This window comes from Sphaerisporangium sp. NPDC005289 (genome assembly GCF_040607455.1).
GTDB lineage: Bacteria > Actinomycetota > Actinomycetes > Streptosporangiales > Streptosporangiaceae > Sphaerisporangium > Sphaerisporangium rhizosphaerae.
The window spans coordinates 677,388-735,058 of sequence record NZ_JBEXGS010000001.1; the positions used below are offsets into that span (position 1 = coordinate 677,388).

General features: G+C 72.8%; 45 protein-coding genes (2 of these 45 cut by a window edge). 21 read left to right on the top strand and 24 right to left on the bottom strand.

Annotated features, from left to right (window positions below):
- Positions 1–1,728, bottom strand: the 5' portion of a protein-coding gene (locus ABZT47_RS02650; RefSeq protein ID WP_354835453.1) for a phosphatidylglycerol lysyltransferase domain-containing protein. Its footprint begins 54 nt before the window's first position; only the first 1,728 of its 1,782 coding nucleotides appear in the window; it begins with the start codon at positions 1,726–1,728; its stop codon lies off the left edge, out of view.
- A gap of 176 nt (positions 1,729–1,904) precedes the next feature.
- On the opposite strand from ABZT47_RS02650, the gene ABZT47_RS02655 reads away from it, so the two are divergent.
- On the top strand, positions 1,905–3,083 hold the full coding sequence (locus ABZT47_RS02655) for an alpha/beta hydrolase-fold protein (RefSeq protein ID WP_354835339.1): 1,179 nt from the start codon (positions 1,905–1,907) through the stop codon (positions 3,081–3,083).
- 9 nt (positions 3,084–3,092) lie between these two features.
- Here the strand turns inward: ABZT47_RS02655 and ABZT47_RS02660 are convergent, their stop codons facing one another.
- On the bottom strand, positions 3,093–3,734 hold the full coding sequence (locus ABZT47_RS02660) for a PaaI family thioesterase (RefSeq protein WP_354835341.1): 642 nt from the start codon (positions 3,732–3,734) through the stop codon (positions 3,093–3,095).
- Between the two features lie 395 nt (positions 3,735–4,129).
- On the opposite strand from ABZT47_RS02660, the gene ABZT47_RS02665 reads away from it, so the two are divergent.
- Both ABZT47_RS02665 and ABZT47_RS02670 read left to right on the top strand, forming a co-directional pair.
- Positions 4,130–4,888: a CHAP domain-containing protein gene (locus ABZT47_RS02665; RefSeq protein WP_354835343.1), complete on the top strand. Its 759-nt coding sequence runs from the start codon at positions 4,130–4,132 to the stop codon at positions 4,886–4,888.
- 269 nt (positions 4,889–5,157) lie between these two features.
- Positions 5,158–5,877: a hypothetical protein gene (locus ABZT47_RS02670; protein ID WP_354835345.1), complete on the top strand. Its 720-nt coding sequence runs from the start codon at positions 5,158–5,160 to the stop codon at positions 5,875–5,877.
- Here the strand turns inward: ABZT47_RS02670 and ABZT47_RS02675 are convergent.
- The 4 genes from ABZT47_RS02675 to ABZT47_RS02690 all read right to left on the bottom strand — a co-directional run bounded on the left by ABZT47_RS02675 (position 5,840) and on the right by ABZT47_RS02690 (position 10,993).
- Positions 5,840–6,376, bottom strand: coding sequence for an NUDIX hydrolase family protein (locus tag ABZT47_RS02675; protein ID WP_354835347.1), 537 nt, complete (start codon positions 6,374–6,376; stop codon positions 5,840–5,842). The two genes, ABZT47_RS02670 and ABZT47_RS02675, sit on opposite strands and share 38 nt — an antisense overlap.
- Positions 6,377–6,479: 103 nt before the next feature.
- Entirely contained in the window at positions 6,480–7,349 is an 870-nt protein-coding gene (locus tag ABZT47_RS02680; protein WP_354835349.1) for an amidohydrolase family protein, read from the bottom strand.
- Between the two features lie 140 nt (positions 7,350–7,489).
- Positions 7,490–9,010, bottom strand: a complete 1,521-nt coding sequence (locus tag ABZT47_RS02685) for a long-chain fatty acid--CoA ligase (protein ID WP_354835351.1) — start codon at positions 9,008–9,010, stop codon at positions 7,490–7,492.
- Positions 9,011–9,247: 237 nt separating this feature from the next.
- Positions 9,248–10,993 (bottom strand): cellulose binding domain-containing protein, encoded by a 1,746-nt coding sequence (locus ABZT47_RS02690; protein WP_354835353.1) that lies wholly within the window; start codon positions 10,991–10,993, stop codon positions 9,248–9,250.
- A 1,051-nt stretch (positions 10,994–12,044) separates the two neighbouring features.
- On the opposite strand from ABZT47_RS02690, the gene ABZT47_RS02695 reads away from it, so the two are divergent.
- The 5 genes from ABZT47_RS02695 to ABZT47_RS02715 all read left to right on the top strand — a co-directional run bounded on the left by ABZT47_RS02695 (position 12,045) and on the right by ABZT47_RS02715 (position 16,761).
- Complete coding sequence (locus ABZT47_RS02695; protein WP_354835355.1) at positions 12,045–13,247, top strand: ABC transporter substrate-binding protein; 1,203 nt, start codon at positions 12,045–12,047, stop codon at positions 13,245–13,247.
- 16 nt (positions 13,248–13,263) lie between these two features.
- Entirely contained in the window at positions 13,264–14,019 is a 756-nt protein-coding gene (locus ABZT47_RS02700; RefSeq protein WP_354835357.1) for an ABC transporter ATP-binding protein, read from the top strand.
- Between the two features lie 139 nt (positions 14,020–14,158).
- The gene (locus ABZT47_RS02705; protein WP_354835359.1) at positions 14,159–14,830 is read left to right on the top strand and encodes an ABC transporter ATP-binding protein; all 672 of its coding nucleotides are present in this window, start codon (positions 14,159–14,161) and stop codon (positions 14,828–14,830) included.
- Positions 14,831–14,935: 105 nt separating this feature from the next.
- Entirely contained in the window at positions 14,936–15,796 is an 861-nt protein-coding gene (locus ABZT47_RS02710) for a branched-chain amino acid ABC transporter permease (RefSeq protein ID WP_354835361.1), read from the top strand.
- Positions 15,793–16,761, top strand: coding sequence for a branched-chain amino acid ABC transporter permease (locus tag ABZT47_RS02715; protein ID WP_354835363.1), 969 nt, complete (start codon positions 15,793–15,795; stop codon positions 16,759–16,761). Before ABZT47_RS02710 ends, ABZT47_RS02715 begins: the two co-directional genes overlap by 4 nt.
- Here ABZT47_RS02715 and ABZT47_RS02720 read toward each other — a convergent pair.
- Positions 16,718–18,964 (bottom strand): MMPL family transporter, encoded by a 2,247-nt coding sequence (locus ABZT47_RS02720; protein WP_354835365.1) that lies wholly within the window; start codon positions 18,962–18,964, stop codon positions 16,718–16,720. The genes ABZT47_RS02715 and ABZT47_RS02720 overlap by 44 nt on opposite strands.
- A 145-nt stretch (positions 18,965–19,109) precedes the next feature.
- Here ABZT47_RS02720 and ABZT47_RS02725 point away from each other — a divergent pair, with 145 nt between their 5' ends.
- The 4 genes from ABZT47_RS02725 to ABZT47_RS02740 all read left to right on the top strand — a co-directional run bounded on the left by ABZT47_RS02725 (position 19,110) and on the right by ABZT47_RS02740 (position 24,516).
- A complete protein-coding gene (locus ABZT47_RS02725; RefSeq protein ID WP_354835366.1) occupies positions 19,110–19,712 on the top strand; it encodes a TetR/AcrR family transcriptional regulator in 603 nt (200 codons plus the stop codon).
- Positions 19,709–22,411, top strand: a complete 2,703-nt coding sequence (locus ABZT47_RS02730) for a LuxR C-terminal-related transcriptional regulator (RefSeq protein ID WP_354835367.1) — start codon at positions 19,709–19,711, stop codon at positions 22,409–22,411. Before ABZT47_RS02725 ends, ABZT47_RS02730 begins: the two co-directional genes overlap by 4 nt.
- 239 nt (positions 22,412–22,650) lie before the next feature.
- Positions 22,651–23,463, top strand: coding sequence for a phytanoyl-CoA dioxygenase family protein (locus ABZT47_RS02735; protein WP_354835368.1), 813 nt, complete (start codon positions 22,651–22,653; stop codon positions 23,461–23,463).
- 186 nt (positions 23,464–23,649) lie between these two features.
- Positions 23,650–24,516 (top strand): AraC family transcriptional regulator, encoded by an 867-nt coding sequence (locus ABZT47_RS02740; protein WP_354835370.1) that lies wholly within the window; start codon positions 23,650–23,652, stop codon positions 24,514–24,516.
- A 74-nt stretch (positions 24,517–24,590) separates the two neighbouring features.
- On the opposite strand, the gene ABZT47_RS02745 is transcribed toward ABZT47_RS02740, so the two are convergent.
- Both ABZT47_RS02745 and ABZT47_RS02750 read right to left on the bottom strand, forming a co-directional pair.
- Positions 24,591–27,050, bottom strand: coding sequence for an ABC transporter permease (locus tag ABZT47_RS02745; RefSeq protein WP_354835372.1), 2,460 nt, complete (start codon positions 27,048–27,050; stop codon positions 24,591–24,593).
- A gap of 71 nt (positions 27,051–27,121) precedes the next feature.
- Entirely contained in the window at positions 27,122–27,880 is a 759-nt protein-coding gene (locus tag ABZT47_RS02750; RefSeq protein WP_354835374.1) for an ABC transporter ATP-binding protein, read from the bottom strand.
- 214 nt (positions 27,881–28,094) lie between these two features.
- On the opposite strand from ABZT47_RS02750, the gene ABZT47_RS02755 reads away from it, so the two are divergent.
- On the top strand, positions 28,095–29,300 hold the full coding sequence (locus ABZT47_RS02755) for a sensor domain-containing protein (RefSeq protein ID WP_354835376.1): 1,206 nt from the start codon (positions 28,095–28,097) through the stop codon (positions 29,298–29,300).
- Complete coding sequence (locus ABZT47_RS02760) at positions 29,282–29,932, top strand: response regulator transcription factor (RefSeq protein ID WP_354835378.1); 651 nt, start codon at positions 29,282–29,284, stop codon at positions 29,930–29,932. The genes ABZT47_RS02755 and ABZT47_RS02760 overlap by 19 nt, the downstream gene beginning before the upstream one ends.
- Positions 29,933–29,959: 27 nt before the next feature.
- Here the strand turns inward: ABZT47_RS02760 and ABZT47_RS02765 are convergent, their stop codons facing one another.
- Positions 29,960–31,018, bottom strand: coding sequence for a hypothetical protein (locus ABZT47_RS02765; RefSeq protein WP_354835380.1), 1,059 nt, complete (start codon positions 31,016–31,018; stop codon positions 29,960–29,962).
- A 230-nt stretch (positions 31,019–31,248) separates the two neighbouring features.
- Between ABZT47_RS02765 and ABZT47_RS02770 the strand changes: the two genes are divergently transcribed.
- Positions 31,249–32,616 carry an alkyl sulfatase dimerization domain-containing protein gene (locus tag ABZT47_RS02770; protein ID WP_354835382.1) on the top strand — a complete coding sequence of 456 codons (1,368 nt, stop codon included), beginning with the start codon at positions 31,249–31,251 and terminating at the stop codon, positions 32,614–32,616.
- A 98-nt stretch (positions 32,617–32,714) separates the two neighbouring features.
- On the opposite strand, the gene ABZT47_RS02775 is transcribed toward ABZT47_RS02770, so the two are convergent.
- From ABZT47_RS02775 to dxr, 7 genes are all read right to left on the bottom strand, one after another.
- Entirely contained in the window at positions 32,715–33,101 is a 387-nt protein-coding gene (locus tag ABZT47_RS02775; protein ID WP_354835455.1) for a DUF3037 domain-containing protein, read from the bottom strand.
- Between the two features lie 53 nt (positions 33,102–33,154).
- The gene (locus ABZT47_RS02780; RefSeq protein WP_354835384.1) at positions 33,155–33,907 is read right to left on the bottom strand and encodes a HipA family kinase; all 753 of its coding nucleotides are present in this window, start codon (positions 33,905–33,907) and stop codon (positions 33,155–33,157) included.
- Positions 33,908–33,967: 60 nt separating this feature from the next.
- Positions 33,968–34,810 carry a GNAT family N-acetyltransferase gene (locus ABZT47_RS02785; RefSeq protein WP_354835457.1) on the bottom strand — a complete coding sequence of 281 codons (843 nt, stop codon included), beginning with the start codon at positions 34,808–34,810 and terminating at the stop codon, positions 33,968–33,970.
- Between the two features lie 47 nt (positions 34,811–34,857).
- Positions 34,858–36,447 carry an alpha/beta hydrolase gene (locus tag ABZT47_RS02790; RefSeq protein WP_354835386.1) on the bottom strand — a complete coding sequence of 530 codons (1,590 nt, stop codon included), beginning with the start codon at positions 36,445–36,447 and terminating at the stop codon, positions 34,858–34,860.
- A gap of 193 nt (positions 36,448–36,640) precedes the next feature.
- On the bottom strand, positions 36,641–37,750 hold the full coding sequence (locus tag ABZT47_RS02795; protein WP_354835388.1) for a PP2C family protein-serine/threonine phosphatase: 1,110 nt from the start codon (positions 37,748–37,750) through the stop codon (positions 36,641–36,643).
- 145 nt (positions 37,751–37,895) lie between these two features.
- Positions 37,896–39,068: a flavodoxin-dependent (E)-4-hydroxy-3-methylbut-2-enyl-diphosphate synthase gene (gene ispG, locus ABZT47_RS02800; protein WP_354835390.1), complete on the bottom strand. Its 1,173-nt coding sequence runs from the start codon at positions 39,066–39,068 to the stop codon at positions 37,896–37,898.
- A 144-nt stretch (positions 39,069–39,212) separates the two neighbouring features.
- Positions 39,213–40,460 (bottom strand): 1-deoxy-D-xylulose-5-phosphate reductoisomerase, encoded by a 1,248-nt coding sequence (dxr, locus tag ABZT47_RS02805; RefSeq protein ID WP_354835392.1) that lies wholly within the window; start codon positions 40,458–40,460, stop codon positions 39,213–39,215.
- A 308-nt stretch (positions 40,461–40,768) separates the two neighbouring features.
- On the opposite strand from dxr, the gene ABZT47_RS02810 reads away from it, so the two are divergent.
- On the top strand, positions 40,769–41,905 hold the full coding sequence (locus tag ABZT47_RS02810; RefSeq protein WP_354835394.1) for a peptidase: 1,137 nt from the start codon (positions 40,769–40,771) through the stop codon (positions 41,903–41,905).
- 51 nt (positions 41,906–41,956) lie between these two features.
- The gene (locus ABZT47_RS02815; RefSeq protein WP_354835396.1) at positions 41,957–43,162 is read left to right on the top strand and encodes a hypothetical protein; all 1,206 of its coding nucleotides are present in this window, start codon (positions 41,957–41,959) and stop codon (positions 43,160–43,162) included.
- A 40-nt stretch (positions 43,163–43,202) separates the two neighbouring features.
- On the opposite strand, the gene ABZT47_RS02820 is transcribed toward ABZT47_RS02815, so the two are convergent.
- Positions 43,203–44,630, bottom strand: coding sequence for an aldehyde dehydrogenase family protein (locus tag ABZT47_RS02820; protein WP_354835398.1), 1,428 nt, complete (start codon positions 44,628–44,630; stop codon positions 43,203–43,205).
- A gap of 269 nt (positions 44,631–44,899) precedes the next feature.
- Here ABZT47_RS02820 and ABZT47_RS02825 point away from each other — a divergent pair, with 269 nt between their 5' ends.
- Complete coding sequence (locus tag ABZT47_RS02825; protein ID WP_354835400.1) at positions 44,900–45,502, top strand: TetR/AcrR family transcriptional regulator; 603 nt, start codon at positions 44,900–44,902, stop codon at positions 45,500–45,502.
- A gap of 30 nt (positions 45,503–45,532) precedes the next feature.
- Here the strand turns inward: ABZT47_RS02825 and ABZT47_RS02830 are convergent, their stop codons facing one another.
- Positions 45,533–47,017 (bottom strand): PucR family transcriptional regulator, encoded by a 1,485-nt coding sequence (locus tag ABZT47_RS02830; RefSeq protein WP_354835402.1) that lies wholly within the window; start codon positions 47,015–47,017, stop codon positions 45,533–45,535.
- A 178-nt stretch (positions 47,018–47,195) separates the two neighbouring features.
- Here ABZT47_RS02830 and gabT point away from each other — a divergent pair, with 178 nt between their 5' ends.
- Both gabT and ABZT47_RS02840 read left to right on the top strand, forming a co-directional pair.
- Positions 47,196–48,593, top strand: a complete 1,398-nt coding sequence (gene gabT, locus ABZT47_RS02835; protein WP_354835404.1) for a 4-aminobutyrate--2-oxoglutarate transaminase — start codon at positions 47,196–47,198, stop codon at positions 48,591–48,593.
- Between the two features lie 169 nt (positions 48,594–48,762).
- Entirely contained in the window at positions 48,763–49,011 is a 249-nt protein-coding gene (locus ABZT47_RS02840) for a hypothetical protein (protein ID WP_354835406.1), read from the top strand.
- Here ABZT47_RS02840 and ABZT47_RS02845 read toward each other — a convergent pair.
- From ABZT47_RS02845 to ABZT47_RS02865, 5 genes are all read right to left on the bottom strand, one after another.
- On the bottom strand, positions 49,008–50,330 hold the full coding sequence (locus ABZT47_RS02845) for a saccharopine dehydrogenase C-terminal domain-containing protein (protein WP_354835408.1): 1,323 nt from the start codon (positions 50,328–50,330) through the stop codon (positions 49,008–49,010). The genes ABZT47_RS02840 and ABZT47_RS02845 overlap by 4 nt on opposite strands.
- Before the next feature lie 164 nt (positions 50,331–50,494).
- Positions 50,495–51,826 carry an extracellular solute-binding protein gene (locus ABZT47_RS02850; protein WP_354835410.1) on the bottom strand — a complete coding sequence of 444 codons (1,332 nt, stop codon included), beginning with the start codon at positions 51,824–51,826 and terminating at the stop codon, positions 50,495–50,497.
- Positions 51,827–52,176: 350 nt separating this feature from the next.
- On the bottom strand, positions 52,177–53,685 hold the full coding sequence (locus tag ABZT47_RS02855) for a CoA-acylating methylmalonate-semialdehyde dehydrogenase (protein ID WP_354835459.1): 1,509 nt from the start codon (positions 53,683–53,685) through the stop codon (positions 52,177–52,179).
- Positions 53,686–53,741: 56 nt separating this feature from the next.
- Positions 53,742–55,040: an aspartate aminotransferase family protein gene (locus ABZT47_RS02860; protein WP_354835412.1), complete on the bottom strand. Its 1,299-nt coding sequence runs from the start codon at positions 55,038–55,040 to the stop codon at positions 53,742–53,744.
- A 300-nt stretch (positions 55,041–55,340) separates the two neighbouring features.
- Entirely contained in the window at positions 55,341–56,864 is a 1,524-nt protein-coding gene (locus ABZT47_RS02865) for an MFS transporter (protein WP_354835414.1), read from the bottom strand.
- A 73-nt stretch (positions 56,865–56,937) separates the two neighbouring features.
- On the opposite strand from ABZT47_RS02865, the gene ABZT47_RS02870 reads away from it, so the two are divergent.
- On the top strand, positions 56,938–57,671 hold the 5' portion of the coding sequence (locus ABZT47_RS02870) for a TetR family transcriptional regulator (protein WP_354835416.1). Its footprint extends 1 nt past the window's final position; the window shows 734 of its 735 coding nt (coding positions 1–734); it begins with the start codon at positions 56,938–56,940; only part of the stop codon is in view: it crosses the right edge, with 2 bases visible at positions 57,670–57,671.

Sequence of the window (57,671 nt, forward strand, 5' to 3'; positions counted from 1 at the left end):
GCCGGGGCCCGGGCGGCGACGGCCGCGGAAGGGGAGGGACAGGCGGCCCACGGTCAGGAACGCCTCGGCCTGCAGCGCGGACAGGCCGATGCGGGGCAGGTCGCGCGCCGTCGCGTACACCAGGAACCGCGGCTCCCAGAAGGGCCGGAACTTGGCGTTGAACCTGTACAGCGACTCGATCTGGAACCAGCGCGACAGGAAGACCAGGACTCCGCGCCAGGCCCGCATCACCGGCCCCGCGCCGAGCCGCTCGCCCCTGGCCAGCGCCGAGCGGAACATGGCGAAGTTGAGTGAGACCCGGGTCACGCCGAGGGACGGCGCGGCCTGCAGGGTCTTGACGATCAGCAGCTCGTTGAGGCCGGGATCGGCGTCGCGGTCGCGTCGCATCAGGTCCAGGGAGATGCCGGCCCGGCCCCAGGGGACGAAGTGCAGCACGGCGCGGATGTCGCCGCCGGGCGAGACCCTGCCGTCCTCGCCGGGCTTGTGCGCGGTGACCACGACGCACGCGTCGTCGGCCGGGTCGCCGAACCGGCCGAGGGCCATGGAGAACCCGCGCTCGCTCTCGGTGCCCCGCCAGGACCCGGCCGCGGCGCGGATCTGCTCCCGTTCCTGCTCGCTGAGGTCGCCCACCCGCCTGACCATGCAGGTGTACCCGGCCCGCTCGGTGCGGTTGACCATCTGGCGGACGTTGCGCATCGCGCGCCCTTCCAGGCTGAACCCGGCCACGTCCACGATCGCCTCGTCACCGATCTCCAGGGCGCACAGCCCGGCCTCCCTGGTCCAGATCTCGCCGCCCGTCTCGCTGCACCCGATGACGGCGGGGACCCAGGCGTGCCGCCGGACCTCCTCCATGAACCGCCGGATCGCCCCGGGCCACGCCTCAGGGTCGCCGATGGGGTCGCCGCTGGCCAGCATGACCCCGGAGACCACGCGGTAGGCGATCACCGCCTTGCCGGACGGCGAGAACACCACGCTCTTGTCGCGCCGCAGCGCGAAGTAGCCGAGGGAGTCGTGGCGGCCGTGCCGGTCGAGCAGCGCGCGGACCCGCCGCTCGTCCTCGCCGCTCAGCGCCGCCGCCGGCCGTTCGGGACGCAGGGCGAGGTAGAGGGTGGTGATCGCGGTGAGCGCGCCGAGGCCGGCCAGTGAGTAGTACACCAGGTCGGCGGTACCGTCGAGGGAGTACTCGACCGGCCCCTGCATGCCCACCAGGCCGAGCAGGACGTGCTGGACGCGCTCGCCGGCGGAGGGGTCGCCGACGATGGTGGCCGGGTGAACGCTCACGACCACCCAGCCGATGCCGAGGTCGAGGACGCCGAGGGCCAGGAAGTTCCACAAAGCCCGCCAGCGTGAGCGCGGATCGGGCAGGGCGTGGAACTCACCGCGATTGAGCAGGAGCACGACGAACAGCCCGAGGCTGATGGCGGCGGTGGCGGAGTGCCGCCAGCGCAGCGCCTCGACCACGGCGCCGAGAGGGAGGAGCAGGACCACCGCGCGCCAGGCCCGCACCTTCCGGCGGCGCAGCGCGTGGGCGAGCATGACCAGCAGCACGCCCACCAGGAGCGAGGCCGCCGCCGCCAGAGTGGTGGCCGTTCCGGGGAACACGTCGGCGATGAGGATCACGCGACTGCGGCGGAAATGGGGGATGACGCCGCGGACGATATCGAGTATTCCGATGAAAAGTGCGGCATATCCCGCCGCGGCCGGAACCCACGACCGCGAGAAGAGCATTCGCGAAAGGCGTGTCCGTTCGTTCACATCACGACACACTAGAGGGTGGGGTCCGTGCTTCGAGTGTCTGAGAGGTGATACATGCTTACCTTGGCCTTATTTCGGTTGGGTAACTTTCACGTGGGCACCACCATGAAAGACGTGGGCGGCGGGACCAGGACCAGGGGAGATAAAGATTGGGACTCACAGCGCTGAAGCTGGAGCTTCTGATGTGCCTGCTCGCCGTCGCGGGTCTGGTCACGTCGGTCTGGTGGGTATGGCCGCGCCTGAGCGTCCGCACCTGGCCGGCTGTCATCGGGCGCGTCGCGGTGCTCCTGGGGAACCAGGTCCTCATCCTCGTCGCCCTCGCGCTCGCCCTGAACAACTACTTCGGCTTCTACGGCAGTTGGAGCGACCTGCTCGGCGCGGACGACGGCGTCGCCGCGCCCATCGTCAGCGACGCGGGCGATCCCGGGCAGGCCGGGCGCCAGATCGGCGGCGTGCAGGTCGTGCGCACCGCGCGGGTGCCGCCCATCGAGGGGCACAAGGGCCACCCCGGCGGGCGGCTGGAGCAGGTCGTGATCTCCGGCGGCGCCTCCGGCCTGAGCGCCCCCGCGTACGTCTACCTTCCGCCGCAGTACTTCGAGAAGAAGCACGTCCACACCCGCTTCCCGGTGATCGTGGCTCTGACCGGCTACCCGGGGGACGCGCGCAACCTGCTCACCCGCATGAACATGCCCGCCGTCGCGGCCATGGCCATCGAGCGGCACGAGATGGCGCCCACCGTGCTGGTGCTCATGCGGCCGACGGTCGCGCCGCCCCGCGACACCGAGTGCATGGACGTGCCCGGCGGGCCGAAGGTCGAGACGTACTTCGCCCAGGACGTGCGCGAGTCCATGGCCGGCGCGTTCCGCGTGGGCACCGACGCCGCGAGCTGGGGCATCATGGGCACTTCCACCGGCGGATTCTGCGCGCTGAAGATCAGCATGCGCCATCCCGAGGCGTACTCCGCCGTGGCGTCCCTGTCGGGCTATTTCCGGGCGCCGACCGACGCCACGACGGGCGACCTGTTCGGCGGCGACCGCAGGCTGCAGAACGAGAACGACCTGATGTGGCGCCTGGCCAACCTGCCGCCCCCGCCGATCACGGCGCTGGTGACCACCAGTGAGCTGGGCGAGTCGAACTACCGGCCGACGCTGGACTTCCTCGCGGCCGTCCGCCCGCCGATGCGGGCCTCCTCGCTGATCCTGCCGAGCGGCGGGCACAACTTCAACACCTGGAACCGCGAACTGCCGCAGGCGCTCCCCTGGCTGGCCCAGCAGCTGCACCATCCGGCCGAAGGCCACGGCGGCGCCACCCCGACACCCCGCTCCTGAGCGGGCCGCTCAGGAGCGGGTCTCGACGCCCACCCACTGGGAGGGCGTGATGAACAGGCCGGTGGCCTCCACCAGCGCCGTGCCGTCCGGCAGGGCGATCAGGCCCTCGGCCCAGGTCTTGCGGCCCTCGCCGCGCGAGACGGCCGCGGTGGCCACCAACGGCGCGCCGTAGGGCACCGGGCGGCGGTACCTCAGGCTGAGGGTGCCGGTCATGGCCGCCTTGCCGGCGGCGGCGACGGCCGATCCGAGCAGGTGGTCCAGCACCATGGCGCTCACGCCGCCGTGCACGAAGCCGGGCGGGCCCTCGTGGGAGGGGCGGAAGGCGAGGTCGGCCCGGACGCCCCCGGCCGCGTCCGGCTCGACGACCAGCGGGAGCGCGTGCGGGTTGCAGTCGCCGACGACGGCGTTGCCGAGGTGGCGGTACCGGCCGCCGGGCCCGAACTCGGGCGGCAGCGGGGTCTCGCGCCGCGCCGCGCCGAGCCGTTCGGTCAGCGCCACCAGCTCTGCGGTCACGGCGGTCAGCTCGGCCTGCGGCACCTCGGTCAGCGTGACGGCGTCGGCGAGGTCGCGGACCTGCTGGGCGAGCACGGCGAGAGCCGCGAGGCGGGCCTCGCCGTCGGACTCCTGGGACGTGGCGAGCTCGGGCATCATGCGCCGATTGTAAGCCGGGGACCAAAACGGCGTTCGGTTCTGACCGTTTTAGTCAAGTTTAGGGAAAGAAATCCCGTTCGAGGAATGATCCGCCGCGAACCCGTCCGTGGCCGCGAAGCCCGGCGGGCACGGGGTTTCCGGTGCGCCGACCGCCTCGCACGCCGTCACTCCGGGCGCTGTTGACCCCCTTTTGACCTGCGCTTTTCCTGGCTAACGTCCTGCCACACGGACATGACCGGCGCCCCCCGCGCCGGCCCCGCACCCGATCGACACCGGCGTCCCCAGCGCCGGCCCAAACCCGACTGACACCGGCGTCCCCAGCGCCGGTCCACCACCTGTTCGACACCGGCGTCCCCAGCGCCGGTCGCACCAAAGCGGAAGGGCTCCCACTTCCTATGTCGCCTGAACTGCAGAAGCTCATCGACCTGCTCCAGACCCAGCTCGGCTACAGCGAACAAGCGGGCGGATACACCAAGTACGGAGACTGGTACGGCAAGAACGTCGAGTTCGACTCCGACTACTCCGCGCAGCCCTGGTGCGACATGTTCCTGTCGTGGGCGGCGCACCGGCTCGGCTACGAGAAGTGGTTCGGCCAGTTCGCCTACACCCCCGCCCACGCCGAATGGTTCGCCGACCAGGGGGCGTGGGGCACCACACCCAAGCCCGGCGCGGTCGTGTTCTTCGACTGGGGCGGCTCGCACGTCATCGACAACATCGACCACGTCGGCATCGTCACCTCGGTGGACGGCGACACCATCCACACCATCGAGGGCAACATCGACGGGCAGTACGCCAAGGCCAAGGTCAGGGACCAGACCTACGTCGCCGGCTACGGCTACCCCGACAAGGTCAAGGCCCAGCAGGACGCGCGGGTGCTGGCCGGCAAGCCCTCCCCGGTCGCCACCCCCGCCCTGAAGAACACCGCGGCGGAGTTCCCGATGCCGGCCGCCATGGTGGGCGTGCCCGGCGCGGCGGGCGGCGCCGCCGGGCAGCCCGCCGCCGGCGCCGGCGCCCTGGTGCTCCCCGTGCTCATCGCCGTCCTGGCCCTGATCGTGTGCCTGAAGACACGGCGGGCGGCCGTCCGCCTCGCCGCCTCCGCGCGCCGCCCGGCCTCCCCCTCCCCCTCGCCCTCCGCCGCCGACCCCCGGGAGTAGCGGGTGCCATCCTCTTTGACGGTCTTTTAGCGCCGGTTGACCACGCTCCGCGATCGATCGCGCGTACCCGTGTTACCGTGCGCGTGAGCCTTGATCGTGAAGCGACGGGCTCGCCACTCCTCCCGGCCACCGCCCCGGTTTCGCGTTGGGAGATCTCGTTGCGCAGAACACCGTTCGTCCTCGCGCCCGGCACCGGCCCGACCACCGGGGCCGGCGCCCGCACCGGCACCGGCGCCCGGTCGGCGGCCTGACGGCGGACCACCCGAACCGTGCCGCGCCGTCTCCTCATCCTGGGACCACTGGTGGTCGGGGTGCTCGCCCTGACCGCCCTGCCGCCGTCCACGGCCTGGTCGGCCGCCCCCCTGCCGTCCCCCGCCGCCATCCGCCGCGACCCCGCCCGCCCGGGCCCCGGGCGCATACGGATCCGCCGGGAGGACGGGCCGCCCGCCGCCCACCGGCCGGTCGGGCAGGGTGACCCGCCGCCGTCGGACTTCACCATCGACACCATCACCGCGCAGCGGTCGATCACCGGCGAGCCCGCCCTGTACGCCCAGGTGCACAACACCGGCGGCCGGGCGCTGGACCTCAGCGGCACGCTCAAGCTCACCAGCGTGGCGAGCGCCATGACCGCCGGCCCGTTCCCGGTCAAGGGCGGCGCCATCCTGGCGCCCGGGGATTCCGGCGCCATCACGGTGACGCTGAACAGACGGGTGACCGACGGCCCCTGGGTGGCCCGCGTCACCTTGCGCAGCGGCCCGACCGAGCGGACGGCCCGGGCCACCGTCACCTTCCCCCTGCCGGGCGGCACCGCCGCGCCCGTCATGGCCGAGACGAACTCACGCGTCCCGGCGTTGCTCGTCGCCGCCGTCGCCTTCGCGGCACTGGCGGCCCTCGGCGTGGCCCTCCTGCTGTGGCAACGCCGCCCTCACCCGCCGGCGTGGAGCCGGGGCGTCAGGAGATCCGGCCGACGTGGGCGAGGGCCTGTTTGAGCAGCACACCCTGCCCGCCGGGCATCTCCTGCTGCACCATCGGCGAGGCGGCCTCCTCGGGGGTGAACCAGACCAGGTTCAGGGCGTCCTGACGGGGCCGGCAGTCACCGGCCACCGGGACGATGTAGGCCAGCGACACCGCGTGCTGCCGGGGGTCGTGGTAGGGCGTGACGCCGGGCGTCGGGAAGTACTCGGCGATGGTGAAGGGCTGCGGCGAGGAGGGGATGCGCGGCAGCGCCACCGGCCCGAGGTCCTTCTCCAGGTGGCGCAGCAGGGCGTCGCGGACCCGCTCGTGGTGCAGCACCCGCCCGGAGACCAGGGCCCGGCTGACCGTCCCGTCCGCGGAGATGCGCAGCAGCAGGCCGACGTGGGTGACCACGCCGGTGTCGTCGACGCGCACGGGCACCGCGTCGACGTAGAGGATCGGCATCCGCCCCCGCACCGACTCCAGCTCCTCCGGAGCAAGCCACCCAGGTGCGGTTTCGGTCTGTTCGGTCATCTCTTGATCGTACTTCCCCGCCCAGGCGCACCGGATCCCGCCATTCCGGTGACCGGCCCCCACAATCCTGAAATGTGCGGCAAGACACCAGAAGGGGAGCTGTTCAGGTGTCCAGGCCGAGCAGGCGGGCGGCATTCAGTTTGAGGATCTTGGGACGGACCTCGTCCTTGATCGGCAGCTTGTCGAAGTCGGCCAGCCACCGGTCCGGGGAGATGAGCGGAAAGTCCGAGCCGAACAGCACCTTGTCCTTCAGCAGCGTGTTGGCGTACTGCACGAGCTGCGGCGGGAAGTACTTGGGCGACCAGCCGGACAGGTCGATGTACACCTGCGGCTTGTGCGTGGCCACGGCCAGCGCCTCGTCCTGCCAGGGGAAGGACGGATGGGCCAGGATGATCGGCAGGTCGGGGAAGTCGACGGCGACGTCGTCCACGAACATCGGGTCGGAGTACTTCAGCCGCACTCCCCCGCCGCCGCGCACCCCGGCGCCGATGCCGGTCTGGCCGGTGTGGAACAGCGCGGGCACCCGCAGTTCCTCCAGCACCTCGTACAGGCCGTAGGCCATCCGGTCGTTGGGGAAGAACGCCTGAAGGTTCGGGTGGAACTTGAACCCGCGCACGCCGTACTCCTCGACCAGCCGCCGGGCCTGGCGGACCGCGGCCCTGCCCTTCCACGGGTCGAGACCGGCGAACGGGATCAGCACGTCGGCGTTGTCGGCGCACGCCTGGGCGATCTCCTCGTTGGGCACCGGAGGGTGCCCGGTCGCGGTCTCGGCGTCCACGGTGAACACCACGGCCGCCATGTCGCGCTCCCGGTAGTAGGCGGCCATCTCGCGCACGGTCGGCCGGTGCTGCCCGGCCAGCTTGAAGTAGTCGTCCGCGCCGGCCTTCAGCTCTCCCGAGAGCGACTCGGCGCCGTGCTCGGAAACCTCGGCATGGGTGTGCACGTCGATCGCGACGAGGCTGTCGATGTTCATTCAGGCGTCTCCCCCGTGGTCGGTCAGGGCTGGTCGCGCGTGACCGGTCCGGGCGCCTCGCGCGTGGCTCGCCCGGGCGCGGTCCGTGTGGCGCGCCCGGGCGCGGTCCGTGTGGGCCATCCGGACGCGGTCCGCGGGGCTCATTCGGGCGCCTCTCGCGCGAGGCCGCCGGCCGACCCGTACAGCGCGCGGAGCCGGGCCTTGAGCACCTTGCCGGCGCCGTTGCGCGGCAGGACGGGCAGCAGCTCCACATGCTTTGGGATCTTGTAGGACGCGAGCCGCCCGGACAGGTGGGCCAGCAGGTCGCCGGGCGCGGCCACGGCGCCGGGCCGCAGGACGACCAGGGCCTTGCCCACCTCGCCCCACCGGTCGTCGGGCACCCCGATGATCGCGCACTCGGCGACGGCGGGATGCCCGTACAGCACGCTCTCGACCTCGGCCGGGTAGATGTTCTCACCGCCGGAGATGATCATGTCCTTGACCCGGTCGACGATGCGGACGTAGCCGTCCTCGTCGGCGACGGCGATGTCGCCCGAGTGGAACCACCCCTCCGGCGACACCACCGCGGCGGTGTCCTCCGGACGCCCCCAGTATCCCGTCATGACGTTCGGCCCCCGCACGACCACCTCGCCCGGCTCGCCGGGCGCCGCCTGCTCGCCGTCGGCGCGCACCAGGCGGACGTCGGAGAAGAAGCACGGCACGCCGGCCGTGCCCGCCTTGCGCACCGACTGCTCCGCCGCCAGGAACAGCGCGCCCGGCGAGGTCTCGGTCATCCCGTACCCCTGCAGGAAGGTCAGCCCGCGCTCCTGGTAGGTGCGGATGAGCGGCTCGGGCACCGGCGCGCCGCCGCACAGCAGGTTGCGCAGGCTGGACAGGTCGGCGCCCTCCCACCTGGGCGACTGGGCGAGGAAGGCGAACATGGCCGGGACGCCGAACATGAGCGTGATCCGCTCGCGCTCGACCAGGTCGAAGGTCTGGTCGACGTCGAACGACGGGACCAGGACGGCCGTGCCGCCCTTGAGCACGGTGGGCACGAGCGTCTGGGCGAGCGCGGCGATGTGGAACAGCGGCGCGCTGATCAGCGTCACCTCGTCATGGGTCAGCTCGACGTCCACGAGCAGGTTGAAGGTGTTCCAGACGAGGTTGCCGTGGCTCAGCGTCGCGCCCTTGGGCCGCCCGGTCGTGCCGGAGGTGTACATGATCAGGCAGGGCTCGTCCAGGCCCACCGGCTCGTCGGCCGGCGCGGGGCCGGCGGCGGCCAGCAACTCCTCGTACTCCCCCGCCACCGCCACCCGGCGGGCCACCGGCAGCGCGGCGCCGGCCTCCTCCTGACCGGGGCCGCACACCAGCACGGCCACCCCGGCGTCGGCCACGATGTAGGACAGCTCCGGCGCGGTCAGCCGCGTGTTCAGCGGGACGAACACCGCACCGGCGGCGCCGGCCGCGAAGAAGGTCTCGACGAAGGCGGGATGGTTGGGCCCGAGGTAGGCGACCCGGTCGCCGTGCCGCACGCCCAGCGACCGCAGGGCTCCGGCCAGCCGGTCGACGCGCTCGCGCAGCTCGCCGTAGGTCCACGACCGCCCGTCGTGGCGCAGCGCGACCTTCGCCGGAGTCATGCGCGCCCGCCGCGCCGGCCACGACCCCAACCCCTCGTTCCGCATGGCGCCGCTCCCTGACGGTCGGGTGTGATCTCCGCTCGAATTTACAACAAAGAGGACAATCCGATCTTGGACAGAACGCGGTTCGCCGAGCACATCAGGCCGCGGGCGGCTCATACGCACAGCGACGCCCCCCGCCTGCCGGCGGGGTGGCGTCCCTGTTCCTGGCGTCCCTTCCTTCTTACGTCGTCTCCTTCTCGCGTCCCTCCCGATCGGGAGGGTTCACCGCGCCGTGAACGTTCAGGTCGCGCTGCAGGTCAGTGCGGGGGTGGCCGCCGTGCCGTTGGCGGTGAAGCCGAAGTCGGTGGTGGCTCCGGCGGCGAGCTTGCCGTTCCAGCTCTCGTTGCCCACCGAGACGTCGGCGCCGGAACCGGAGCGCAGGCCTCCCCACAGCTGACTGATCGACTGGGATCCCGGCCAGCTCCAGTTCACCGTCCACCCATTGATCGCGCCGTCGCCGGCCCGCACCGTGACCGACGACTGGAAGCCGCCGCCCCAGGAGTTCACCGTCGTGATCGTCGCCGTGCAACCGCCCGGCACCGGAGTCGGGGTCGGGGTCGGCGTGGGAGTCGGCGTCGGCGTCGGGGTGGGAGTGGGCGTGGGAGTCGGGGTCGGGGTCGGTGTGGGCGTGGGCGTCGGCGTGGGGGTCGGCGTGGGGGTCGGAGTCGGGGTGGGAGTCGGCGTCGGGCCGGGGCCGCCGATCACGACGGTGGTGAGTGCGCGGGGCCTGAGGGTGACCGTTCCGCCCGCCGTCGAGGTGGGGGTGAGCGAGTTGGCGTTGTCGGTGACGTAGGCGGTGGCGTTCCCCTCCACGCCCTGCCAGGTCACGGCCGTGGTGCCGGTGTTGAGGACCTCGACGACCTTCGTGCCGTCGGAGTTGCGATAGGCCGACACCTTCAGGCCCGAATTGGTGGTCGAGGCGTCGAGCCGGACGGCACCCGGCCGGATGAACCGGCTGTAGGCGGCCATCGCCCAATATCGCTTGGACACGCGATAAGTCTTCGCGGCCGTGTCTATCTGGAACAGCGCCGCGGTGTTCCCCTTCGATCCCCCCAGCCAGAAGAGGTATCCGCTCGCGTTGCCGCTGGTGAGCGACTGGTGGATGTGCTGGGCGACGGTGAAACCGTCGACGCCGCCGTTGTCCCAGCCCTCGTTCCAGCTGGTCGCCGAAGGAGCCCACTCCGACATCCAGACGGGCTTGCTCGCGGGTTGCGCGCTGGTGGGCGAGCTGGCGTAGGAGTGAGCCGAGTACGTCGAGATCCAGCGCCGGGCCTCGGAGTCGGCCTCAATGGCGCTGGTGTAGGACTTGCCCTGGTCCCACCCGTAGGAGTCGCAGCAGACGAGTTTCACGTCCCCGGCGATCGGGCCGAGGGCCTTCACCATCGCGACCGCCTGGGCGGGGGTGAAGCGCATCGACTCATAGGGCGCCGTGAAGTCGGGCTCGTTGGTGAACCCCAAATCCGTGATCTTGACGCCTTCTTGCGCGTAGAACTTCGTGTACTGCATCAGATAGCGGGCGTAGGCCGCTCGCCACTCCGGCTTGAGGGTGCCGCCGTTGTCCTGGCTCCCGTTGTCCTTCATGTACCCCGGTGCGCTCCAGGCGTCGGCGTAGAACCGCTTCACACCGTACGACTGGGCGGCCTTGGCCACCCAGACCTGGGCGCCGTCGTCACCGTCCCACACGTACTTCGGCGGCGCGTCCGGACCACCCGGATTCTGGGGCTGGATGGAGATCATCTTGTCGTACGGGCTTCCCAGCGGTGACGCGCCGATGCCCAGGCGCAGGATGCTGAGCCCCGCCCCGGTGGTGCGGTCGAACCACAGGCGGAAGATGTCGTTCTGCTGCGCCGACGTGAGGTCGCGGAGCAGTTCTCCCCGCCGGAACGCCGTCGAGACGCCGAAACCGTCGATCTGCTGGCGCTGGACGCCATCCGACACGGTGATGACACCGGCGGCGGCGGCGGAGGTCGCGGCCTGTACGGCCACAAGTGACGTACCTAATAGAGCGGTCGCTACGACGATCCGTATCACGGACTCTCCGATCATTCATCTCAGACGGGTTCAAGGGCCTGGGCGGTCGCCCCGACCTCCGCCGCAGGGCGCCGCCGTGGTGATCGTGACGGTCACCGGGCCTGCCATCCGCCAGGGATGAAGGTCAGGGGACGACACGTTCGCGGCGCGCGGCGAAGAGAATCCGCTCGGCTCAAGCGAGGCGCGAGCGCGGCGGGGTAGGTCGGACAGTCCATGCGGATGAGGCAAGGCACGGCAATCCGGAATGTTAGCGCTAACATCGAGCAGGAGACAGGTTCCCCTTCCACCGAGGGCGGTAGCTCACCGTGGCCGGAGCCAATCCGACGGAGCGCGGCCGTGTCAACCGCCCGGACACCGGGGCGCTCACCTCGTCGGACACCTCACCGCTCCCAACTGGGCGGTGCGGCTCACGCATACCGGACGCCGCCCGGCGGCCGGTGAAACGTTCAGCTGATCGACCCGGACGTCACCCGCTCCCTACGTCACCCCGGCGGCGGCGGACGGGTCACCGGCCAGGATGTTTCCGCCCGGCTCGATAGTTTCGGCGCCCACCATGGCGATGTGAGCAGGGCGGCACCGGACGAGCACCGGCACGGCTCCGGAAACGTCCAAGTGTGCTCTGACGCGTTTCGTACCGCTTTCCCGAGCCGGCCCGGCAGGGCCTGCCAGGCGCATGGCCGGACCGCCGCGTCCTCGCCCCTTCACCGCCGAGAACGGCCTGAACCTCCCCTTTCCTGACCCCGTCGCCGCGTCCTCCCAGGCCGGCGCGTCATGAATGCCACGGCCGCGCCCGGCGCCCGCCCGCCGGGCGCCTGCGGCGGACGCCGCCTCGACAAGGGGTTTTCAGGATGTGGGGCTTTGTATTGACAGCCGAAAAACGCCATGCCTAAATTCTTGCGATCGGGGGTTTGATCTCTTCGTTCCTCCTGTGCGCCGGGCCGTGCCGGTGCGCGGTGGAGGCACGCGCGAGAGCCTGTTGCCGCGACATGACCTCCAGGAGGCGCACGTGCGCAAGCTCGTTCCGACGATCACCTTCCTCGTGCTGGCCGCGTCCGCGTGCGGCGGCTCGGGCGGCGGGTCCGGCGGCGGATCCTCCGGCGGGGCCGCGGAGCCCATCCGCGTCGGCCTCATCGTCTCCCTGACCGGCAACTACACCCCCCTCGGCAGCGAGGACAAGAAGGCGGTCGAACTCGCCGTCGAGCAGGTCAACGCCCAGGGCGGCCTGCTCGGGCGCAAGGTCGAACTGGTCGAGCGGGACGACAAGACCGCGCCCGACCAGGGCATCGTCGCGTTCAACCAGATCAAGGGGCAGATCGACGCGCTGATCGGCCCGGTCTTCTCCAACTCCGCGCTCGCCGTCGAGCCGCTGACCGAGCGCGCGAAGATCCCCCAACTGTCGCTGGCCCCCGCCCAGGAGCAGGTCGAGCCGATCAAGTCCTACGTCTTCGTCACCCCCGCGTTGTCGAACATGTACGCCGAGCGGTACCTGCAGTACATCCAGTCGGAGAAGATCACCAAGATCGCCGTGGCGCACGACACCAAGAGCGCCTACTCCGTCGCCGGCCACAAGGCGATGGTCGCGCTGGCGCCCAAGTACGGGGTGAGCGTCGTCGCCGACGAGCCGTACGAGACCACCACCTCCGACTTCAGCGCGATCTTCACGCACGTCCGCGACTCCGGGGCGCAGGCCCTGGTGTTCTGGGGGTCGGGCGCCCCGGGGGTCACCGTCGGCAAACAGTACGCCGCCTCGGGGCTGAAGGTGCCGCTGTTCCTCACCGCCGCGCAGGCCAGCAAGCTGTGGCTGGAGCCGATGGGCTCGGCCGCCGAGGGCATGACCGTGCAGAGCGCCATCGGCGTCATCGGCGACCACCTGCCCGACAGCAAGCAGAAGCAGGTCATCGACCAGATGGCCACCCCGTTCAAGCAGAAGTACGGCTACCCGCCGCCGCAGTTCGCCCAGGACGGCTACAGCGCGAGCCTGCTGCTGTTCGAGGCGATCAGGAAGGCGGGCAGCACCGACAAGGAGAAGGTGCGCCAGGCACTGGAGAACATGGACCTGGTCACCCCCAACGGGCGGTTCCGCTACTCCGCGACCGACCACTCAGGGCTGAAACCCGACTACATCTCCGTCAACACGGTGAAGAACGGGCAGTTCGTGCCGACCAAGTGGGCGGCCGAGCAGCTCGCCAAGACCGTCACCGCCGAGTAGGGGCGACGTGCCGGGCATGCTCACCGTCGATGGCGTCTCGCGTTCCTTCGGGGGCGTCTACGCCGTCCGCGACGTCAGCCTCGACATCGCCGAGGGCGAGGTGCGCGGCATCATCGGCCCGAACGGCGCCGGCAAGTCGACGCTGTTCAACCTGATCACCGGCCACCTGCCCGCCGACCACGGCGCCATCGCGCTGCGCTCGGCCCCGGTGGACCGGCTGCCGCCGCACCGGCGCGCCCGGCTCGGGATGTCCATCGTCTTCCAGGGCGCTCGCGTGTTCCGCGGCATGACGGTGCGCGAGAACGTCATGGTGGGCGCGCACACCCGCGGGCGCACCGGTTTCGCCGCCGCCGCGCTGCGCCTGCCACGCCACCGCCGCGACGAGCGTGAGATCGCGCGGCGCGCCGAGGAGGCCCTCGACCGGGTCGGCCTCGGCGCGTGGGCCGAGAGTCAGGCGGGCCTGCTGCCCCACGGGCAGCAGCGGTCCATGCAGGTCGCCCGCGCCCTGTGCGCGCGGCCGAGCCTGCTGCTGCTGGACGAGCCGGCCTCGGGGCTGCGGGCCGCCGAACGCGAGGCGCTGGCCGTGCTGATCGAGGAGTTGCGGGCGGGCGGGCTGACGATCATGCTGATCGAGCACGACGTCGCGTTCGTCACCCGGCTCGCCGACCGGATCACCGTGCTCGACCTGGGCCGGGTGATCGCCGAAGGCACGCCCGGCGAGGTGCGCGCGGACCCGCACGTGGTCTCGGCCTACCTGGGAGACGCCTCATGATCCCGCGCGAAGATCGCCGCCCGACGCCACGAGCAGGACGCCCAGAGACCCCGAGCGAAGGATCTCCGGGGACCCCGCGCGGCCCACGCCCCGCCGGTCCGCGGGGAGGACGCCTCGCGGGGCGTCACGGGGCGGCGGCATGATCGAGGTCAGGGACCTGGTCGTGACCTACGGTGCGGCGACCGCGCTCGACCACGTCCGGCTCTCGGTGGGGCGCGGCGAGATGGTCGCCCTGCTCGGCCCGAACGGCGCCGGCAAGTCCACCCTGGCCGACACGCTGTCGGGCATCCTCACCCCCGCCGCGGGGACGGTCGAGGTCGCCGGCCGGCTCGCGCACATCCCCGAGGGCCGCCAGCTGTTCCCCGACCTCACGGTGGAGGACAACCTGATGCTGGGCGGCTGGCGCGCGGGAACGCGCGACCCCTCCCCGGTCTTCGAGATACTGCCCGCGCTGGCCGGGCTGCGCCGGCGCCGCGCGGGCGTGCTGTCCGGAGGCGAGCAGCAGATGGTGGCCTTCGGCAGGGCCCTGATGTCCCGGCCGGAGGTGCTGGTGGTGGACGAGCTGTCGCTCGGGCTCGCCCCCATCGCCACCCGCGACCTGGCCGCCCACCTGGTGGAGCTCAACCGGGAGCGAGGGCTCACCGTGCTGCTCATCGAGCAGAACGCCCGGCTGGCCTTCGGCGTCTGCGAGCGGGCCTACGTGCTGGAGGCGGGCCGCGTCGTGGCCGAGGGGCCGTGCGCCGAACTGGCCGAGGATCCCCGCGTCGCCCGCGCCTATCTCGGCGGCTCCGTCGAGGAGCCCCGGTCGTGACCGCCACCGCCCCGGCGACCGGGCCGGCGCCGCCCATGGAGCCCCGAGGGGTCCCGGGAGCGGTGGGCAGTGTGAGCGGCGTACCGCGGCCGGGAGGGCCATGACGTGAGAGAGTTCCTGACCTACCTGGTCAACGGCCTGGCCGTCGGCTGCGGGTTCGCCCTGGTCGCCAGCGGCCTGGTCGCCGTCCACCGGGTGACCGGCGTGGTGAACTTCGCCCAGGGCATGTTCGCCGTGGTCGCGGGGCTGAGCGGCTCGTGGCTGCTCGGCGCCGGCGTGCCGCACGGGCTCGGCGAGGCCGGCGCCGTCCTGATCGCCACCCTGGCCGGGCTGCTGACCGGCGTGCTCGCGATCGGCAGGCGCGGCACCACGCCCCAGTCATCGCTGATCATCACGCTGGGCGCCGGCGTGCTGGCCTACGCCGTCGAGATCGTCGTGTGGGGCGACCAGCCGCGCTCGTTCCCCGGCCTGCCGGGCTCGCTCACGATCGCCGGGGTCGGCGTCCAGAGGCAGCACCTGCTCGTCATCGCCGCCACCGCCGTGACCATCGCCGCGCTGGCCGGGTTCTTCGGCCGCACCTACCTGGGCAAGGCGCTGAGCGCGTGCGCCTCCAACCCCTACGCCGCCCGGGTGATCGGCATCGACGTCCGGAAGATGGGACTGCTGGCCTTCGCCCTCGGCGGGCTGCTCGGCGGGGTGGCCGGGGTGCTGGTGACCCCGCTGCGGCCCATCTCGTTCGACACCGACGTCGCGCTCATCGTGAACGGCTTCGCCGCCGCCGTGTTCGGCGCCCTGACCCGTCCGGGGCTCGCTCTGGTGGGCGCGCTACTGCTGGGCGTCGCGGAGTCACTGGCCGCCGGGTACGGCTACGGCGCCTACCAGACGGAGATCGCCCTCGGCCTGATGCTCGTGATCATGGTGCTGCAGTCGGCGCGGCGCCCCACCGTCCTCGGGGAGACCGTATGACCCGCCTGGTGCCCGGTCTGGCCGTCGCCGCCCTCACGCTGGCGCTGCCGGCGGTCCTGGACGACAGCGCCCTGACGGTGTACATCTTCCTCGGCCTGGCCGCGATGGTCACGGTCGGCGTCTCGCTGCTGATGGGCTACGCCGGCCAGGTGTCGCTCGGGCAGGGCGCGTTCTACGCGGTGGGCGGCTACACGGCCGGCATCCTGGCCGTGCGCGGCGGCCCGCCGCTGGTGGGGCTGCTGGCCGCGCCGCTGGTCGCGGCGGCGTTCGCGGTCGTGGTGGGGCTGCCGCTGCTGCGGCTGCGCGGGCACCATCTGGCGTTCGCCACCCTGGCCATGCAGCTGATCCTGCTGTCGCTGGCGGGCCGGCTGTCGTTCACCGGCGGCGACATCGGGCTGCAGGGCATCCCGCAGCTCGGCGCCGGCCCGTTCGAGCTGGGCGGCGCCGTCGGCTACGCCTACCTCACCTGGGCCGGCGTCGCGCTGGTGATGCTGGTGACCCGCAACGTCATCGCCTCCCGGCCGGGCCGCGCCCTGCGGGCCCTGGCCACGAGCGAGACGGCGGCGGCGTCCTCGGGCGTGCCGGTCGGCCGCTACAAGCTGGTGGTCTTCGCCCTGTCGGCCGCGTTCGCCGGGCTGGCCGGCGGCATCTACGCCTTCTACGCCGGGTACGTCGCGCCCTCCTCGTTCCCGGTGCTGCTGTCGATCGAGTACATCGTCATGGCCGTGGTCGGCGGGCTCGGCACCGTCTGGGGCGCGGTGGTGGGCGCAACCGCGATCACACTGCTCGTGCAGGCGCTCAACCTGGTCGGGACGGCGCCCGGGATGCCGAGCTACGCCCCCGGCGTGCTGTCCTACGCGGTCTACGCGCTGGTGCTCATCGTGGTCGTGCTGTTCCTGCCCCAGGGGCTGGTGCCGGCCCTCACCTCCCGGCTCCGGCGAGGGCCTTCTCGGAGTGGGCGGTGACCTGAGGCTCCTCGTCGTCGTCCTCGCCGTGGCCGGCGACCGACAGGTCGGGAAGGATCCGGTCCAGCCAGGCCGGGCACCACCAGTTGAGCCGGCCCAGCAGCACCATGGTGGCCGGCACGAGCAGCCCGCGGATGACCGTGGCGTCCACGGCGATGGCCACCGCGAGACCCACGCCGAACACCTTCACCAGCGGGTCGGGGTAGGCGATGAAGGCGACGAACACCACCACCATGATCAGCGCGGCCGAGGTGATGACGCGGCCGGTCGCCCCGAGCCCCTCGGCGACCGCGCGCCGGTTGTCGCCGTGGCGCTGGTAGGCCTGGCGCACCGAGGTCAGCAGGAAGACCTCGTAGTCCATGGACAGCCCGAACAGCACCGCGAACAGCATCAGCGGCACGTAGGAGTCGATCGGCACGGTGAAGAACAGCGTCGACAGGTAGGAGCCCTCGGCCGAGACCGGCGGGTCCAGGCCGACCAGGCCGCTGCCGAGCCCGTAGGAGAACACGATGGCCAGCGCGCCGAACGCCGCGCCGAGCGAGATGAGGTTCATCAGCGCCGCCTTGATGGCCACCAGCGGCGCCCGGAAGGCGAGCAGCAGGAGCAGGGCGCTGAGCAGCACGACGACGCCGATGACCAAGGGGGTGCGCTCGGCGATGCGGTCGCTGGCGTCCGCCATGCCGGCGACCTCGCCGCCGACGTGCAGCCGCGCCCCGGGGATGCCGAGGGCGCGCACGTCCCGTACGACTTCACCGGCGCGCGGGTCGCTGGGCGCGTACCGGGTGACCACCTGGAACAGCACCGACCGGCCCGACACGTTGACCTTCGCGGGCGAGACGTAGGTGACGCCCGGGACGTCGGCCAGGCGGTCGCCGACGCGCTTGACCGCCGGGGCGGGCGGGTCGCCAGCGGCGACCGCGGCGTCCAGCTCGCCGACCACGATCAGCGGGCCGTTGCTCCCCGGCCCGAACCCGGTCTCCATCAGCTCGTAGGCCCGGCGGGCGTCCTGCCCCCGGTCGGCGTAGCCGTCGTCGAGCGGGCCGAGCTTCAGCGCCAGGGCGGGGGCGGCCAGGGCGCCGAGCACGGCGATCGCCACCACGAGCACCCGCCACGGGCGTCCGGCGACCCAGGTGCCAAGGCCCGCCCAGCCGCTCGCCGCCGAGTGCGCCGCGTCCCGCCGCGGGCCGACGAACGGGACGCGCAGCGCGTTGATCCGGTGACCGAGCAGGCCGAGCAGCGCGGGCACCAGGGTGAGCGAGGTGAGCACGGCGCAGACGACGGAGATGCCGGTGATCCAGCCGAGCGTGCGCAGCAGCGGGAAGCCGCCGAGCACGAGCGCGGTGAGCGCGATGACGACCGTGCCGCCGGCGAAGAAGACCGCCCCGCCCGCGCCCTGGGCCGTCCGGCGGACCGACTCCTGCACCGGCACCCCGTCGGCCAGCAGCTTGCGGTGCCGCGACAGCAGGAACAGGGCGTAGTCGATGCCCACGCCGAGCCCGATCATGGACGCCATGACCGACGCCTGCTTGGGCACGTCCACCAGGTGGCCGAGCAGGCCGATGACGCCGAGGCCGACGCCCAGGCTGATGAGGGCGGTGAAGACGGGCACGAGCGCGGCGACCAGCGTGCCGAAGGCGAGCAGCAGCACCAGCAGGGCGCAGGCCACGCCGATGATCTCGCTGCTCCCGGTCTTGATCTCCTTGTCGGCGGGGGTGCCGTTGTCGGCCAGGACGGCCTCCACGCCCGCCGCGCGCACCGGCTCGACGGCCGCCGAGATGCTTCGCGAGGTCGCGGCCAGGTCGCCGGAGTCGTTGCCGGAGAGCCGGACGGTGATGACGCCGATGACCAGGTTGCGGGACAGACCGCCGACCCGGTACGGCGTGTCCACCTGGACCACGTGCGGCACGTCGCGCACCCGCGCCATGGCGCGCTCGACGGCGCGCTTGCGGCCGGCGTCGATGAGGGGCTTGTCCTTGGAGTACAGGACGACCTGGAAGGTGCCGCCGGGGTCGTACCCGGGGCCGAAGCCCTGGCGCATCAGGTCGTGCGCCTGCTGGGCGTCGGTGCCGGGGATGGAGGCGTTGTTGCTGACCGGCCGTCCGAACACCAGTGTGCCCGCGGTCAGCGCCGCGGCGAGCAGGATCCAGGCGGCCAGCACGAGGCGGCCGTGTCTCGCGCACCAACCGCCCAATCGGCCGAGCATGCTAGCCATCGGTGACCGTCCCAGACAGTATTGGTGGATTCGGAAACACGCCGGAAACATCCTTCTGTACGGCCGTGCAGGACGTACGTCAAAAAGCTTAGGCGGGAATATCGTTGGACGCCCGACCGCGCTGAGAAGTGAGACGATGACCACAATCGACCGCGGTGGTGAAACGCGCACCCGCATCCTCGCCGCCGCACGCCAGCTGTTCGCCGAGCGCGGCTACGCCGCCACCTCGCTGTCCGACATCGCCGCCCGCGTCGGCCTGACCAAGACGGCCGTGGCCTACCATTTCCACCCCAAGGACCGCCTGGCCGCCGAACTCATCGCCCCCGCGGCCGACGACCTCGTCGCGCTGCTCGACGGCGACCACGGCGGCGATCCCCGCGCCTTCGTCGAGCCGCTCACCACGTTCGTCGTGCGGCACCGCGCCATCGTCGGCCTGCTCATGGAGGACATCGGCGGAGCCGACCAGGCCACCCCCGGCTCCCCCCGCGAGGCCATCCGGGCCTTCCGCGACGAGATCCACGCCCGGCTCGCCGGGCCCTCCCCCGATGACGCCGCCCGGGTGCGGGCGTGGGCGGTCATGGGGTCGCTGCAACTGGCGGTGGTCAAGACGATGGACCTGCCCGAGAAGACCGTGCGCGACCTGGTCCTCACCGCCGCGCTCGCCGTCCACGACGCGTTCCCGCCGCCGGAGGCCGGCGCGGCTCCCGGGTCCGCCGCATCCCACGACCAGGCCGGGTGACGGTGACAGGCCACCACGAAGACGCCCCTCCGTCCGCCGCCGGCCCGGAGGCACCGCTCAGGTGGCCCGACGCCGGAGCCGACCCTCCCGCCGACCGCCCCGCCATCCTGCGGGGACTGGAGACGGCGCTGCTGCGCCCGCCGCTGACCGTGCTGATCCAGGGCGAGGCGGGCATCGGCAAGTCCCACCTGCTGGCCGAGACCGAGGCCCTGGCCACGACCATGGGCTACCGCGTCCTGCACGGCCAGGCCCGCGACTTCGGCAGCGGCCTGGCCTACGCCTCCCTCGCCGACGCCCTCGGGCCGCTGCACGCCGAACCGGCCGCGCGCGAACCGCTCAAGGAACTGCTGGACGCCATCGACCAGGCCGCGCTCGGCGTCACCGGCGCCGCCCCGGCCGTGCGCACCGCCAACCTGCTGGAGTCGCTGCCCGGCCGCACCTTTCTCGCCATCGACGACCTGCACCTGGCCGACGCCGACACCGTGGGCGCGCTGTCCTACCTGCCCCGCCGCGTGCGCGGCCTGGTCGTCGCCGGCACCGCCCGCCGGCTCCCCGCCATGGACGCCGACCTGGTGGTCAGGCTCAGCCCGCTGTCGCTGGAGGAGGTCGCCGCGCTGGTGAGCGGCCTGCTCGGCCGGGTGCCGAGCGAGGCGACCGTGCGCCGCGTGCACGCCGAGAGCCGCGGCAACCCGTGGTTCGCCCGCGAGGCGGTGCTCACCCTGGTGCAGGGCGGCGCCGTTCAGTCCGCCTTCCCCGGGGACCGCCGCGGCGCCATCCTCAGCCGGTTGTTCCAGCGCGACCAGGGAGGCCGCAGCCTGGCCCGGGTGCTGGCCGCGCTGCGCCGCACCCGGCCCGCCTCCACGACCGACCTGCCCGCGCTGGCCGAGGTCGCCGGCCTGGACGCGGCCGACGCCGAGCGCGCCTTCGACGGCCTGGTGCGGGACGGCCTGGTCGAGCCCACCCGCGAGGGCGCCTACGAGTTCACCCACCCGCTGGTCGCCGAGGCCCTGTACGCCGACCTCGGGCCGGCCGAGCGGCGGCGCGTCCACGCCCGCATCGCCGAACTGCTCCACCGGCAGGGTCTGAGCGGCACCCGGCGGGTGCTCGAGTGGGCCACCCACGTCGCCGAGGGCGGCAGCAGCGCCGAGGCGCTGACCGCCATGCTGCGCGCCGCCGAACTGACCCGCTGGACGGCGCCGCTGTCGGCCGCCCACTGGTACGGCAGGGCCGCCGAACCGGCCCCCACCGAGGAGCGCGGCGTGCTGCTGTCCCGGCAGGCTCTGTCGTACTGGAAGGGCTCACGGCCGGCGGACGCCCTGGCCGCCGGCCAGGCCGCCCTGGCCGTGCTCGCCCCTGGGCGCCGGCACACCCGCACCGCGCAGACGATGGTCAACGCCGCGCACGCCATGGGCCGGTACGAGGTCGCGGTGTCCATCGCCGCCGAGCAGCTCCCCCACGCCGACGACCCGACCGCCCTGCTGGCCCAGCAGGCGGTCATCAGCACCCAGCTCGGCCTTCCCTCGGCCGGCCTCGCCGAGGCCGCGTGGCGGGCGCTTCCGGGATGCCCGGCGCAGGACCTGGTGATCGCCCTCAGCGCGCTGGCCGGGGACGCGATCATCAAGGCGCGGTGGGAGGAGACCGAACGCGCCCTCGACGCGCTGCTGTCGGCCTCGGCCGCGCTGCCGCCGGCCGGCCGGCTGGCCGGGCTGGAGTCGGCCGCGCACATCCTGGCCAGCGCCGGCGCGCGCACGCGGGCGCTGGACCTGCTGTCGCAGGCCGAGCAGATCTACCGGGGGCTCGGCTGGCACAACATCGCCGGGCAGCACACGCGCACCATGGCCGTCGTCCGCCGGCTCGGCGGCGAATGGGAGCACGCCCTGCGCGACATCCGCTCCGACGCGGTCGCCCTCACCGAGGCCGGGCTGTGGGAGAACGTCGCCCTGCTGCGCAACATCGAGGTGGACATCCTGCTGGACCAAGGACGCTACGACGAGGCCGGGCGGCTGCTCGCCGACCCGCCGCCCAACTGCGTGCTCCAGCTCTCGCTTCGCGCCGTGTTCAAGGCCCGGCGCGCTCTCGGGCTCGGCGACCGGGGCACCGCCGCCCGCCTGCTGGACGAGGCCGCCTCCGGTCCGCCCGACGTCCGGCACCGCGAGTTCGCCATCCGCGTCAACATGCACGCCACCGCCGGCGAGCTGGACGCGGCCCGCGCCGCGGCGACCGCGCTCGCCGAGACCGCCCGCACCGGCACCCCGCGGGCGCGGATGTCCGCCGAGCTGGCCGGCGCCATGGTCTTCGGGGACGCCGCCGCCGCCGAGGCCGCGCTGGAGACCGCGCGGGCGGACGGCCTGCGCTTCGAGGAGGGCAAGGCACGGCTGGTCCTCGGCGCGCTCGCCGACGGCTCCCACCTGGTCAGGGCGCACGCCATCTTCACCGACCTCGGCGCCGCCCCCTGGCGCGACCGCGCCGCCCGCGCGATGCGGCAGGCCGGGCTGGTCCCCTCCCCTTCCACCGGGCTCACGCCCGTCGAGCGGCGCGTGGTCGAACTGGTCGCCGAGGGCATGTCCAACCCGCAGATCGCCGACGAGCTGCACTACAGCCGCAAGACCGTCGAGGTGTACCTCTCCCGCGTGTACGCCAAGACCGGCCTGCGCTCCCGCGTCGAACTCGCCCTCGCCCACGAACGCGGCGAGGTCTGACCCACCCGAACCGGGACCCGAACCGGGACCCGAACCCGGCCTGACCCCACCCTGGACCCGCGGCCCCACCCCTGCATCCGGAGATCAGGGTCGTCATGGAAGCCTCCGGTATCGCATGGAGACCGGAGCCGGAAGGGGCTTGGTGTACACCCGACAAAGGCGGTGCGGAGAATGTCGGGCGCTCGGGGCCGGTGTCCCCGCACGATGGGGGCATGCACGACATGAATGACATGGATGACATGGATGACACGGCCTTGATATCCCGCTTCCTCCGCGACGGCTTCGTGAAGCTGGAGGGCGCCGTCGCGCCGCGCGTGGCCGCGGACTGCGCGCGGCTGCTGTGGCGAGAGACGGGCTGCGACCCCGACGATCCGGCGACGTGGACGCGGCCCGTGCACTGGGTGGGCGGCATGGCGCAGGGGCCGTTCGCCGCCGCGCCCAACTCCCCGTCTCTGCACCGCGCGTACGACCTGCTCGTCGGCCCGGGACGCTGGGAGCCGCGCTACTCGCTGGGCACCTTCCCGCTGCGCTTCCCGCACGAGGAAGAACCGGACGACGCGGGCTGGCACATCGAGGGGAGCTATCTGCCGGAGGGCGAGAGCTGGTACTTCACCAACCTGCGCTCACGGGGCCGGGCGCTGCTGATGCTGTTCCTGTTCAGCGAGGTCGGCGAGCAGGACGCCCCGACCCGGATCCGGGTCGGCTCACACCTCGACGTGCCGAAGGTGCTGGAGAAGCACGGAGAGGACGGGGCCAGCGGGCTGGCCCTCGCACCCGATCTGGTGGCGGCGTCCGACCACCGGCCACTCGCCCTCGCCACGGGGTCCCCGGGTGACGTCTTCCTGTGCCATCCGTTCCTGGTGCACGCCGCGCAACCGCACCACGGGGTGCGTCCGCGCTTCATGGCCCAGCCGCCGCTGATGCCGGCCGCGCCGTACGAACTGGAGCGGGCCGACGGCGCGTACTCACCCGTGGAGATCGCGATCCGCCGGGGCCTGGGACAGCACACCCCCGGGCCGGACGGGGACGGCGCCGGCCACGGCGCCGGGTAGACACCCTTCACCCGCTCCTGCGACCGGGCGAAGAACCAGTCCCCAGCAGCGGCATGTCCGGCGCACTGCGGAGCAGGTCTCACCACTCGCCGAGCACCGGCGGCCGAAACAGGCGGCGCCGATGCCGGGTCCCGCGTGGTCGGGCACTGCCTAGTGTGGTGGTCGTCACGAGGAAGGGGGCCGGGCGTGCTGGAGCGGCTGAACCAGGCCATGGAGCACATCGAACGCCATCTCGACCAGGCCGTCGAGGTGGAGGAGCTGGCACGCGTCGCGGCCACCTCGGAGTACCACCTGCGCCGGATGTTCTCCGCGCTCGCGGGCATGCCGCTGTCGGAGTACATCCGGCGCCGCCGGCTCACCCTCGCGGGCGCCGAAGTACTCGCGGGGCGTGAAACGCTGCTGGAGATCGCGGTGCGCTACGGCTACGGCTCCGGGGAGGCGTTCGCGCGGGCGTTCCGTGCCATGCACGGCATCGGACCGGGCGAGGCCCGGCGTACCCGCGCCGCGCTCAGCTCCCAGTCGCGCATGGCCTTCCGCCTCACCATCGAAGGAATTAGCAGTATGCGATACCGCGTTGTGGACAAGCCGGACTTCACCGTCGTCGGGCTCAAGACTCGGGTGCCGCTGGTGCATGCGGGGTCGAACCAGGCGATCATCGACTTCGTCCGCGCGATCGACCCGCGGACCCTGGAGCGCCTGGAGAAACTGTCCGACCAGGAGCCGCACGGCATCGTCGCGGTCTGCGACGACCTGGACCCCAGCCGCGCCGAGGGCACCGACCTCGACTACTACCAGGGCGTGATCACCTCCGTGGCCGCTCCGGAGGGCACGACCACGTTGGCCGTGCCGGCCGGCGCCTGGGCGGTCTTCACCACCTCCGGGCCGGCGCCGCGGGCCATCCAGGAGCTGTGGCGGGATGTGTTCACCGAGTGGTTCCCGTCGAACCCGTACCGCACCCGCACCGGCCCCGAGATCGTGCGCATCCGCCTGTCGCCGGAGAAGACCGAGGCCGACGCCGAACTGTGGCTCCCGGTGGAGCCCGAACACGGCTGAACAGAGCCCGCCGGGGCAGCCGGGGCGTGACGCCGCTTCCCGCCGTCCTCACGGCGGTGTGCGGCGTCAGCCGGTCATCTCGCCGCCCGGCCCGGGCGTAGGGCGGGCCAGGCGGTGAAGGTGGCGGCGCCTGCCGCGATGGTCAGGCACGCGCCCACCACGCCCAGCAGCAACGGCCCCGGCAGGACGAGCGCGACCGGAGTCGCCATGGCCTCCTCCAACCCCGCGCGCATCCCGAGCAGCGCGGGCAGCGCCACCGCCAGGCCCAGCACCGTCCCGAGGATGACCACGAGCGCCGACTCGGCGGCCACCATCCCGAGCACCTGCCGGGTCGTCGCGCCGGACAGGCGCAACACGGTCATGTCGCGGAGCCGGCCGGCCGCCGCCATCATCAGCGTGCCGGCGATCGCGACGGCCGTGTAGCCCGCCGACACGGCGACCAGGAGGATGGTGAAGATCCACACGAGCCGGTCGTCCTCGGTGTCGGCCAGGGCCCGATAGGTCGCGAGGTCGACCACCCGGGCGCCGAACCCGGACGGCGGCGGCCCCGCGCTCTCGCCCAGGACGAACGCCTCGTCGGCGAGCACCGACCTGTCATGCGTCCTGACCAGGTCCCGCGGCACCAGCACGCCGCCCGGTCCGCCCTCGACCACCGCGACCACCCGTAGCGGCACGTCGATGCCGTCCTCGAAGGCCGCTAGCACCGTGCGGCCGGGCGTCCAGCCCCACTGGTCCGCCACCCACGACGCGACGGCGATGCCGTCCCCCCGCCCGCCGAAACCGTCGAGCGACCCCGACAGCACGCGGAGCCTTCCCCATCCCCGCGCGACCAGCTCGGGGCTGACGCCCGCGGTGGGCGCGGCGTCGCCGTTCTCCCTGTACAAGGCCGTGGTCAGTATGGACGTCGCGCCGGCCGCGGAGACCGCCGCATCGGAAAGGCCGGGCACGCCGTCCGCGACCACCATCGCCTTCACCGGGAAGGAGGTGGTCCGCGCGGACACGAACGCGCCCGCCGTCGTCTGCACCATTCCGGTGATCAGTACGGCGAACCCCACCGTGACGAGTACGGGCGTCGCCGTCGAGGCGGTACGCCTGACCGCGACCAGCGCGCTCTCCCGCACCAGCATTCCCGCCGCGCCGCGCAGCCGTCCGAGCGGCCAGGTGAGCGCCCGCACCACCACAGGGACGACGGCCGGACCGAGCAGGGCGAGGCCGACGATGAGCGCCATCGCGGTGGCGAGGCCGGAGCTCACCAGGCCGTCGCCGCCGGTGCTCGCGGTGAGCACCGCGCCGGCCAGGCCGGCGGCGCAGAACAGCAGGCCGGCGATCCACCGGCTTCGCGGCATCGGCCGCTCGTCCGCCCCGGCCTCGCGAAGCGCTTCCAGCGGGCTCACCCGGGCGGCACGCCGCGAGGCCGACCCCACGCCGATCAGGGCGACGAGCACACCGACCGCGAACGAGCCGGTGAGCGGGACCGGCCGCGGTTCCACCGCGAATCCCCGCGGTTCGAACCCGGCCTCCACCAGCAGGTCTCCGAAGACCGGAGCGAGCAGGGCCCCGAGCGCGACCCCCGCCGCCGCGGCGGCGACCCCGACCACGAGCGCCTCGCCGTACACCATCGCGCGGACCTGGCGCGGGGTCGCCCCGACGGCCCGGAGCAGCCCGAACTCGTGCCGCCGCTGCGCCACGCCGAACGCGAAGGTCGAGGCCACCACGAAGATCGAGACGAACGCCCCCATGGCGGCCATGGCGGTGAGCACCTGCATTCCGATCCAGCGGATCCGCGCGTCGTCCAAGGGCTCCAGCGCGGCCCGCGCCTCGCCGGCGAACACCCGGCCGTCGCCGCCCGTGACCGCCCGCGCGGCGGCCTCGACCGCGGCGACGTCCGCGTCCGGCGCGGTGACCAGCCCGATCGTCCGCACCCCGCCGGCGAGGGTCTCCGCTTCCGCGTCGCTCAGGTACACGCCCGGCGCGTCGACGGTGCCCGAGACCGTGTGGACCGCGGGTCCTCTCGCGGTCAGCACGGTGACCCGGGCTCCCGGGGCGAGGCCGAGCGCCCGGTCGAGCACGACCTGCCCCGGGCCCCGCGGCGCCGTGCCGGACGCCAGACGGTACGGGGCCAGCGCCGCGGTGGACCAGGCGTACCCCTGGTGGGCCTCGACCGGTTCGCCCGCGATGACGGCCTGCGCGTAGAAGGATCTGTCGGGTATGGCCCGCGCCACGCCGGGGATGCCGCCGAGCCGCTCGGTGAGCGCCGCGGCCGTCTCGGGCGACCAGGGCCGGTCGGGGGTGAAGTTCCCTTCCTGCCGCTCGATCGTCGGCACCGCCACCAGGACGGCGGCGCCCGCGAGCCGGGCCGGGAGCCGGGGCCCCGCCGAGAAGAACGCCTGGGAGGTCACCGACACGATCGCCACCGCCAGGAGGAGCGTCACGAACGTGCCGGCGAAGGTGGTCCAGCGCTCGCGCACCCCGGCGACGCCCAGCCACGCGCCACCGCTCGAATGCCGCGACCCGCCGCCACCAGCACCCCCCACCGCGACGCCTCCCGCACGCTCTACCACACCGCTTCCCACACGCTCTGTCCCTGCACCGCCCGCAATCGCGTTCAGCATGCCGACCGCTCCAGACCTGCCATGCGGGCCGCGACCGACTCCGCGTCAAGGTTCCCGGTCAACTCCTCCACCAGCCGGCCGTCGGCCAGGAACAGCACCCTGTCCGCGTAGGCCGCCGCGACCGGATCGTGCGTCACCATGACCACCGTCTGCCCCTGGTCGTCGACCATGCCGCGCAGCAGGCCGAGGACCGCGCGCGACGCCTTGATGTCCAGCGCGCCGGTCGGCTCGTCGGCGAACACCACGGCCGGCCGGGTGATCAGAGCGCGCGCGATGGCCACCCGCTGCTGCTCGCCGCCGGAGAGCCGGCTCGGCCTGTGACCGGCGCGCTCGGCCATCCCGACCCGTGCCAGCGCCGCGCGAACCTCCGCGGAGGCGACCGCCCGCCCCGCCAGGCGCAGAGGCAGCGAGACGTTCTGCTCCGCGGTGAGCGCGGAGACCAGGTTGAACGCCTGGAAGACGAACCCCACCCGCTCGCGTCGCAGCACGGTCAGAGCGGTCTCTCTCAGCGTGGCGAGGTCGGTGCCGTCGATGACGACCTTCCCGCCGTCGGGCCGGTCGAGCCCCGCCGCGCACTGCAGCAGCGTGGACTTCCCCGAGCCGGACGGGCCCATGACGGCCGTGAAGGTGCCGGTGGGAAAGCCGGTCGTCACCCCGTCGAGCGCGGTCACCTCATGTGCGGCCGTGCGGTACGTCTTGCTCACCGACCACAACCGCACGGCGTCCGGGGGGTTCGTCCCCGCACGCCCCATGCCTGAATTGGTCGCATCCGGACGACCCGTTCCTGTGCGGTCCGTGCTCAGGGGTTCCAGGGCCGGGTGACTCATGTCTGTGCGGGCCGTCTCTGCGTTCTCCATGAGGCCAAGCCAAGCCGGTCGGAGGCGGCGGCACATTGGCGCTACGGCGAGGACCGGAGGTAGACCCTGCACTACTGTGCGGGCCACAGAGGTCCGATAGCGTCGGGACGTGCTCGCCCGGACCGCGCTCGAGGCCCTCACCCGCAGACCGTCGGCGTTCCTGCGGTCGCCCTGGCCGTGGCGTTCGCTGGCGTACCTGCTGTCCAGCGCCTATCTCGCCCTCGCCGCCGCCGCCCTGGCCGCCCTCGCGTACCTGTACGGGCTCGCGGTCGCCTGCGCCGTCCTGCCGCCGCTCGTCGTGGTGAGCGGGCTTGCCGCCGCGCGGCTCGAGCGGGCGCGGCTCGGCCTGGTGGACCTCCGCCCCACCGCCGACCCGCACCGGCCCCCCGAACGGCCGGGCGTGCGCGCCTGGTTCACCACCCGGCTGCGCGAACAGGCCACCTGGCGTGAGATGGCCCTCCTGCCGGTGGCGATGGTCATGTGGTTCGTCGACCTGGGCGTGGCGTTCCAGGCCATCTGGTTGCCGCTGCTGCTGTTGTCGGGGCCGTTGCAGCCCACCCTCGACCTTTTGACCGGCTGGCTCGTGGCCGCCGGTGGGCTTCTGCTGTTCCCGGTGGCCGCCTATGTCGTCACCGCCTGGGCGGGCACCCGGGCGAGCATCGTCCGCGCGGTCCTCGCGCCGGACGACACCGAGGTCGTCCGCTCGCGCGCCCGGCTCGTCGACGCCTTCGAGAGCGAGCGGCGGCGCATCGAGCGCGACCTGCACGACGGGGCCCAGCAGCGGCTGGTCTCGCTCACCATGAAGCTGGGGCTCGCCCTGCTCGACCTGCCACCGGGCTCGCCGGCCGCCGTCCAGATCGACCAGGCGCACGGGGAGGCCAAAAGAGCGCTGGCGGAGCTGCGCGAGCTGATCCGCGGCATCCATCCGCACGTGCTGACCGACCGTGGGCTGCCCGCCGCCGTGCTCGACGTGGCGGGCCGGTCGCCGGTCCCCGTCGAGGTGGACATCTCCCTGCCCGCGCGACTGCCCGGTCCGATCGAGGTGACCGCCTACTACGTCACCTCCGAGGCGCTGGCGAACGTGGCCAGGCACAGCGCGGCGAACCACTGCCTGGTGCGCGGCAGGCTGCTGGACGACACGCTGGTGCTCCAGGTGGAGGACGACGGGGTCGGCGGCGCCGACCCGGCGGCGGGGTCGGGGCTGTCCGGGCTCGCCGACCGGCTCGCCGTCGTCGACGGCGTCATGACCCTGTCCAGCCCGCCCGGCGGCCCCACCTCGCTTCGAGTGGAGATTCCGTGCCCCCTCTCCGCGTAGCCATCGCCGAAGACGTCGTCCTGCTGCGCGAAGGGCTGGCCGGGCTGCTCGAACGGTTCGGCCACCAGGTCGTCGCGTCGGTCGGCGACGCCGGCGCCCTGCTGGACGCCGTGCGGGAGCACGAGCCCGACATCGTGGTCATGGACGTCCGGATGCCGCCCGACTTCACCGACGAGGGCGTGCGCGCCGCCCTGGCCCTGCGGGCCCACCGCCCGGGGCCTGCGGTGCTGCTGCTCAGCCAGTACGTCGAACAGACCTACGCGGCCGAGCTCCTCGACATGGGCGCGGGCACGGGCATCGGCTACCTGCTCAAGGACCGCGTCGGCGACGTCAGGGACTTCGTCGACGCCCTCGAGCGGGTCGCCGCCGGCGGCACCATCGTCGATCCCGAGGTGGTCCGGCAGATGCTCGGCCGCCGCCGCGCCCCGCTGGCCCGTCTGACGCCCCGCGAGCGGGAGGTGCTCGGGCTCATCGCCGAAGGCCGCTCGAACGCCGCCATCGCCCGGCGGCTGGTGGTCACCGAGGCCGCGGTGTCCAAGCACATCGCCGGCATCCTGGCCAAGCTGGACCTGCCCCCCGCCGAAGACGACCACCGCCGCGTCCTGGCCGTCCTCACCTACCTGCGAGGCTGACGGCCGGGCAGGAGTCGAGAGCGGGAATCAGCGATGAGCCCGGGAGCCGCCGGTCGCCGGGGAGCCCGACACCGCCGGGCTGCTCACCGCCGAAGGCGATGTGCTCTGCTCGACGATCTTCCCCCCGGCGTTGGCGTAGAGCACATAGACCCAGTACGCGAAGTAGGGGGACGAGAGGTACCGCGTGCCGTCGGCGGTGACCACCAGGCTGACGACTCCGTTGACGTAGCCCATCTTCTTGGCGGCGTCGTACTTCAGGATGAACGGCCCGCCGATCGCCTGGTCGGACAGCTTGCAGGGGATGCCGATCTGGTTGTTCACGCCGTATCTCCGCTGCGGCGCGGTGGTCTTCGACGGCCCGGCGCAGTAGCCGGGCGTCTGCCGGGTGCCGTAGCCGAACGCGGCGAAGACCTGCGCGTCCTTCTGGCTCCAGGTGAAGCCCTGACCCCCCACCACCTCGCCGAGTGTGCCCGCGTCCTCCCAGGCGTCCCCGTCGCGCTTGAGACCGTCGTGCACGGTGACGAAGGCGACGTCGAAGTCGAAGTCACCGTGCTGGGTGAAGTGGTTCCAGACGTACCCTGTCTTCCCCGCGTACACCCCGTACGGCGCCTCACCGCGTCTGTACCCCGGGACGAACACCAGGGACTTCACAGCCGCCCTGCCGACGACGTCGTACACGCAGTGGCCCGCGGTCATGACGAGGCTCTGCTCGGCCCCCGATACGGAGGTCGCCGCGCAGGTGTAGTCGCGGCCGCCGCGAGTGAAGAAGACACGGCCGACCGTCTTGGGCACGCCGGTGACCTTGGGCGGCTTTCCCTTCACCTTCCCGATCTCGTGCGGCTTCCCGGTCGGAAACTCCGGATGCCGCACCTTCTTGACCGGCACGGCCTCCGCGACCCTGGCCGCCTTGAACCGCGCCGGAGTCCAGCCGAGCACGGTCTTGCGCACGGACGTGACGTTCACCATGGATACCTTGACCCAGGTGGGGTCGTCCGCGGGGGCCCGCGCGGAGGCGGGAGCCGCCGTCAGGACGGAGGCCACGGCGGCGACCGCGAGCAGAGGCGGAACGACCCATCGTCGGCTCATCGCACTCCTCAGAAGGTGGGGGCAGCGCAGGCGATGATAACGGATCTTGATCACGGATCGGTCCAAATTCCCTCACACCGGGCGACCTCCCATCAGTCGCCGACCGGCCCCGTCCGACCGTGACCGTGACGCCGGACGCGAGCGGGGGCGCGCGGGACGGGACGCGCCGTGGTCAGGTGTAGGGATCTCCCTACTGCTGCCACCGGATCGGTCGAGGCCATGCTTGGCATATGACATCGCCGATCCTCGAGCACGCGGACAGTGTCTGGCGCGGGTCGGTGCCCCCGCAGGAGGTGCCGCTGCGGGACCTGCGCTCGAGAGGGGTGCAGGAGGTGGCCGAAGGCGTGGTCATGTGGCCGGCGTTCGGCAACGTCTACGGCATCAGGGGGGACGGCGGCCTGGCTCTGTTCGACTCGGGCAACAACGTGGACGCGAACACGATGCACGCGGCCATGCGCGCCTGGTCGGACGAGCCGGTCCGTTACGCGATCTTCTCGCACGGCCACTTCGACCACGTCGCCGGCATGGAGCCCTTCGACGCCGAGAGCGGCCCGCGGCCCCAGGTGATCGCCCACGAGAAGGTCGCCGCCCGATTCGTCCGTTACGCCAGGACGGCCGGGTACAACACGGTGATCAACCAACGCCAGTTCGGCTTCACCCGGATGGTGTGGCCGACGAGCTTCCGCCAGCCGGACCTGACCTACCACGACCGGATCGACCTCTCCCTCGGCGACGTCACCCTCGAACTGCGGCACGCGCGCGGCGAGACCGACGACGCCACCTGGGCCTTCCTGCCCGAGCGCGGCGTCCTGCTGACCGGCGACCTGTTCATCTGGGTCACCCCGAACGCGGGCAACCCGCAGAAGGTCCAGCGGTACCCCGACGAGTGGGCTCTGGCCCTGCGCAAGATGGCCGCCCTGTCGCCCGAGGTGCTGCTGCCCGGCCACGGCCTGCCGATCGCCGGCGCGGCGCGCGTGCGCCAGGCGCTGACCGACACCGCCGACTACCTGGACAGCCTGGTCGAGCAGACGCTGGACATGATGAACGCCGGCGCCCGGCTCGACGAGATCATCCACGCCGTCCGCCCGCCCGAGGCGCTGGCCGGCCGGCCCTACCTGCAACCGCACTACGACGAGCCGGAATTCGTCGTGCGCAACATCTGGCGGCTGTACGGCGGCTGGCACGACGGCAACCCCGCCCACCTGAAGCCGCCGCCCGACGACGTCCTCGCCCACGCGCTGGCCGACCTGTCCGGCGGGGCGGCGGCCCTGGCCACGCGCGCCGCCACGGCGGCCGCCGAGGGCGACCTGCGCCTGGCCTGCCAGCTCGCCGAGCTGGCCACCCAGGCCGGCCCGTCCGACCGAAAGGTGCACGAGATCAGGGCGCGCGTCTACACGCTGCGGGTGCGGCAGGAGACCTCCACCATGTCGCGCGGCGTCTACACCTGGGCGGCGGCCGAGTCGCGCAGCGTGACGACCGGCAAGGACCTGCTCGACGTGTACCACGAGATCGCCGGCGGCCAGATGTGGTGGGTGCCCTCCACCGCCGCCCCCGACGGAGGCCGGCCGCCGGGTGCCCGCGGGCCGGCGGCTCCATGAACGCCCGTCCCGCGCCCGGCTTTCCCCCGTAGCCGAGCGCGGGGCGGGTCGACCTTCGCGGAAGGCCGCGCGACCCGGCCCGAAAGCCTTGAGGCACGCTAGTGCGCCGAGGTACACCTACGGACCAGCCGGTCGAGCAGGCATTCCAGCTCGGCCTCCGGGTCGCCGGTCAACCCGGCGTGGACCGGGCCTGTCTGCACGACCGTGCTGCGCGGGGCGGTGAGCCAGCGGAAGCGTCCGCCGAGCGACTCGCCGCGCAGCGGCCCCGCGTCGGCCGAGCACGCGCGCTCGTAGGCCGCCAGCGCCTTGCCGACCTCCCCCACGTCCACGGTCTCGTCGAGCGCGCGGAGCCGGGACTCCTCCAGCTCGGCGCGGGCGCACAGGTAGCCGTTCGGCTGGGAGTAGAGGATCACCCCCACGTTGAGGAACTCGCCGCGGACCACGCAGGGCATGACGCGGATCACCGCGTACTCGTAGACGGCCATCGTCTCGCGGGTATCAGCGGAGCCGACGCGGTGCTCGGGCGGGAGCGCGGTGGTCATCGGCCGGCCTCCGGCAGCCAGGCGCGCGGGCCGTGGGCGCGCGCGAGCAGGTGGTCGACGTAGGCGCGGCGCACGGAGGCGGCGTCGGGGAAGCCGGGCTCGCCCTCCAGCCACTCGTCGGGGACCAGGGCGACGACCGCGCCGAGCAGCTCCTCGGTGATCAGGCCGGGCAGCTCGGCGTCGGCCTGCTTGACGCGCGTGGCGAAGGGCGCGAGCACGTGGTCGCCGGCGTCGAAGCGGCGCTGCGGGTCGGCGGTGCGCCAGTTGTGGTGGAACCACAGCGCGGCGCCGTGGTCGATCAGCCAGATGTCGCCGTGCCAGACCAGCAGGTTGGGGTTGCGCCAGCTGCGGTCGACGTTGTGGACCAGCGCGTCGAACCACAGGACGCGGGAGGCGAGGTCGGCGTCGGCGGTCCAGGCCAGCGGGTCGAAGCCGAGCGACCCGGGCAGGAAGTCGACGCCCAGGTTGTGGCCCTCGCTGGCCTGGAGCAGATCTTGGATCTCCTGGTCGGGCTCGCGCGCGCCGATGCGCGGGTCGAGGTCGACGACCTTCAGCTCAGGGGTGCGCAGCCCGATCCGCCGGGCCAGCTCCGCGCAGATGATCTCGGCGACCAGCACCCGCCGCCCCTGCCCCGCACCGCGGAATTTCACGACATATGTACCAAGATCGTCCGCCTCGACGACGCCGGGCAGCGATCCCCCCTCCCGGAGAGGGGTCACATAGCGCGTCGCGGTCACCAGTTCGAGCACCCGCCAAGGGTACCCAGCTCCCCGCCCCACCCCGCGCCCCCGGGAGGCAGTCGGAACGGTTCAGAAAAGGACGGACATGAAGGTGTCGACCTCTTTGAAGCCGACCCTGCGGTAGGCCGCGCGAGCGGGGACGTTGAAGTCGTTGACGTAGAGCGACACCACCGGGGCGAAGTGGCGCAGCGTCAGGTCCACGATGGCGGCCATGCCCGAGACGGCGTGCCCCTGGCCGCGGCGGTCGGGATGCACCCACACGCCCTGGATCTGGCAGACCTGCGGCGTCACCGCCCCGACCTCGGCCTTGAAGACGACCTGGCCGTCCTCGATGCGGGCGAACGAGCGGCCGATGCGGATCAGTTCGGCCACCCGGGCGCGGTAGAGCGCGCCGCCGTCCCCCAGGTCGGGCGAGATGCCGACCTCCTCGGTGAACATCGCCACGCATGCGGGCAGCAGCGTGGCGAACTCCTCTGGGCGTACCTGGCGGACCAGCGGGTCGGGCGGCACCGGAGAGGGCGAGGAGGTGGCCATCACCGGCTGGGCCCAGCGGATCGCCCGCGCGGACCCCCAGTAGGGCTCCAGCCGCTCCCACAGCTTCTCCACCGCGTCGGCCGGGCCCACGATCGAGGAACACCGCCGGCCCTGCCTGCGGGCACGGTCGGCGAAGGCCTGCACGGCCTCGGGGCCGGCGTTGACCGGGACCAGGTTGGCGCCGGCATAGCACAGCGAGGTCAGCCCACCGCGCGGGCCGAACCCCCACATCTGTCCGCCGAGCCGGGCCGGGCTCAGCCCGACGGACCGGACCCGGGAGGCGACGAAGACGTTGGCGACGGGGTCCGCGTCGAGGAGCGTGAGCACCTCGTCGCGGTCCTGATCGTCGAGCACCCGCGACGCCGATGTTCGCAGCATCACGGGCTTAGCCTACGCGACAGCCCCGATTTTGGAACGAACCGACCCTACTGGCCGTTGATCGCCTGCGCCGGCCTTGGGTGCGCGGGGTTGGCCTCGGCCGGCTGCGGCGGGCTGGGCTCTGCTGAGGCGGCGCAGAAGGCGTCCGGCCGCCGCCCGGTGCGCTGCTCGGCCCTGCCGCCGGGAACGGTGCCGTCCCGCAGGTAGGCGGCCAGGTGCCGGTCGACGCAGGAGTTGTCCCCGAGAGAGACCCCGTGGTTGCCGCCGCCCTCCACCAGCAGCCGGGCCGTCGGGAAGCGCTCGCGCACCCGCACCGCGCCCGCGTAGGGCGTGGCGGCGTCGTGCCTGGACTGGACGAGCAGGATCGAAGGCAGGTGGGCGACGTCGCCGACGTGCACCGGCGTGCCGCCCTTCTCCGGCCAGAACGCGCAGGGCGCGTTGTACCAGGCGTTCGGCCAGGCCATGAACGGCGCCTTGGCGTTCACCTTGGCGGTGTCGGCCTGCCAGCGCGCCCAGTCGCGCGGCCATGCGGCGTCACGGCACTGCACCGCCAGGTAGACGGCGTAGTTGTTCTCGGCGGCGGCGTCGTGGTCCACGTGGCGGCGGTAGGCGGCCACCAGGCCCTCCGGCCGCCCCTTCTTGACGTAGGCGGAGAAGACGGCCGCGAACAGCGGCCAGACGGCGTTGGTGTACCCGCCGACGGTGTAGATGTCGTCCAGCTCGCTCGGGCCGACCAGGCCCCCGGCGGGCCGCAGGCCAAGCCGCCGGCGCATGCCGTACCAGGCCCTGGCCACCTCGGTCTCGGTGTCGCCCAGGTGGTAGGCGTCGTCGTGCCGGGCGACCCAGGCGAGGAACTGGCGGTGCCGCCGGTCGAAGGAGTAGTCCTGGGCGATGTTCGAGTCGTACCAGACCCCCTCGGGGTCGACCACGCTGTCGAGCACCAGCCGCCTGACCCGGTTGGGGAACAGCGTCGCGTACACCGAGCCGAGGTAGGTGCCGTAGGAGTACCCCAGGTAGCTGATCTTGTCCTCGCCGAGCGCCCGCCGGATGGCGTCCATGTCCCGGGCGGAGTTCTCCGTGGTCATGTGCGGCAGCAGCCACGACCAGCGCGTCGCGCACGCCTCGGCGTACCCCTTGGCCCGGGCGAGCAGCGCCGCCTCTGCCGCGTCGTTGGCCGGCACCTGGTCCGGGCGCGGCGCGGCGAAGTGCGTCTTGGGGTCCACGCAGTGGAGCGCCGGCTCGCTGGCCCCGACGCCCCTGGGGTCGAAGCCCACGATGTCGTAGCGCGCGGCGACGTCCTTGGGCAGGGCGGCGGCCACGTACCGGGCCAGGTTCACCCCGGGCGCGCCGGGACCGCCGGGGTTGACCAGCAGGACGCCGAGCCCTCGGCGGTGGTCGTGCGACTCCGCGCCCCGGACGCGGCTGAGCGCCAGGGCGATGGCGCGCCCGTCCGGCGCGGCCGGGTTCAGCGGCACGTTCAGCGACGCGCACTCGACCGTGACCACCGACTTCGGCCCGGGGCACTCGGCCCACGTCGGCCCGCCCTTGGGCTCGGCGGCCGCTCCGCGCGCCGTCGCTCCCGTCAGCCCGGTGACCAGCAAGGTCACGCCGGCCATGACACTGACAACCCGTCTCACCCGTTGACTCCCCTCTGCGGCTGTGGCAGAAGCCGATGCTCCCGGACCCGGCCGCGCGACGACCGGCGACCCGGCCCAATGTTTACCGATCTGTAGTCATTCGATTGCGCACCGTTATCCAACGCTTCGCGCGCGGTCGCGCTCGGGCGGATCGAAGGCATGACGGAATGACCCGGATGATGACGGTGGAAGGTCAGTCCGGCAGGCGCTGGATCGCGACCATCGCGGCGTCGTCGCCGAGCCGCCCCCCGACATAGGCGAGCAGGTCGTCGCGGACGTGCCGCACCAGCGTCTCGGGACCGTCGCCCTCCCAGCTCATCAGCCGGTCGGCCAGCGGGTAGAACTCGCCGCCGCGGCCGCGGGCCTCGATGACGCCGTCGGTGTAGAGCAGCAGCGTGTCACCGGCCTTGAAGTCGAAGGTCTCCACCTCGTACAGCGGGTCGGCCAGCTCGCCGAGGCCGAGCGGCGGCGCGGGCCTGGCCGCGTCCAGCGTCATGACCTGGTGGTCGCGCAGGAGCAGCGGCGGCGGGTGGCCGCAGTCGATCATCTCGATCACCGCCCGGTCGTGCGGGATCTCGATGACGGCCGCGGTGATGAAGTTCTCCTGCGCCTGCTCGAGGTCCTCGGTGTGCTCGTCGAGGTCGGACCGCACGCTCTGGTCCAGATACCGGGCCACGTCGGGCAGGGTGGCGTGCCTGCGCGCCGCCTCGCGGAAGGAGCCGAGGAGCAGGGCGGCGTCGGACACCGAGGGAAGCCCCTTGCCGCGGACGTCGCCGATGACGATGCGCGCCCGGGAATCGGTGCGGGCCGCGGCGTACAGGTCGCCGCCGATCTGCGCCTCCTCATCGGCCGCCAGGTACATGGAGGCCAGCCGCAGCGACCCGAGCCGCGCGGGCAGGGGGCGCAGCAGCGCCCGCTGGGCGGCCTCGGAGACCGATCGCACGCGCGTGAGGACCTGCTGGTGCCGCTCGCGCAGATAGGAGAACAGCACCAGGAACACCGTGACCACGACGGCCGCGGCGAACTGCGTCTGCACGGGCCGGTCGGCGATGGTGCCGTCGTGCGCGCTGACGACCATCTCGCCGGCGAAGGACAGCACGCCCACGCTCCCGGTGACCCACGGCCCGGAGAACGAGGCGGTGATCGCCGGAGCGGTGATCAGCAGGGGGCTCAGCTCGATCTCGCGCGGCGTCAGCAGGTCGGCCACGGTGATCACGAAGATGAGCACGAGCGGGATCGCCACCAGCGCGTGGCCCGTCCGCCACGGCCGGTGCCCGTCCGCTCTGCCCCGCGCGTGCCGCACCCTTCATGCATACACCAGCACGAGCCCGCGCGAAAAACCCGCGCCCGCTGTGACCTGCGGAAACGCCTGCACTTCAGGGGATTTCGCCCTGTGGCGCCGACCGGCCGCCGTCCCGAATGGTGAGACAGCCGGGGGCGGGCGGAGATCAGCCGACGACGACCTGCGGGCCGGAGGCGGCCTCGTCGTCGTCCAGGTCGACCTCCACGCCCATCTCCTCGGCCAGGCGCAGGGCCTCCTCGATGAGCGTCTCGACGATCTGGGACTCGGGGACGGTCTTGACGACCTCGCCCTTGACGAAGATCTGCCCCTTGCCGTTGCCGGAGGCGACGCCGAGGTCGGCCTCGCGGGCCTCGCCGGGACCGTTCACCACGCAGCCCATCACGGCCACCCGCAGCGGGACCTTCAGCCCGTCGAGCCCGGCGTGCACCTGCTCGGCCAGGGTGTAGACGTCCACCTGGGCGCGCCCGCAGGAGGGGCAGGAGACGATCTCCAGGCCGCGCTCGCGGAGGTTCAGCGACTCCAGGATGCCGATGCCGACCTTGACCTCCTCGACCGGGGGCGCCGACAGCGAGACGCGGATCGTGTCGCCGATGCCCTCGGCGAGCAGCGCGCCGAAGGCCACCGCCGACTTGATCGTGCCCTGGAACGCCGGGCCGGCCTCGGTCACGCCGAGGTGCAGCGGGTAGTCGCACTGGGCCGCGAGCAGGCGGTACGCCTGGATCATGACGACGGGGTCGTGGTGCTTGACGGAGATCTTGATGTCGCGGAAGCCGTGCTCCTCGAACAGCGAGCACTCCCACAGCGCCGACTCCACCAGCGCCTCGGGGGTCGCCTTGCCGTACTTGGCCAGCAGGCGGGGGTCGAGCGAACCGGCGTTGACGCCGATGCGGATGGGGACGCCCGCGTCGGCGGCGGCCCTGGCGATCTCGCCGACCTTGTCGTCGAACTTCTTGATGTTGCCCGGATTCACCCGGACGGCCGCGCACCCGGCCTCGATGGCGGCGAAGACGTACTTCGGCTGGAAGTGGATGTCGGCGATCACCGGGATCTGCGACTTGCGCGCGATGGCCGGCAGCGCGTCGGCGTCGTCCTGCGAGGGCACGGCCACGCGGACGATCTGGCAGCCGGAGGCGGTGAGCTCGGCGATCTGCTGCAGCGTCGCGTTCACGTCGGCGGTCAGCGTGGTGGTCATGGACTGCACCGTCACCGGCGCGCCCCCGCCCACGGGCACCGAGCCCACCATGATCTGCCGCGACACCCGCCGCTCGGCGATCGGCTTGCTCCGTACCGAGGGAATCCCCAGATCAACAGATGTCATCTTTTCCAGCACCTTGATAGTGGCGACGCGCTAAGACGCCCCCCAGTCTAAGGACCCCCGCGCACCGGTGGGCTCCGCCCGCCGACAAAGCCGGAGTTCCCGGCCACCTGTGACTCCCGCCACACCCCGGTGACCGGGCGCGGCTCAGCCCTCCTGGGCGGCCACCAGTTCGCGGGCCCGGGCGCGGGCCCAGGCGTCGGCGTCCAGGACCTCCTCCACCGACCCCGCCGGCGTCACGGAATGCTCGCCGACCACGGCCGCGACGGTGTCGACGATGCCGAGGAACGGCAGCCGCCGGGCCAGGAACGCCTCCGCGCACTCCTCGTTGGCGGCGTTGTAGACGGCCGGCGCCGTGCCGCCTTGCGTGCCGACGTGCCGGGCCAGCGCCACCGACGGGAACGCCTCGTCGTCCAGCGGCTCGAACGTCCAGGTGTGGGCCTTGGTCCAGTCGACGGCGCCGGCCGCCCCCGGCACGCGCGACGGCCAGCCCAGCGTCAGCGAGATGGGCAGCCGCATGTCGGGCGGGCTGGCCTGGGCGATGGTGGACCCGTCGACGAACTCGACCATCGAGTGGACGACCGACTGCGGGTGGACGACCACGGTGATGCGGTCGAAGGGGATGTCGAACAGCAGGTTGGCCTCGATGACCTCCAGGCCCTTGTTGACGAGCGTCGCCGAGTTGAGCGTGATCATCGTGCCCATGTCCCAGGTGGGGTGCTTCAGCGCCTGCTCGGGGGTCACGCCGGTCAGCTCCGCCCGCGCGCGGCCGCGGAAGGGGCCGCCGCTGGCGGTGATCACCAGCCGCCGCACCTGCGCGGGGTCGTGGCCGGAGGGCCCCGCCGCCCACAGGCACTGGGCCAGGGCCGAGTGCTCGGAGTCGACCGGCAGGATGCTGCCCGGCCCGGCCAGCCGCTTGACCAGCGGCCCGCCGATGATGAGCGACTCTTTGTTGGCCAGGGCCAGCACCCGCCCCGCCGACAGCGCGGCCAGCGTGGAGGTCAGCCCGACCGCGCCGGTGATGCCGTTCAGCACGATGTCGCAGGGCCAGGCGGCGACCTGCGCCACCCCCTCGGCGCCCGCCACGACCGGCACCGGGCCGATCGCCTCGCGAAGCGCGGGGACGGCCCGCTCGTCGGCGACCGCGACGACCTCGGGACGGAACCGCCGCACCTGCTGGGCCAGCAGGTCGACCTGGCCGCCGCCGGCGACGAGCCCGACGACGCGGAAGCTCGCGGGGTCGCGCTCGATGACCTCCAGGGCCTGGGTGCCCACCGAGCCGGTGGAACCGAGCACGACGATCGAGCGCGGCTCCGCGGCGCCGGGACGGCCGGCGCGCGCGAGGGCGGCGGTGGAGTCCGCGGGACCGGCCGGCGCGGCGAGAGGGGTCTGCATGCCCCCATTATCGCGGCCCGCCCCGGCCCCGCCCGCCGGACCGCCGAGGAGAGGTCCGCGGGGGCCGTTCCGTGTCACCACTGCGACTGGTGAGAAAACAGCAGCTCAATGCCCGAAACCCGCCATACCCGTCTCGGCGAATCACGAGAAATGCCGCATTCCACCGCACTACCTTCCCGCGTCAGAGCACGGCACCCGATCACGCGGGAGCCGGGCCCGCGTCCAGCGTCCCGCGCCGGCCCGACACCGGGCGGGCGCCCCGCCGGCGCGGCGCCCGGCGCCCGCGACCACCGCATGGAGGACCCCGCATGCACCCCACGGCACGACGTCTCATCCCCATCCTCGCCATCACTCCCGTGGCGGCGGCGGGAATCCTGCTGAACGCCTCGACCGCCGAGGCGGCCAAGCCGTCCGCCGCGCCCCGGCCGGCCGTTCACGACGCGGCCGACAGCACCAAGGAACAGCGCGTCGTCAAGCAGTTCTGGACCCCGGCCAAGATGGCCGCCGCCAGGCCGCTGGACCTGGTGCGGTCACGCGGCGGGCGCACGACGGCCACGCCCGGCGGCGGCAGGACGATCACCCTGCCGGCCCCCGGCGCGCACGTCGTGAAGCGCGCCGACACCCCGGCCGAGCCCACCGCCTCCGCCTCGCCCACCCAGGCGGCGCCGACCGCGCCCGCCACGCCCACGCCGACGGCGCAGGCCGAGACCCCGACCCCCACGCCCTCGCCGACCTCGCCGGCCGCCACGCTGTCGGCCCGCTCGCCGGGCGCCGCGTGGACGGCGGGCGGCACGATCGTCAGGACCGAGGGACGGGTCTTCTTCACCTACCAGGGGCGCAGCGCCTCCTGCTCGGGCACCGCGGTCACCAGCGCCAACAAGAGCGTCGTGCTCACCGCCGGCCACTGCGTGAAGCTCGGCGGCGCCTTCCACACCAACTGGGTGTTCGTCCCCGGCTACGACAACGGCAGCCGTCCCTACGGCACCTGGGTCGCCACCAGCCTGCTCACCACGCCGCAGTGGAACGCCAGTGAGGACATGAACTTCGACGTGGCCGCCGCCGTCGTGGCGCCGCTGAACGGCCGGCGCCTGGTCGACGTCGTCGGCGGCCAGGGCGTGGCCTTCAACCAGCCGCGCGGGCGGCAGATGTACGCCTTCGGCTACCCGGCGGCCGGCCCTTACAACGGCTCGAAGCTGATCTACTGCAGCGGCCGGGTGTTCGACGACTTCCTGGTCTCCAGTGACCAGGGCCTCACCTGCGACATGACCGGCGGCTCCAGCGGCGGCGGGTGGTTCCTCGGCTTCAGCGAGGCGACCGGCGCGGGCACCCTGAACTCGGTGAACAGCTTCAAGTACAACTTCGCGTCGTACTGGATGTTCGGCCCGTACTTCGGCCCGGAGGCGCAGGCGGTCTACACCACGGCGCAGAACCAGGACGCCACCTGATTCACCGAAAGTATCCACAAGGCGACCTTGCGTAGTCCACACTCGGGATCCATGACCCCGATCCTCCCCTTGATCGCCGCCGCGTCGCTCATCACGGGGCTGGCCGGTGCCGCGCCCGCCGCCTCCGCACGGGTCCTTCCGCCGGCGGGCTCCGGCCTGTCGGCCACGCCGTTCTCACCGCCCGCCGCGCTCGTTCCGGTCGCCGGGGCGGGCGTCCTCCAGCAGGTGGCCTCGGTCCCGGCGGGGGTGGTCCAGCACGTGGCCGCCCTCACCGAGGCCGAGCAGCGCAGGGTCCTCGCCTACTGGACGCCCCGGCGCATGGCGCGGGCGCTGCCCGGCGGGCTGCTCGGCTCGGTCGCCAGGCTGGGCGGGCTCGGCTCCGGCGGCCTGCCCCTGCGCATCGCCGCCGCCCGTCCTCCGCACACCAGGCCCCCGGGGCACACCCGGCCCCCGGCCCCGTCGCGTCCCGCCGCCCCGTCCCGTGAGAGGCCGGCCGGGCAGGGCCGGTCCACCACCGGCGGCGCGTCCACCGCGCCGGTGGCCGCGCGGCCGGCCGCGCGGACGCCCGGCGTCAGCACCAGCGGCGCCCGGTGGGCGGCGGGGGGCGCGGTGACGCGCACCACCGGCCGGGTGTTCCTCACCATGCGCGGCATCGACTACGTCTGCTCGGCGGGCGCGGTGCGCAGCCGCACCATGGACGTGGTCGTCACCGCCGGCCACTGCGTCAAGGACGGCCGGGGCCCCTGGGCCGAGAACTGGACGTTCGTGCCGGGTTACGAGGCGGGCGAGCGGCCCTTCGGGGTGTTCACCGCCCGGCGGACGCTCGTGCCGGAGCCCTGGTCGGCCAAGGGCGACGACAGCCACGACATCGGCATGGTCGCGGTCAACCCGGTGGACGGGCGCCACCTCGGGCAGGTCGTCGGCGGCCAGGAGATCGCCTTCGACGCGCCGCGCGGCGAGCGGGCCTTCGGGTTCGGCTTCCCCGCCGACCCTCCCTACGACGGCGAGCACCTGATCTACTGCTCGGGCGCGACGCACGCCGACCCGCACGGCCAGACCCGCGACCAGGGCATGCGTTGTGACCTCACCGCCGGGTCGAGCGGCGGCCCGTGGCTGAGCTCCTTCGACCCGGCGACCGGGCAGGGCGTGGTCACCTCGGTGAGCAGCTTCAAGTACAGCGACGACCCGCGCACGATGTACGGGCCCTACTTCGGCGATCAGGCCCGCCGGCTGTTCGAGGCGGCGCAGCGAGCCTGAGGTGGACGACAGTCCGGCGGACGCCGAGGACGCGACCGGCTCACAGGGTCAGGCCGGTGAGCACCATGACCTTCTCGTAGGTGTAGTCCTCCATGGCCGAGCGCAGACCCTCGCGTCCGATGCCCGACTCCTTGACGCCGCCGTAGGGCATCTGGTCGGCGCGGTAGGACGGCACGTCGCCGATTATCACACCGCCGACCTCCAGTTCCTTGCCGGCGCGGAAGGCCGCCTCGATGCTGCGGGTGAACACCCCCGCCTGAAGCCCGTACTTGGAGTCGTTGGCGGCGGCGAACGCCTCGTCGGCCGAGCCGACCGGCTGGACGACCAGCACCGGGCCGAAGACCTCCTCGCGCACGACCTTGGCCTCGCCCGGCACGTCGGCGAGCACGGTGGGGGCGACGGTCGCCCCGTCCCGGCCGCCCCCGGTGAGCACCCGGCCGCCCGCGGCGACCGCCTCGGCCACCCACTGCTCGACCCGTTCGGCGGCCTCGACCGACACCATCGGCCCCACCTGCGTCTTGTCGTCGGCGGGGTCGCCGACGACCAGGCTGTCGACGGCGGCGACGAGCTTGGCGGTGAACGCCTCGGCCACCGGCTCCTCCACGATCACCCGCTGGACCGCGATGCAGCTCTGCCCGGCCTGGTAGTTGGAGAACAACGCGACGCGGGTGGCCGCCCAGTCGAGGTCGGCGTCGGCGAGCACGATCGCGGCGGCGTTCCCGCCGAGCTCCAGCGTGACGTGCTTGCGCGGCACCCGGTCCTTGATGGCGTAGCCGACCGGCCCGGAGCCGGTGAACGACACCACCGGCAGGCGCGGGTCCTCCACCAGCGCCCCCGCGCGGTCGTTGGGCACCGGCAGCACCGAGAACATGCCCTCAGGCAGACCGGTCTCGGCGAGGATCTCGCCGAGCACCAGCGCCGACAGCGGGGTCGCCGGGGCGGGCTTGACGATCACGGGCGCGCCGACCGCGATGGCGGGCGCCACCTTGTGAGCCACCAGGTTGAGCGGGAAGTTGAACGGCGTGACGGCCAGCACCGGCCCGTACGGCTGGCGCGAGACGTAGGCCAGGCGACCGGCGGCGGCGGGCTCGGTGTCCAGCCGCTGGGCCTCGCCGCTGAAGCGCCGGGTCTCCTCGGCGGCGAAGCGGAAGGTGGAGACGGCGCGGGCGACCTCGCCGCGCGCCCAGAAGATCGGCTTGCCGTTCTCGGCGCTGATCAGCCGGGCGATCTCCTCCGAGCGCTCGGCCAGGCGGCGCGAGACGTGGGCCAGCGCCTCGGCGCGGGCGTGGATCGGCAGCGCGGCGGCCTCCTTGCGGACGGCGTGCGCGGCCGCCACCGCCTGCTCCACCTGGTCCGGGGTCGGCACCGAGCCGACGCCGACGACGCGGCCGTCGTGGGGATTGGTCACCGTGAGCTCGTCATCGCCCGTCGCGGGCGAACCGGCGAGCCAGAAGGGGCGTACGTCCATGTCCCGACGCTATGCCTTCCCGCGGTCCGGGACGCTACTCCGGTACGGACAAGTGCGCCCTGGCACCGCTACATTCCGCATAAGAAACGTTCTTTCCCCGTTCCGTAACGAGCATGCCGCAATTTCGGGATGTTTTCTGTTGCATGGCGGTTTGAAGGTCGCGACACATGGTTAAGTCAACATGCGGGTCCGCGCGGGACCCTTGGGGAGAAGGGGCTGAGTCGCTCATGGGTTCGCCTGCGCCGCTCGGTCTCCAAGGCGCCTATGCGATGGGCGGCCAGAGCTCCCAGGACGAGCTGCGCGCGCGGCTGATCGCGGTGGCCGGCGAGCTGCTGGTCACCCGCGGCGCCGACAGCCTGACCGTCCGGCGCATCGCCACCGAGGCCGGGTGCGCCACCACGGTGGTGTACACCATGTTCGGCAACAAGGAGGGCCTGGCCGAGGCGCTTTACCTGGAGGGCTTCGAGCGGTTTCGCCGCAGGCTCGCGGCGGTCCCCCGCCACCCCGACCCGCTGGAGTACCTCACCTCGCTCGGGCCCGCCTACCGCGAGGCGTGCCTGGCCGAGCCCGGCTACTACAGCGTGATGTTCGAGAAGGCCATCCCCGGCTTCGAGCCGAGCGAGCGGGCGCGCACCCTCGCCAGGGCCGCGGTGAACATCCTCGACCGGGCCATCGCCGACTGCATCTCGGCCGGCTACCTGGTGCCGACCCAGCCGCGCAAGATCGCCGACTGCCTGTGGGCGGCGGCGCAGGGCGCCGTGAGCCTCGAACGCGCCGGCCACCTGCGCGACGACCGCGTCTACACCTCCGTCACCCTGGCCGCCATCAGCCGCTACCTCGTCCACAAGGACACCCTGCCGGCCCCTTACTGACACCTCACCGCGGGGACGCCCTGCCGGCCCTCACCGAGGCGCGGGGGGCTGGACCGCCAGCGCCATCCACAGCTCCGCGCGCACGGCCGGGTCGTCCAGGTCACGGCCGAGCAGTTCGGCGACCCGCCGCATCCGGTAGCGCAGGGTGTGCCGGTGGACGCCGAGCCGCTGAGCCGCCGCGTCCCAGTGGCCGTTGCACGCCAGGTAGGCGCGCAGCGACTCCACCAGGTCGGCGCGCGAGCCGTACTCGCGGAGCGGGGCCAGCAGCGAGGCGGCGAACCCGGACAGCAGGTTCGGCTCCACCAGCGAGAGCAACCCCTGCCCGGCGAGGTCGGCGAAGCGCATGACCGGGCGGGCCGACAGCAGGGCGCGCTGCGCCTGCTCCAGGCCGGCGGCCAGCGCGGACGGCCCGGACGACTCCACCGGTTCGCTGACCCCGACCCTGCCTCGCCGGGCCGCCGCCTCGGCCACCGGGCCTGCCTGCTCGACGGGCGCAAGCGCGATCACGACGCCGCCCCACGGAGCGGTGAACCCCGGCAGCGCGTCCTGGAGCTCCTCGGCGTCACCGGCCTCGCAGGCCAGCACCACGAACGGGCCGCCGTCCATGAACGCCGTCTCGGCGGGGCCGCCGGGCAGCGCCGCCAAGGTCTCACGCGCGGCCTCGCGCTCGCCGGCCAGCAGCAGCCGCAGCACGGCGGAGCGGACACGGCGCACGGCGGCCAGCCGGTCGCGCCGCTGCTCCAGCGACAGGGCGAGCAGCGATCCGGCGGTGTTGACGACGGTGTGCCCGACCGGCGAGAAGGGCCGCTGCGCGCCGACCGCGAAGAAGCCGGTGACGCGCCGCTGGTCTCCGAGCGGCTGGACGATCACGTGTTCGTGCGGCCCGGACAGCGCGAGGCTCGCGGGCGCGCCATCGGAGGCGCGCAGGCGGTGGAGCTCGCCCCGCACCAGGGGCGCGGCCTTGTCGGCGCCCTCACCGGCCGCGTGCAGGACGCCGCCCGTCTCGTCGAACAGGACGGCCCAGCCGTGGATCTCACGGGCCAGCCGCCGGACCACCCCCGCCATGCCCCCCGCCCGGAGTGCGGCGCGGGTCAGCCGGCCCTGGGCGGCGAAGGCGTCGCCGAGCTCCTCGTACCGCTCGGCCGCGAGCATGTCGCTGACGGCCTTGCCGATGGAGATGAACGGGGTCTCCCTGGGCACCTCGACCAGCGGGAGCCCGGCGTCCGCGGCGGCGGCGACGAACTCGGGCGGCACGCTCTCGTGGCCCAGGCCCACGCCGAACCCGAGGCCGGCCGCTCCCCGACCGACCAGCCGCGAGACGTAGGCGGGCGCGTCGTCCGGGGCGAGCCGCATGCCGGTGGTGAGGACGAGCTCGTCGCCCTCCAGGAACGGCGTGGGGTCCTCCAGTTCGCTCACCGCCACCCAGCGCACCGGGCGTTCCAGCGCGTCATGGCCCGCGCGCACGCGGAGCCGCAGCCGCGCGAGCGCGACCACCCGCCGCAGGGTCGGTGCCATGTCACTTCCTCGGGACGCCGGAGGCGGACGACTCCGTTCCCGGAGCCTCGCGGCTCCTCCGCGAAGAGGGCCGGATCCACCGGGGGTCCGGAGTTGTACAACCTGGACAAGCTGGACCGACATATTGTGACATGTCGCCAGGTCGGCACCTGGAGGCGGCGGCCGTAACGTCACAGGCATGAGCATCGAGCGTGAGGTACACCAGCAGCCGGGCGTGGCTCCCGACCAGCCCGTCACGCACGGCGGCCCGTCCCTGCCCCAGGTGCGCCGCCTGGTCACCGAGGTCCCCGGCCCGAAGTCCCGCGAGATGTTCGCGCGCAAGCGGGCGGCGGTGCCGCCGGGCATCGGCACCACCCTGCCGGTGTTCGTGACCCACGCCGGCGGCGGCGTGCTCGTGGACGCCGACGGCAACTCTCTCATCGACTTCGGCTCGGGCATCGCGGTGACCACCGTCGGCAACGCCGCGCCCCGCGTCGTGGAGCGCGTCACAAAGCAGGTCGCCGACTTCACCCACACCTGCTTCATGGTGACGCCGTACGAGTCCTACCTGGAGGTCTGCGAGCGGCTCAACGCCCTCACCCCCGGCGACCACGACAAGCGCTCGTTCCTGGTCAACAGCGGCGCCGAGGCCGTGGAGAACGCCGTCAAGGTGGCCCGCCACGCCACCGGGCGGCAGGCGGTCGTCGTGTTCGACCACGGCTACCACGGCCGCACGCTGCTCACCATGACGCTGACGGCCAAGAACATGCCCTACAAGCACCGGTTCGGCCCCTACGCGCCGGAGGTGTACCGCATGCCGATGGCCTACCCCTACCGGTGGCCCACCGGCCCGGACAACTGCGCCGAGGAGGCCGTGGCCCAGGCCATCGACGCGATCGACAAGCAGATCGGCGCGCAGAACGTGGCCGCCATCGTGATCGAGCCGATCCAGGGCGAGGGCGGCTTCATCGAGCCCGCGCGGGGCTTCCTGCCCGCGCTGCTGGAGTACGCCCGGGCCAACGGCATCGTGTTCGTCGCCGACGAGGTGCAGACCGGGTTCGCCCGCACCGGGCACCTGTTCGCGTGCGAGGACGAGGGCATCGTGCCGGACATCATCTGCACGGCCAAGGGCATCGCGGGCGGCCTGCCGCTCGCGGCGGTCACCGGCCGGGCCGAGCTTCTGGACGCCGTGCACGTCGGCGGCCTCGGCGGCACCTACGGCGGCAACCCGCTGGCCTGCGAGGCGGCGCTGGCCGTGCTGGACACGATCGAGGCCGACGGCCTGGTGGAGCGCGCGCGGCAGGTCGGAGCCATCATGCTCCCCCGGCTCAGGGCGCTGGCGGAGCGGTTCGACATCATCGGGGACGTGCGGGGGCGCGGCGCCATGATCGCCATCGAGCTGGTCGTGCCGGGCACCAAGAAGCCCGACGCGGCCGTCACCGGGGAGATCGTGCGGCGCTGCCACGCGGAGGGCCTGGTCGTGCTCACGGCGGGCACCTACGGCAACGTGCTGCGCTTCCTGCCGCCGCTGTCCATCCCGGACTCCCTGCTGGAAGAGGGCCTGTCCATCCTGGAGAAGGCCATCGCGTCCGTTTAGGAGCACCACAAAAGGGGCACCCGGGTTTCACCCGAGGTGTCCCTTTTGTCATTGAACGGGCGGGGCGAGGGACGCGATTTAACCCGTCCTTGACATCGCCCTAGTCGATCACTTTCAGTAACGGGGTTATAACGGTTCGGGTAGGAGCCATTCGAGCCACGGGAGCGTGATGAGCTGGGATCCGACCGGAGCGGCACGGCTCAACCTGACCTTCGACCCCAACGATCTGACCGGCCCGCAGCGCGAGGGGGACGCCTGCGTGGTCTGCCACAAGAAGTGGCCACGGCCACGGGTCCGCGTCGGCCGGCTGCCCGACGACGCCCCCGTCATGGCCTGCGAGGACTGCGCCGAAGCCCTTCTGCCCGCGCCCCCCGCACCCCGCAAGAAGCCCGCCCCGCGCAAGGCCGCCCTGCCCTAGGCCGCTGCGGCGCCTTCCTCACGCATGCCCCAGGGGGAGCCGTACTCGCCGAGCAGGTCCAGGAAGGGCACCGGGTCGAAGGCCTCGGGGCCGAGGACGCCGCGTCCGCTCCAGGTGCCGCGCGCCAGCAGTTCCAGCGCCACGACCGGCTGGACCGCCGTCTGCCACACCACCGCCTGGGCTCCGTACTCGCGCATCGACCATTCGTTGTCCACGACGTGGTACAGGTAGACCTCCCGCGGCCGGCCGTCCTTGCCGGTGCCCCTGATCCAGGTGCCCGCGCAGGTCTTGCCGCGCATCCGGTCGCCCAGCGTCGCCGGATCCGGCAGCGAGGCGGCCACCACGTCGCGCGGGGACACCTCGACGCCCTTGATCCGCACCGGCTCGGTCGAGTCCAGGCCGAGCTTGTGCAGGGTGCGCAGCACCTCGATGAACTCGGCGCCCAGGCCGTACTTGAAGGTCACCCGTCGGGCCTTCACCCAGCGCGGGACCAGCAGGACCTCCTCGTGCTCGACGTTCACGCACTCGACCGGGCCGATGCCCTCGGGAAAGTCGAACACCTCCGGCTCGCTGAACGGCTCGGTGGTGTGCCAGCCGCCGTCCTCCCAGACCACCGGCGGGTTGAGGCACTCCTCGATGGTGGTCCAGATGGAGAAGGTGGGCGCGAACGCCTCCTGCCCGTCGGGGCCCCGCACGACCAGGTTGGCGCCGTCGCGGATGCCGATCTCGTCGATGCTCTGGAACAGGTGGTCGGCCGCGTACCGGGCGAAGATGTCGGCCAGGCCCGGCTCGACCCCCATTCCCACCAGGGCGAGCCTGCCCTCGGCCTCCCAGCGCCGTGACATGGCGAACTGCTCGTCGCCGAGCTTGACGCCGGGCAGCTCGTACGGCCGGGAGGGGTGCGGCCGCGACAGCGACATGGCCATGTCGAGGTAGTCGGCGCCCGCGGCGAGGGCGGCGCGGAACAGCGGCATGTCGAACCGGGGATCGACGGCGTTGAACAGCACGTCGCAGCGGTGCTCGCGCAGGGCGGCCTCCACCGCGGCCTGGTCGGAGGCGTCCAGCCCGATCGCGCTGAACCGGTCCTCCACCGGGCGCGCGAAGGCCCCGCGCCGGCCCGGGCCGCGTCCCGGTCCAGAGGGCGGCACCTGTTCTGACGCGCCGACGCGTTCGGACGCGCCGACCTGTTTGGAGACGACGGCCTCGGCGCGTGAGCGGTCATAGTCGGCGACGACGATGTGGTCGAAGAAGTCACGGCGGGCGGCGATCGGCACCACGGCGGAACCCACGCCGCCCGCGCCTACGAGGAGGATGCGCATGCCGGGACCGTATCAACTGACTGGTCAACCAATCAATATGATGCCCGCCACCCGACCACCCCTTTCCACCATGGATTTCGTCGCCGGCGACCCCAGACGGCGACGAGAAGGAGGGCAGCCGGCCGCTGGCACGACCGATACCGGAACCCCCGGCGGCGCCCCGTCTAACCGGCGAGCGAGCGCCAGCGAGCCGCCCACTCGGCGTAGTCGGTGCATGGTCCGTCCCGGTTTTCGCAGTCACTCCCCGGGAGGACGGCGAAGACGACCTTCTTGCCCCAGGAGGCGTCGGGGACCCGGAACGCCGCGCACACGGCCTTCGCGAGCCTGGCGCGGCCCGCCGCCGCCGGCCCCTTGCCGTGGTAGGCGCAGGCCCCGGGGTTGGCCGGCGCCAGCATGTTGCGCGCCGACGCCTGCTGCTGCACGTCCTTGGAGGAGGCCCAGTCGATCCAGCGGTAGGCGCAGTTGGGCGAGGCGGCCGTCGCCGAGACCATCCACGCGTCCACCCAGCCGGTGGCCGGGTCGTCCCGCACCGCCTTCACGGAGTGGCCGCCCGCGCGAAGGGTCTCCATCAGGAACGGCAGGCCCCGCCCGGCGACGACAGAGCCGCCGGCGAACGCTTGCAACGCCTGGACCTGCCTGGCGTAGTAGAACCGGTCGCCGCCGCCCCGTTCGCCGAGGAGCGCCATCGCCGCGTCGAGCTGGGGCCGGGTGAGGTTGAACGGGTCGCCGATGCCGAGCTTCGGCCGCTGGCGCTTCACCGCGAGCGCGGCGTCGGCGATGGTCAGCGGGCTGTCCTTGAGCATGACAGGCCCGCGGGCGGAGTACAGCCCGGCGCCCGCCGGCGGGCGCGTCTCGACGCTGTCGTACAGCGTCGCGTACCACCCCCACAGGTAGGGCACGCCGTACACCTGGGAGCCGGCCGTGATCGCGCGCTGGGAGCGCAACCACGAGGGGATCTCGCCGTAGTTGCGCAGGAGCGAGGTGGTGATCGGGGCGACCTTGCGCTCGGCGATCAGCCGCCCGCCGACCTGCGGGGGCGCGGACACCACGTCGAACGCGGTGCCGGCCGCCATCGTGTCGAGCTGGTCGTCCGACGCCGGGAAGCGCAGGTTGACCCGGCAGCCGGTGGTGGTCTCGAACCGCCCCACCCAGTTGTAGGCCGGATCGGTGCCGCCGTACTCGGCGTAACCGCGGTAGGACAGCACGGTGACCGACCCCTCCCCCGGCCCGAGGGTGGTGACCGCAGGGGACGGCGTCGCCGCCGGGGTGGGCGAGGACGACGGGGACGGCGTCGCGGCCGCCGAGGAGGCGGCGCCCGACGGCCCCATCCCGGAGGCGGAGGGAGAGGCGGAGATGGAAGCGGACCCCGAGGCGATGGGCGCCGCCCCCGCGTCGACCGTGGCGGGCCCCCTCGCGCCGCCGCACCCGGCGAGCGCGACGGCGGCCGAGGCGAGCAGCGCCGGCAGCCATCGAGGACGCCTCGTCGGTGTGCTCACGCCGGCCGTCCCCCTCGTTCTCAGCCCTTTGCGGGCAGCCTACCGGCCGGGCGGGCGGGGGGCGCGTCATGCGCCGGGCGCGAGACCCGCGGCGAGGGCGCCAGCCCGCCGACCTCGGCGCCCGCCGACCTCGGCGGGCCGTCGTGCGGCCCGGCGGTGCCCCGGCGGCAACGTGCGCGAGCACGAGGGCGGCGGGGCACCGTCAGTGCGGTGACCGCACACCTTCACCGGCCGCGGCTGTCCACCCGGTATGTGGTGGATGTGATCGGCGCCGGGTCGGCGAGGCGTGGTACGGCGATGCCGGCGCCGCTCCTACGGCGCCCACCCGGTCGACGTTCGTGGACAGCGCGCTAGGCGTTGGTGGGGAACCCGAGGTTGACGCCGCCGTGGCTCGGGTCCAGCCAGCGGGAGGTGACGACCTTGCCGCGGGTGTAGAAGTGGACGCCCTCGGCTCCGTGGACGTGCGTGTCGCCGAACAGCGAGGCCTTCCAGCCGCCGAAGCTGTAGAACGCCATCGGCACCGGGATCGGCACGTTGATGCCGACCATGCCGACCTCCACCTCGTTCTGGAAGCGCCGCGCCGCGCCGCCGTCGTTGGTGAACACCGCGGTGCCGTTGCCGTACTCGGTGCCGTTGATGATGCGCAGGCCCTCCTCGTAGGAGGGGACGCGGATCACCGACAGGACCGGGCCGAAGATCTCGTCGCGGTGCACGGCGGAACCGGGGGTGACGTGGTCGACCAGGGTCGGGCCGAGCCAGAACCCCGGCGTCCCGGCCGCCGTGGTGCCGCCCTTGACCGGCGTCTCCCTGCCGTCGACGACCAGCTTGGCCCCCTCGGCCAGCGCCGTGTCGAGGTAGGAGGCCACCTTGTCGCGGTGTGCGCCGGTGACCAGCGGGCCCATGTCGGCGTCGGGGTCGTCGCCGGCGCCGACGGTCAGCCGGCCCACCCGGTCGACGATCTTGGCGACCAGCTCGTCCCCGACCGGGTCCACGGCGAGCACGACGGAGATCGCCATGCACCGCTCCCCCGCCGAGCCGAAGCCGGCGTTCACCGCCGCGTCGGCGACCAGGTCGAGATCGGCGTCGGGCAGCACGAGCATGTGGTTCTTCGCGCCGCCGAGCGCCTGCACCCGCTTGCCGTGCCGGGTGCCGGTCTCGTAGACGTACCGGGCGATCGGCGTGGAACCGACAAAGGAGACGGCGCGCACGTCGGGGTGCTCCAGCAGCCGGTCCACCGCCACCTTGTCGCCCTGGACGACGTTGAACACCCCGCCGGGCAGCCCGGCTCGCTTCCACAGGGACGCCATCAGCAGCGACGCCGACGGGTCGCGCTCGGAGGGCTTGAGCACGAAGGTGTTGCCGCAGGCGATGGCGACCGGGTACATCCACATGGGCACCATCGCCGGGAAGTTGAACGGGGTGATCCCGGCGACGACGCCCAGCGGCTGCCTGATCGAGAAGGAGTCGACGTTCGTCGAGACGTTCTCCGAGAAGCCGCCCTTGAGCAGGTGCGGGATGCCGCACGCGAACTCCACGACCTCCAGGCCACGGGCGACCTCGCCGAGCGCGTCGGAGCGCACCTTGCCGTGCTCGGCGCTGATCAGCGCGGCCAGGTCGTCGCGGTGGGCGTCCATCAGCTCCCGGAACCGGAACAGCACCTGCGCCCGCTTCATCAGCGAGGCGTCGCGCCAGGCGGGGAAGGCCGCCGCGGCCGCGGCCACCGCGGCGTCGACGTCCTGGACGGCCGCCAGGTCGACCAGGGCGCTCACCTCGCCGGTGGCCGGGTTGAACACCTCGCCCCGGCGTCCGGAGCCGCCGGGCGTCTCGGCGCCGCCGATCCAGTGCGCGACCCGCTTCACCGCCCCGTCCCGCCCGTCGCCCTCATGGTCGAGCGGCCCGTGCGCCGGCCCGTGGTTCACTTGCCCGTCTCCTCGTTGATCGTCTCCAGCGCGGCGAGGATGATGCCCAGCCCCTCGCGCGCCTCTTCCTCGCTCAGGGTCAGCGGTGGCGCCATGCGCAGCACGTTGCCGTACAGACCGCCCTTGCCGGCCAGCAGGCCGAGCTTCTTGGTCTCCTCCATGAACCGCGCGGCCAGCGCGGGCGACGGCGCCCCGCTCCCCGGGTCGACCAGCTCCACCGCGAACATCAGGCCCTTGCCGCGGATGTCGCCGACGATCGGCAGCCGGTCCTTGGCCGCGCGCAGCCCGTCGATGAGGATGGCGCCGGTGGTGGCGGCGCGGGCCTGCAGGTCGTGGTCCAGGACGTAGTCCAGGGTCGCGTTCGCCGCGGCCATCGAGACCGGGTTGCCGCCGAAGGTGGCAAGGCCGATGGCGTGCGGCCCGTCCATCAGGTCGCCGCGCGCGACGACGCCGCCGACCGCGAAGCCGTTGCCGAGCCCCTTGGCGAAGGTCATCATGTCGGGGGTCACGCCGTGGTCCTGGATGCCGAAGAAGGCCGAGCCGGTGCGGCCCCACCCGGTCTGCACCTCGTCGGAGATGAACAGGATGCCTTCCTCGTCCAGCACCTCCTTGTACGCCCGGAACAGCCCGTCGGGCGCCATGGTGAAACCGCCGACGCCCTGGATCGGCTCGGCGATCAGCGCGGCCACGTCGTTGGACACCGCGGTGGCGAGCACGTGCCGCAGGTCGTCCACGCAGGCGGCGATGTAGTCGGCGTCCGACAGGCCGCGGAACTGGGTCAGGTGGCGGTCGGCGCCGTGCAGGAAGTGCACGTTCAGCGGCGACAGCGAGTTGTTCTTCCAGCCGCGGTTGCTGGTGACGGCAAGGGCGCCGAAGCTGCGGCCGTGGTAGCTCTGCCGCATGGCGAGTACCTGGTCGGACCTGCGGGCGTAGGTGGCCAGCAGCAGAGCCGTCTCGTTGGCCTCGGTGCCGGAGTTGGTGAAGAAGACCTTGGCGTTCTCGATGCCCGACAGCCTGGCGATCTTCTCGGCCAGCTCGACCTGGGCGCGCAGGAGGTAGACCGTGCTGGTGTGAACGACCCCGGTGGCGAGCTGGCGCTCGACGGCGTCACGGACCTCCGGGACGTCGTAACCGATCATGTTGGTCAGGATGCCGGCGAAGAAGTCGAGGTAGGTGTGGCCTTCGGCGTCGACGACGCGGTTGCCCTTACCTCGCACGATCTCGATGGGCTCGTCGTAGTAGAGGGACAACCAGTTGGGCATGACCGCACGATGGCGCGGAAGCAGGTCGGACATAGACCGATTATGTCCACTCGTTGCCACCGCTCCCACCTCCAAGGTGTCGGCGTACCCCGAAATCACCTTACATGCTGGCAGTGCCAGGCTAAAATGTCGTGCGGTCCAGTAGATAGTATGTCAGGACATTAACTCACGGCCTGCTCCGAGCCGAGTCCTCATGGCTCCTCGGCGGCGCAGGCCCGTCGGGGCCTCCTGCGCGCGAAAGCCCCTCGCGCCGACGCTCCGGCGCCGACGTGGTCGGCGCCGTCGTGGCCGGCGCGAGGGGCGCGGTCGTACCGAGCGCGCGGGTGGGCGCGCTCAGGCGACCTTCTCCGGATCGGGCTGGGGCGCGGGCGCCGGCCGCCCGGGACGCAGGACGGAGAAGGCCAGTACGGCCGCGGCCAGGGTGAAGGCGACGCCGACCCACGAGCCGAACGACATCGCGGACACGAACGCCTCCCTGGCGGTCCTGGCCAGCCCCGGATCGCCCATCTGCAGCGCCGCGCCGATGGAGTCGCGGGCCGCCGCCGGCGCGCCGTCCGGCATGCTCGCGGTGTAGACGCCGGCCAGCACGCTGCCGAGAACGGCCACGCTGAGCGCCATGCCGACCTGTTGAACGGTGTCGTTCAGCGCCGAGCCGACGCCCGCGTGCTCGGGTGGCACCGCCCCCATCAACGTCGCGTACGCGGCCGGCCCGGCGAGACCGCCGCCGACGCCCATGACGAGCAGACCGGCGATCAGCTTGCCGTACCCGTCGGCCGGGCCGATCGTCCCGAGCACGGCGAACCCGCCCGCCATCACGAGCATGCCGCCGGCGATCAGCACGCGGTTGCTCACCCGCTGCCCGAGCCCGGCGCCCACCCCGTTGAAGACCGCCGCCGCCACCGCGTACGGCAGCAGCGCGAGCCCCGCCTTCATCGGCCCGTAGGCGAGGACGAACTGCAGGTACTGGGTGAGCATGAGCAGCAACGCGCCGGTGCCGAACGACATCAGCACGATCGAGAACGACGACCCGCCGAAGTCACGGTCACGGAACAGCGCCAGCGGCAGCATGGGATGCTCCGACCTGCGCTCCCAGAGCACGAACGCGCCGAGCGCCACGACCGCGACGGCCATCGCGGCCACCGACCCGCCCGAGCTCCAGCCGTCGCGGGGCGCCGCGATGACCACGTACACCAGCGCGGTCATGCCGGCCGTCGACAGCAGCGCGCCGAGCGGGTCGACGGGGCGGGCCGGGCCCCGGGACTCGGGCATCAGCAGCACCGCGGCGACGATCGCGACGACGGCGATGGGCACGTTCAGCAGGAACACCGAGCCCCACCAGTAGTGCTCCAGCAGGAAGCCGCCGAGCGTCGGACCGGCGATCACGCCCACCATGGCGACAGCGCTCCACGCGGCGAACGCCTTGCGGCGCTCGGACTCGTCGAAGACCGTGATCAGGATCGACAGCGTGCTCGGCATCAGGAACGACCCGCCCACGCCCATGAGCGCGCGGGCGCCGATGAGCTGCCACGGCTCCTGCGCGATCGTCGCGACCAGCGAGGCGGCTCCGAACGCGGCCAGGCCGATGATCAGGAATCGGCGCCGCCCGTAGCGGTCGGACAGGCTGCCGGCGGTCAGCAGCAGGCCGGCGAAGACCAGCACGTAGGCGTCGATGATCCACTGCACGTCGGACGGGGTGGCGCCGAGGTCGCGGATCAGCGAGGGGATGGCCAGGTTGAGCACCGTGTTGTCGACCACGAGCACCAGCAGGCTCACGCACAGCACACCGAGGATCCACCAGCGGCGCGGATGCTTGGCCGGGGTCGGACCGGCCTCTTCTCGTACATCGTTCGAGTTCACTCGCACAGCGTACGATGAGCCTCGCACGGTGTGCGACAGATTTATCCTGGAGCGAACGAAGGAGCCCGCGCACGTGCCGCCAAAGCAACGCTTCACCTCGGTCTGGTCACGCCAGAGCGCGCCCAAGGCCACGCCCGTCCGCGAACAACCCGCGCTGAGCCGCGACCACATCGTCAAGGCCGCCGTCGAACTGCTCGACGCCGAAGGCCTCGACGCCCTCAGCATGCGCAGGCTCGGCTCACGCCTCGGCTCGGGAGCGACCAGCATCTACTGGCACGTCTCCAACAAGGACCAACTGCTGGAGCTGGCGCTCGACGAGGTCTACTCCGAGGTGCGGCTGCCCGACCCGGACGTCACGGGCTGGCACGACACCGCCGCGGCGTTCGCCTACGGGATGCGCGAGGCGGTGCTCGGTCACCCGTGGTCGGTCACGCTCATCGGCTCCATGCCGAGCATCGGGCCCAACGCGCTCAAGGCGATCTCCGCGCTCTCCACCGCCATGCAGCTCGGCGGCTTCGCAGGCGTGACCCTCGAGTTCGCCGTCAGCTCGATCGTCTCCTACACCCTGGGCGCCACCACACCCGAGGCCAGCTGGATCAACACCGTGGGCCGCAGCGGCGCCGACCAGTCCGAATGGATGGCCGACATGAGCGCCCAGCTCCACATCGCCGGCGCCGAGCATCCGGAGCTGATCGCCCGCTACGACAGTCTCCACGACCTCGACGTCACCCAGATGCGCCGCCTCAGCTTCGACTACGGCCTGTCCGCCCTCCTGGACGGCCTGGCGCTCCGCCTCCACCAGACCTG

What these genes read in the sequence shown, in the direction of transcription:
- gabT (WP_354835404.1), top strand. Translation starts at nt 47,196, where the DNA reads ATGAGCATCGAGCGTGAGGTACACCAGCAGCCGGGCGTGGCTCCCGAC.
- ABZT47_RS02815 (WP_354835396.1), top strand. Translation starts at nt 41,957, where the DNA reads ATGACCCCGATCCTCCCCTTGATCGCCGCCGCGTCGCTCATCACGGGG.
- ABZT47_RS02840 (WP_354835406.1), top strand. Translation starts at nt 48,763, where the DNA reads ATGAGCTGGGATCCGACCGGAGCGGCACGGCTCAACCTGACCTTCGAC.
- ABZT47_RS02825 (WP_354835400.1), top strand. Translation starts at nt 44,900, where the DNA reads ATGGGCGGCCAGAGCTCCCAGGACGAGCTGCGCGCGCGGCTGATCGCG.
- ABZT47_RS02720 (WP_354835365.1), bottom strand. Translation starts at nt 18,964, where the DNA reads ATGCTCGGCCGATTGGGCGGTTGGTGCGCGAGACACGGCCGCCTCGTG.
- ABZT47_RS02810 (WP_354835394.1), top strand. Translation starts at nt 40,769, where the DNA reads ATGCACCCCACGGCACGACGTCTCATCCCCATCCTCGCCATCACTCCC.
- ABZT47_RS02660 (WP_354835341.1), bottom strand. Translation starts at nt 3,734, where the DNA reads ATGATGCCCGAGCTCGCCACGTCCCAGGAGTCCGACGGCGAGGCCCGC.
- ABZT47_RS02700 (WP_354835357.1), top strand. Translation starts at nt 13,264, where the DNA reads ATGCTCACCGTCGATGGCGTCTCGCGTTCCTTCGGGGGCGTCTACGCC.
- ABZT47_RS02705 (WP_354835359.1), top strand. Translation starts at nt 14,159, where the DNA reads ATGATCGAGGTCAGGGACCTGGTCGTGACCTACGGTGCGGCGACCGCG.
- ABZT47_RS02775 (WP_354835455.1), bottom strand. Translation starts at nt 33,101, where the DNA reads ATGGCCGTCTACGAGTACGCGGTGATCCGCGTCATGCCCTGCGTGGTC.
- ABZT47_RS02860 (WP_354835412.1), bottom strand. Translation starts at nt 55,040, where the DNA reads ATGTCCGACCTGCTTCCGCGCCATCGTGCGGTCATGCCCAACTGGTTG.
- ABZT47_RS02685 (WP_354835351.1), bottom strand. Translation starts at nt 9,010, where the DNA reads ATGCGGAACGAGGGGTTGGGGTCGTGGCCGGCGCGGCGGGCGCGCATG.
- ABZT47_RS02680 (WP_354835349.1), bottom strand. Translation starts at nt 7,349, where the DNA reads ATGAACATCGACAGCCTCGTCGCGATCGACGTGCACACCCATGCCGAG.
- ABZT47_RS02770 (WP_354835382.1), top strand. Translation starts at nt 31,249, where the DNA reads ATGACATCGCCGATCCTCGAGCACGCGGACAGTGTCTGGCGCGGGTCG.
- dxr (WP_354835392.1), bottom strand. Translation starts at nt 40,460, where the DNA reads ATGCAGACCCCTCTCGCCGCGCCGGCCGGTCCCGCGGACTCCACCGCC.
- ABZT47_RS02725 (WP_354835366.1), top strand. Translation starts at nt 19,110, where the DNA reads ATGACCACAATCGACCGCGGTGGTGAAACGCGCACCCGCATCCTCGCC.
- ABZT47_RS02715 (WP_354835363.1), top strand. Translation starts at nt 15,793, where the DNA reads ATGACCCGCCTGGTGCCCGGTCTGGCCGTCGCCGCCCTCACGCTGGCG.
- ABZT47_RS02675 (WP_354835347.1), bottom strand. Translation starts at nt 6,376, where the DNA reads ATGACCGAACAGACCGAAACCGCACCTGGGTGGCTTGCTCCGGAGGAG.
- ispG (WP_354835390.1), bottom strand. Translation starts at nt 39,068, where the DNA reads ATGACATCTGTTGATCTGGGGATTCCCTCGGTACGGAGCAAGCCGATC.
- ABZT47_RS02735 (WP_354835368.1), top strand. Translation starts at nt 22,651, where the DNA reads ATGGATGACACGGCCTTGATATCCCGCTTCCTCCGCGACGGCTTCGTG.
- ABZT47_RS02765 (WP_354835380.1), bottom strand. Translation starts at nt 31,018, where the DNA reads ATGAGCCGACGATGGGTCGTTCCGCCTCTGCTCGCGGTCGCCGCCGTG.
- ABZT47_RS02665 (WP_354835343.1), top strand. Translation starts at nt 4,130, where the DNA reads ATGTCGCCTGAACTGCAGAAGCTCATCGACCTGCTCCAGACCCAGCTC.
- ABZT47_RS02845 (WP_354835408.1), bottom strand. Translation starts at nt 50,330, where the DNA reads ATGCGCATCCTCCTCGTAGGCGCGGGCGGCGTGGGTTCCGCCGTGGTG.
- ABZT47_RS02750 (WP_354835374.1), bottom strand. Translation starts at nt 27,880, where the DNA reads ATGGGGCGTGCGGGGACGAACCCCCCGGACGCCGTGCGGTTGTGGTCG.
- ABZT47_RS02785 (WP_354835457.1), bottom strand. Translation starts at nt 34,810, where the DNA reads ATGCTGCGAACATCGGCGTCGCGGGTGCTCGACGATCAGGACCGCGAC.
- ABZT47_RS02820 (WP_354835398.1), bottom strand. Translation starts at nt 44,630, where the DNA reads ATGGACGTACGCCCCTTCTGGCTCGCCGGTTCGCCCGCGACGGGCGAT.
- ABZT47_RS02830 (WP_354835402.1), bottom strand. Translation starts at nt 47,017, where the DNA reads ATGGCACCGACCCTGCGGCGGGTGGTCGCGCTCGCGCGGCTGCGGCTC.